Source organism: Rhizobium favelukesii (assembly GCF_000577275.2).
Classification (GTDB): domain Bacteria; phylum Pseudomonadota; class Alphaproteobacteria; order Rhizobiales; family Rhizobiaceae; genus Rhizobium; species Rhizobium favelukesii.
Genome location: NZ_HG916854.1, coordinates 623,327 through 680,997 on the forward strand (window position 1 = coordinate 623,327; position 57,671 = coordinate 680,997).

At 59.3% G+C, this 57,671-nt stretch carries 46 protein-coding genes and 7 pseudogenes (2 of these 53 running past the window's edge); 28 read left to right on the top strand and 25 right to left on the bottom strand.

The window, feature by feature from the left end:
* The 3 genes in view from LPU83_RS74540 to LPU83_RS62985 are tightly spaced (at most 22 nt apart) and all read left to right on the top strand, a layout consistent with a single transcriptional unit that may run on beyond the window.
* A protein-coding gene (locus LPU83_RS74540) for a helix-turn-helix domain-containing protein (protein WP_037068933.1) crosses the window boundary here: on the top strand, positions 1-133 show its final stretch. Its footprint begins 317 nt before the window's first position; the window shows 133 of its 450 coding nt (coding positions 318-450); its start codon lies beyond the left edge, outside the window; its stop codon occupies positions 131-133.
* A gap of 22 nt (positions 134-155) precedes the next feature.
* A complete protein-coding gene (locus LPU83_RS74545) occupies positions 156-425 on the top strand; it encodes a hypothetical protein (RefSeq protein ID WP_024319304.1) in 270 nt (89 codons plus the stop codon).
* Positions 415-2,499: a recombinase family protein gene (locus LPU83_RS62985; RefSeq protein WP_051509115.1), complete on the top strand. Its 2,085-nt coding sequence runs from the start codon at positions 415-417 to the stop codon at positions 2,497-2,499. The genes LPU83_RS74545 and LPU83_RS62985 overlap by 11 nt, the downstream gene beginning before the upstream one ends.
* Here LPU83_RS62985 and LPU83_RS62990 read toward each other — a convergent pair.
* Positions 2,494-3,261: pseudogene (locus LPU83_RS62990) on the bottom strand (ISNCY family transposase); the annotation flags it as partial. The gene LPU83_RS62985 and the pseudogene LPU83_RS62990 overlap by 6 nt on opposite strands.
* 185 nt (positions 3,262-3,446) lie before the next feature.
* Positions 3,447-4,448 (bottom strand): IS30 family transposase, encoded by a 1,002-nt coding sequence (locus tag LPU83_RS62995; protein ID WP_037069798.1) that lies wholly within the window; start codon positions 4,446-4,448, stop codon positions 3,447-3,449.
* 312 nt (positions 4,449-4,760) lie between these two features.
* On the opposite strand from LPU83_RS62995, the pseudogene LPU83_RS63000 reads away from it, so the two are divergent.
* Positions 4,761-5,051, top strand: a pseudogene (locus tag LPU83_RS63000) (hypothetical protein); the annotation flags it as partial.
* Positions 5,052-5,071: 20 nt separating this feature from the next.
* On the opposite strand, the gene LPU83_RS63005 reads toward LPU83_RS63000, so the two are convergent.
* Complete coding sequence (locus tag LPU83_RS63005) at positions 5,072-6,499, bottom strand: ISNCY family transposase (protein ID WP_040680826.1); 1,428 nt, start codon at positions 6,497-6,499, stop codon at positions 5,072-5,074.
* Between the two features lie 316 nt (positions 6,500-6,815).
* Between LPU83_RS63005 and LPU83_RS63010 the strand changes: the two genes are divergently transcribed.
* Positions 6,816-8,627: a hypothetical protein gene (locus LPU83_RS63010; protein WP_024318735.1), complete on the top strand. Its 1,812-nt coding sequence runs from the start codon at positions 6,816-6,818 to the stop codon at positions 8,625-8,627.
* Positions 8,628-9,455: 828 nt separating this feature from the next.
* Here LPU83_RS63010 and LPU83_RS63015 read toward each other — a convergent pair.
* The 10 genes and pseudogenes from LPU83_RS63015 to LPU83_RS63060 form a co-directional block, all read right to left on the bottom strand.
* A pseudogene (locus LPU83_RS63015) lies at positions 9,456-9,716 on the bottom strand (lipocalin family protein); the annotation flags it as partial.
* A 17-nt stretch (positions 9,717-9,733) separates the two neighbouring features.
* A protein-coding gene (locus LPU83_RS63020; protein WP_112334070.1) for an IS630 family transposase occupies positions 9,734-10,794 on the bottom strand; the annotation gives its coding sequence in 2 pieces (ribosomal slippage) (positions 9,734-10,302 and positions 10,302-10,794; 1,062 coding nt in all).
* A complete protein-coding gene (locus LPU83_RS63025; RefSeq protein WP_082321299.1) occupies positions 10,766-11,689 on the bottom strand; it encodes a lipocalin-like domain-containing protein in 924 nt (307 codons plus the stop codon). The genes LPU83_RS63020 and LPU83_RS63025 overlap by 29 nt, the downstream gene beginning before the upstream one ends.
* Positions 11,679-14,087: an FtsX-like permease family protein gene (locus LPU83_RS63030; protein WP_024318738.1), complete on the bottom strand. Its 2,409-nt coding sequence runs from the start codon at positions 14,085-14,087 to the stop codon at positions 11,679-11,681. Before LPU83_RS63030 ends, LPU83_RS63025 begins: the two co-directional genes overlap by 11 nt.
* Positions 14,084-14,743 (bottom strand): ABC transporter ATP-binding protein, encoded by a 660-nt coding sequence (locus LPU83_RS63035; protein WP_024318739.1) that lies wholly within the window; start codon positions 14,741-14,743, stop codon positions 14,084-14,086. The genes LPU83_RS63030 and LPU83_RS63035 overlap by 4 nt, the downstream gene beginning before the upstream one ends.
* A 414-nt stretch (positions 14,744-15,157) precedes the next feature.
* Positions 15,158-15,919 (bottom strand): SDR family NAD(P)-dependent oxidoreductase, encoded by a 762-nt coding sequence (locus LPU83_RS63040; protein WP_024318740.1) that lies wholly within the window; start codon positions 15,917-15,919, stop codon positions 15,158-15,160.
* A gap of 12 nt (positions 15,920-15,931) precedes the next feature.
* Entirely contained in the window at positions 15,932-16,741 is an 810-nt protein-coding gene (locus tag LPU83_RS63045) for an ABC transporter permease (RefSeq protein ID WP_024318741.1), read from the bottom strand.
* Positions 16,741-17,607, bottom strand: coding sequence for an ABC transporter permease (locus LPU83_RS63050; RefSeq protein ID WP_024318742.1), 867 nt, complete (start codon positions 17,605-17,607; stop codon positions 16,741-16,743). Before LPU83_RS63050 ends, LPU83_RS63045 begins: the two co-directional genes overlap by 1 nt.
* A gap of 80 nt (positions 17,608-17,687) precedes the next feature.
* Positions 17,688-18,854, bottom strand: coding sequence for a polyamine ABC transporter substrate-binding protein (locus tag LPU83_RS63055; RefSeq protein ID WP_024318743.1), 1,167 nt, complete (start codon positions 18,852-18,854; stop codon positions 17,688-17,690).
* A gap of 23 nt (positions 18,855-18,877) precedes the next feature.
* A complete protein-coding gene (locus LPU83_RS63060; RefSeq protein ID WP_024318744.1) occupies positions 18,878-19,945 on the bottom strand; it encodes an ABC transporter ATP-binding protein in 1,068 nt (355 codons plus the stop codon).
* Positions 19,946-20,136: 191 nt separating this feature from the next.
* Here LPU83_RS63060 and LPU83_RS63065 point away from each other — a divergent pair.
* Positions 20,137-20,733, top strand: a pseudogene (locus tag LPU83_RS63065) (helix-turn-helix transcriptional regulator); the annotation flags it as partial.
* 14 nt (positions 20,734-20,747) lie between these two features.
* Here LPU83_RS63065 and LPU83_RS74555 read toward each other — a convergent pair.
* The 4 genes and pseudogenes from LPU83_RS74555 to LPU83_RS63085 all read right to left on the bottom strand — a co-directional run.
* A pseudogene (locus LPU83_RS74555) lies at positions 20,748-20,861 on the bottom strand (DDE-type integrase/transposase/recombinase); the annotation flags it as partial.
* Between the two features lie 267 nt (positions 20,862-21,128).
* Positions 21,129-21,239, bottom strand: a pseudogene (locus LPU83_RS63075) (LuxR C-terminal-related transcriptional regulator); the annotation flags it as partial.
* A gap of 272 nt (positions 21,240-21,511) precedes the next feature.
* Positions 21,512-22,469 (bottom strand): IS630 family transposase gene (locus LPU83_RS63080; protein WP_112334086.1). Its coding sequence is split into 2 segments (ribosomal slippage): positions 21,512-22,117 and positions 22,119-22,469, totalling 957 coding nucleotides; the frame shifts between segments, so codons are not numbered across the junction.
* Positions 22,470-22,925: 456 nt separating this feature from the next.
* Positions 22,926-23,072, bottom strand: a complete 147-nt coding sequence (locus tag LPU83_RS63085) for a DUF1127 domain-containing protein (protein ID WP_003552150.1) — start codon at positions 23,070-23,072, stop codon at positions 22,926-22,928.
* Positions 23,073-23,628: 556 nt separating this feature from the next.
* Between LPU83_RS63085 and LPU83_RS63090 the strand changes: the two genes are divergently transcribed.
* Positions 23,629-24,294: a helix-turn-helix domain-containing protein gene (locus tag LPU83_RS63090; protein ID WP_024319108.1), complete on the top strand. Its 666-nt coding sequence runs from the start codon at positions 23,629-23,631 to the stop codon at positions 24,292-24,294.
* A 27-nt stretch (positions 24,295-24,321) separates the two neighbouring features.
* Here LPU83_RS63090 and LPU83_RS63095 read toward each other — a convergent pair whose 3' ends face one another.
* The 5 genes and pseudogenes from LPU83_RS63095 to LPU83_RS63115 form a co-directional block, all read right to left on the bottom strand.
* Positions 24,322-24,894 carry a sarcosine oxidase subunit gamma family protein gene (locus LPU83_RS63095; protein ID WP_024319107.1) on the bottom strand — a complete coding sequence of 191 codons (573 nt, stop codon included), beginning with the start codon at positions 24,892-24,894 and terminating at the stop codon, positions 24,322-24,324.
* Positions 24,887-27,844 carry a sarcosine oxidase subunit alpha family protein gene (locus tag LPU83_RS63100; RefSeq protein ID WP_024319106.1) on the bottom strand — a complete coding sequence of 986 codons (2,958 nt, stop codon included), beginning with the start codon at positions 27,842-27,844 and terminating at the stop codon, positions 24,887-24,889. The genes LPU83_RS63095 and LPU83_RS63100 overlap by 8 nt, the downstream gene beginning before the upstream one ends.
* Entirely contained in the window at positions 27,841-28,113 is a 273-nt protein-coding gene (locus LPU83_RS63105; protein ID WP_024319105.1) for a sarcosine oxidase subunit delta, read from the bottom strand. Before LPU83_RS63105 ends, LPU83_RS63100 begins: the two co-directional genes overlap by 4 nt.
* Positions 28,114-28,381: 268 nt before the next feature.
* Positions 28,382-29,465 (bottom strand): annotated as a pseudogene (locus tag LPU83_RS63110) (IS110 family RNA-guided transposase).
* 139 nt (positions 29,466-29,604) lie between these two features.
* Entirely contained in the window at positions 29,605-30,855 is a 1,251-nt protein-coding gene (locus tag LPU83_RS63115) for a sarcosine oxidase subunit beta family protein (RefSeq protein ID WP_024315642.1), read from the bottom strand.
* A 90-nt stretch (positions 30,856-30,945) separates the two neighbouring features.
* Between LPU83_RS63115 and LPU83_RS63120 the strand changes: the two genes are divergently transcribed.
* From LPU83_RS63120 to LPU83_RS75215, 13 genes are all read left to right on the top strand, one after another.
* Positions 30,946-31,923 (top strand): GlxA family transcriptional regulator, encoded by a 978-nt coding sequence (locus LPU83_RS63120; protein ID WP_024315641.1) that lies wholly within the window; start codon positions 30,946-30,948, stop codon positions 31,921-31,923.
* Positions 31,924-32,117: 194 nt separating this feature from the next.
* On the top strand, positions 32,118-33,023 hold the full coding sequence (locus tag LPU83_RS63125; RefSeq protein ID WP_024315640.1) for a class II glutamine amidotransferase: 906 nt from the start codon (positions 32,118-32,120) through the stop codon (positions 33,021-33,023).
* A gap of 38 nt (positions 33,024-33,061) precedes the next feature.
* A complete protein-coding gene (locus LPU83_RS63130; protein ID WP_024315639.1) occupies positions 33,062-33,748 on the top strand; it encodes a GltB/FmdC/FwdC-like GXGXG domain-containing protein in 687 nt (228 codons plus the stop codon).
* Positions 33,749-33,763: 15 nt separating this feature from the next.
* Positions 33,764-35,092 (top strand): FMN-binding glutamate synthase family protein, encoded by a 1,329-nt coding sequence (locus LPU83_RS63135; protein WP_024315638.1) that lies wholly within the window; start codon positions 33,764-33,766, stop codon positions 35,090-35,092.
* 91 nt (positions 35,093-35,183) lie between these two features.
* Complete coding sequence (gene glnT / locus LPU83_RS63140) at positions 35,184-36,491, top strand: type III glutamate--ammonia ligase (RefSeq protein ID WP_024315637.1); 1,308 nt, start codon at positions 35,184-35,186, stop codon at positions 36,489-36,491.
* A 60-nt stretch (positions 36,492-36,551) separates the two neighbouring features.
* Positions 36,552-37,436, top strand: coding sequence for a formyltetrahydrofolate deformylase (gene purU, locus LPU83_RS63145; RefSeq protein WP_024315636.1), 885 nt, complete (start codon positions 36,552-36,554; stop codon positions 37,434-37,436).
* A gap of 3 nt (positions 37,437-37,439) precedes the next feature.
* Positions 37,440-38,339 carry a bifunctional methylenetetrahydrofolate dehydrogenase/methenyltetrahydrofolate cyclohydrolase FolD gene (gene folD / locus LPU83_RS63150; protein ID WP_024315635.1) on the top strand — a complete coding sequence of 300 codons (900 nt, stop codon included), beginning with the start codon at positions 37,440-37,442 and terminating at the stop codon, positions 38,337-38,339.
* A gap of 109 nt (positions 38,340-38,448) precedes the next feature.
* The gene (locus LPU83_RS63155; RefSeq protein WP_024315634.1) at positions 38,449-39,582 is read left to right on the top strand and encodes an aminomethyl transferase family protein; all 1,134 of its coding nucleotides are present in this window, start codon (positions 38,449-38,451) and stop codon (positions 39,580-39,582) included.
* A gap of 10 nt (positions 39,583-39,592) precedes the next feature.
* Positions 39,593-40,198, top strand: coding sequence for a dimethylamine monooxygenase subunit DmmA family protein (locus tag LPU83_RS63160; RefSeq protein ID WP_024315633.1), 606 nt, complete (start codon positions 39,593-39,595; stop codon positions 40,196-40,198).
* Positions 40,195-41,160 (top strand): PDR/VanB family oxidoreductase, encoded by a 966-nt coding sequence (locus LPU83_RS63165; protein WP_024315632.1) that lies wholly within the window; start codon positions 40,195-40,197, stop codon positions 41,158-41,160. The genes LPU83_RS63160 and LPU83_RS63165 overlap by 4 nt, the downstream gene beginning before the upstream one ends.
* A 33-nt stretch (positions 41,161-41,193) precedes the next feature.
* Positions 41,194-42,234 (top strand): heme-dependent oxidative N-demethylase family protein, encoded by a 1,041-nt coding sequence (locus LPU83_RS63170; RefSeq protein ID WP_024315631.1) that lies wholly within the window; start codon positions 41,194-41,196, stop codon positions 42,232-42,234.
* Between the two features lie 168 nt (positions 42,235-42,402).
* Positions 42,403-43,740, top strand: a complete 1,338-nt coding sequence (locus LPU83_RS63175) for an NAD(P)-binding domain-containing protein (protein WP_024315630.1) — start codon at positions 42,403-42,405, stop codon at positions 43,738-43,740.
* Positions 43,741-43,869: 129 nt separating this feature from the next.
* Positions 43,870-44,469 carry a PAS domain-containing protein gene (locus tag LPU83_RS75215; RefSeq protein ID WP_024315629.1) on the top strand — a complete coding sequence of 200 codons (600 nt, stop codon included), beginning with the start codon at positions 43,870-43,872 and terminating at the stop codon, positions 44,467-44,469.
* Positions 44,470-44,496: 27 nt separating this feature from the next.
* Here LPU83_RS75215 and LPU83_RS63185 read toward each other — a convergent pair whose 3' ends face one another.
* Positions 44,497-46,866: a trimethylamine N-oxide demethylase gene (locus LPU83_RS63185; RefSeq protein ID WP_051509116.1), complete on the bottom strand. Its 2,370-nt coding sequence runs from the start codon at positions 46,864-46,866 to the stop codon at positions 44,497-44,499.
* Positions 46,867-47,159: 293 nt separating this feature from the next.
* Here LPU83_RS63185 and LPU83_RS63190 point away from each other — a divergent pair, with 293 nt between their 5' ends.
* Complete coding sequence (locus LPU83_RS63190) at positions 47,160-48,947, top strand: trimethylamine N-oxide permease (protein ID WP_024315628.1); 1,788 nt, start codon at positions 47,160-47,162, stop codon at positions 48,945-48,947.
* Positions 48,948-49,590: 643 nt separating this feature from the next.
* Here LPU83_RS63190 and LPU83_RS63200 read toward each other — a convergent pair.
* The gene (locus LPU83_RS63200; RefSeq protein WP_024315626.1) at positions 49,591-49,773 is read right to left on the bottom strand and encodes a hypothetical protein; all 183 of its coding nucleotides are present in this window, start codon (positions 49,771-49,773) and stop codon (positions 49,591-49,593) included.
* 273 nt (positions 49,774-50,046) lie between these two features.
* Here LPU83_RS63200 and LPU83_RS63205 point away from each other — a divergent pair, with 273 nt between their 5' ends.
* Positions 50,047-50,844 (top strand): creatininase family protein, encoded by a 798-nt coding sequence (locus tag LPU83_RS63205; RefSeq protein ID WP_024315625.1) that lies wholly within the window; start codon positions 50,047-50,049, stop codon positions 50,842-50,844.
* A 3-nt stretch (positions 50,845-50,847) separates the two neighbouring features.
* On the opposite strand, the gene LPU83_RS63210 is transcribed toward LPU83_RS63205, so the two are convergent.
* Complete coding sequence (locus LPU83_RS63210; RefSeq protein ID WP_024315624.1) at positions 50,848-51,798, bottom strand: LysR family transcriptional regulator; 951 nt, start codon at positions 51,796-51,798, stop codon at positions 50,848-50,850.
* A 185-nt stretch (positions 51,799-51,983) separates the two neighbouring features.
* Between LPU83_RS63210 and LPU83_RS63215 the strand changes: the two genes are divergently transcribed.
* The 6 genes from LPU83_RS63215 to LPU83_RS63240 all read left to right on the top strand — a co-directional run.
* Positions 51,984-53,000 carry an ABC transporter substrate-binding protein gene (locus tag LPU83_RS63215; RefSeq protein ID WP_024315623.1) on the top strand — a complete coding sequence of 339 codons (1,017 nt, stop codon included), beginning with the start codon at positions 51,984-51,986 and terminating at the stop codon, positions 52,998-53,000.
* Between the two features lie 63 nt (positions 53,001-53,063).
* Positions 53,064-53,891, top strand: a complete 828-nt coding sequence (locus tag LPU83_RS63220) for an ABC transporter ATP-binding protein (protein ID WP_024315622.1) — start codon at positions 53,064-53,066, stop codon at positions 53,889-53,891.
* Positions 53,888-54,733 carry an ABC transporter permease gene (locus LPU83_RS63225; RefSeq protein WP_024315621.1) on the top strand — a complete coding sequence of 282 codons (846 nt, stop codon included), beginning with the start codon at positions 53,888-53,890 and terminating at the stop codon, positions 54,731-54,733. The genes LPU83_RS63220 and LPU83_RS63225 overlap by 4 nt, the downstream gene beginning before the upstream one ends.
* On the top strand, positions 54,733-56,046 hold the full coding sequence (locus LPU83_RS63230; RefSeq protein ID WP_024315620.1) for a cytosine deaminase: 1,314 nt from the start codon (positions 54,733-54,735) through the stop codon (positions 56,044-56,046). Before LPU83_RS63225 ends, LPU83_RS63230 begins: the two co-directional genes overlap by 1 nt.
* A 1-nt stretch (position 56,047) precedes the next feature.
* The gene (locus LPU83_RS63235) at positions 56,048-57,457 is read left to right on the top strand and encodes an FAD-binding oxidoreductase (protein ID WP_024315619.1); all 1,410 of its coding nucleotides are present in this window, start codon (positions 56,048-56,050) and stop codon (positions 57,455-57,457) included.
* Positions 57,454-57,671, top strand: the beginning of a protein-coding gene (locus tag LPU83_RS63240) for an NAD(P)H-dependent oxidoreductase (protein ID WP_024315618.1). Its footprint extends 364 nt past the window's final position; the window shows 218 of its 582 coding nt (coding positions 1-218); the start codon lies at positions 57,454-57,456; the stop codon falls past the right edge of the window. The genes LPU83_RS63235 and LPU83_RS63240 overlap by 4 nt, the downstream gene beginning before the upstream one ends.

Below are 57,671 nucleotides of genomic sequence, written 5' to 3' on the forward strand. Positions count from 1 at the left end.
CGTCGAGGAGCATCTCGATGCGAACGGCCAACTGCAGGCCCGTTCGCTGGCGGAACTGGTGCATTCGAGACTGGGCATCAGCGTCCATCCTCGCAGTATCGAACGCGCGGTGGCGCGTAAAAAAAAACGATGACGGGCGGACGCACGCAATCACCATGCCGGCGAACGGCAAGGAGATTTACGAAGCGCTCCGCGCCGATGTTGTTTGCGGCACGGCTTGCGCAAGGCGGATGGGCGCCATCGTCTTTCACGGACTATGGCGCGGCCTGGCCGTGCTGATCACGCCAGAGCAGTCCACGATAGCGCGACAGCAGTCGGCGCCTCGGTCCACGACAACTTCAGTGGTCGCGCACGATCGCCAGCTCGTGCACATGCTCGCCAATATGGTGCTGGCAGCAGAGACAGGAGGAAGCCATGTCTACTGATAACGCCATGAAGATTAGTGCCGATCACCTGCGGCGCGATGCATTTCTCTACGTCCGCCAGTCCTCCCTTCGTCAGGTGTTCGAGAACACCGAGAGCACGAAGCGACAATATGCATTGCGGGACAGGGCGGTGGCGCTGGGTTGGCCGATTGAGCGCGTCCACGTCATCGACAACGACCTCGGCCTTTCCGGTGCACAGTCGCAGGACCGCGACGGATTTCAGCGCTTGGTGAGCGAGGTCGCGATGGGGCACGCAGGGATCGTGCTGGGACTGGAAGTATCTCGCCTGGCTCGCAACAATGCTGACTGGCATCGCCTTCTTGAGTTGGCCGCCATGTCGCGCACGCTCATCATGGATGAAGATGGCGTCTACGACGCGGCGTCCTTCAACGATCGTATGTTGCTCGGATTGAAGGGCACGATGAGTGAGGCCGAACTGCACATCCTGAAGTCTCGACTGCAAGGTGGCATTCTTAATAAGGCGCGTCGTGGGGAGCTCGAGTTACCGTTGCCGATCGGATTCGTTTACACGCCTGATACGCGCGTGGTGCTCGATCCGGATCGCCAGATCCAGGACACGGTGCGCATGCTGTTCGATACCTTCCGGGAGGCGGGCTCAGCTTGTGCGGTCGTGCGCCGCCTGCGTAGCGAGAAGATCCTGTTTCCTCGGCGCATTCGGCGCGGTCTCGGCAAGGGTGATGTCCTTTGGAGCGAGATAGACCACTCCCGTCTGCTTCAGATTTTGCACAATCCCCGATACGCTGGCGCTTTCGCGTACGGACGCACACGCACTGTCTACAATGCCAAGCTGAAGTCCGTACAGCAGAAGATGCCGAGGTCCGACTGGCAGGTGCTCATCCCTCAGGCCCACGAAGGCTATATCTCATGGGATGAGTTCGAGCGTAATCAATCAAGCCTGGAACAAAATGCAGTCGGTTTTTCTCCGGGCCTGCGGGGTCGTATGCCTCGCCAGGGCAGCGGCTTGTTGCAAGGTCGAGTTTTGTGCGGTCGATGCGGCGCCCGCATGCGGGTCCATTATGAACAGTTCGAGGACAAGCTTCGTCCCTATTACGTCTGCAACGAGGCCGTCGTTCGTCACGCTGGAAAGACCTGCCAATGGGCAAGAGGACCTGCGATCGATGAAGCGGTCAGCGCGTTGCTGCTTGAAGCAATGGCACCGACGGCGATAGAGGTCGCGCTGGCGGTGCAGCAGGAGATCTCACAACGTGTCGAGCAAGCTGCCTCGCTGCGCGACAAGCAGTTACAGCGCGCCCGGTATGAGGCTGAACTCGCACGCCGCCGCTATCTGAAGGTCGACTCCGACAACCGCTTGGTTGCCGACGCACTCGAAGCGGACTGGAATGGCAAACTACGCGACCTCGATGCGCTTCAGCGCGAACATGAGCGTCAAAACGAAACAGACCAGTCATTGCTGGACGGCGCGGCGCAGGAACGGATTCGGGCGCTGGCCGCAGATTTTCCTAGCGTCTGGAGCAACGAGCGCACGAGCGTCGTCGAGCGTAAACGCATGCTTGGCCTTCTCATCGAAGACGTGACACTGCTGGTCGACGAGCAGATCAACATGCACATACGCTGGCGCGGAGGTCGCACACAAAGCCTGACAGTAGCTCGCCCCCGGCCCATGGCAGTGATCCGCAAGACCCCGGAAGCGGTCGTAGCGTTGATCAACGAACTGCTGGAGACCGACAACGACCAGCAGATTGCCAGTCGTCTCAACGCACTTGGGCATCGCAATTGGCGCGGTGAGCCTTTTACGTTGAAGAAGGTCATGATCGTTCGTCGAGCCTACGGCTTGAAGACCCGGTTCGAACGGTTGCGTGAGAGCGGCATGCTCACCGGCGAGGAAGTGGCTCGTCAACTTGGCGTCAGCGCCACAACCATCCATCAACTCGGTCGTGATGGCGTTCTCAAGCGCCACCGTTATGCGACCAACCATCGTTACCTGTATGAGCCTCCGGGAAACGTCAGACTCGAAAAAGGCATCGGCGGTCGCTATGGTAGCCGCCAACCCCGGTTAATTGACGCTCAACCAACCCAACAAGGTGCATCGTGATGTCTGCTCCTTGGCCTGCGGGGTGTTGGCACAGATGATGTCGATGTTCAGCTCATAAAGCGCCCGGCCGAACTGCGTCAGGCCGCTGGTCCGGTCCTTCTCGGACGCATGGGTGGAGCGGAAAACGCCGTGCTTGTCGCTGTAGAAGGCCAGCGGCTTGCCCCATTGCTGCAGATAGGCCTTCGTCGCATGCAGATAGTCGAACGTATTCTCCGATCCGGCAAAGCGCAGATGCAGAAGCTTTCCGGTGGCATCGTCGATATAAACGAGCAGGGCGCATTTGGGCCCGCGGTTCTCGAACCACCAATGATGCGACCCATCGATCTGCACCAGTTCGCCAAAGCAGTCGCGCCGGCCGCGTGGCTGGAAAACCCGTTTCTTACGTTCCCGCCGCGAGCTCCAGATGCCGGCCTCGGTCATCCATTGCCGCAGCGTCTCCTTGGCAACAGAGATTCGGTGCAACTCGATCAGCTTCTCGCGCGCCAGCGTCGGACCGAAATCCAGATAGTGGTCGCGGATCAGATCCAGCGCCGCATTGCGAAACTCTTCGCTGTGGCGCCGGTTGCTCGGCCGCGATCGCTTCTTCGAAACCAGGCCGGCTGGGCCATCCCGGTCATAGGCCTGCAGCAGCCGATGCACCTGGCTTCGGCTGAGCCCGAGCAGCTCGGCGGCCTGGACAACGCTCAGGCGTTCATCACGGATCTTCTGAATGACTTCGAGGCGATGCAATTCTTTCTGCGACATGGTGATCATAAAGGACATGACGACTCCGACCGCTCATGGTCTCGACCAGGCTGAAGATCGTCATCCTTGCTCCCAACGTTGGCTTTGACCAGCGCGTCGAGAGGCAAGACTGTCGCATCTCTAACTGGCCCAACTGTCGCATTACTAAATAGCCCTGGAGAAGCTAACCCAAGTGCATCATGCCTGTTTTGCAGGATAGGGGATCACCCATCTTCGCGCAAATGCGCCATAAACACCTCGGTTGGCGTCCTGTATCCGAGGCATTTGCGCGGTTGATCGTTGATATGGCGCGTCAGATGGAGAAGGTCGCGTTGCGACACAATTGCCAGATCTGTGGTACCTGGCAGGTAGCGTCGAATGCGCTTGTTGGTGTTCTCGACGGTCCCTTTTTGCCAAGGCGCACTTGGGTCGCAAAACCAACTGCACGCACCGATCCCTTCTTCCAAAGCCCTGAACCCGGCAAACTCGGTACCGCGATCAAAGGTGAAGCTCTGACGCGCGTAGGCCGGTAAGGGAGAAAACGCTTTGATGATCTTGTCCATGATCGGGCGCGAGTGCCGGCTCGGATTCTTGATGAGAACAGTATAGCGGCTCTTGCGCTCGACGAGGGAGGTGACATTGGCATGGCCGAGTGGACGTTCGAAGATGAGGAGGTCGCCCTCCCAATGCCCAAACTGCGATCTATCTCCAATAAAATCAGGCCGTTGGGATATGCGGTGCGTGGCTGGAAACGCACCGTCCCGCGGCTTCCTGGAGCGCAGTGGACGACGTTTGCGGCGCGCTTCTGGCAGATACTGATAGAGACCAAGCCCATAATCTTCCTTGCTGTAGATGAAGCGATAGATTGTCTCCTTGCAAACGCGAACACGACTGACGCCGTCCGACAGCAGGCGTCCGGCAATCTGTTCGGGGGACCAGCGAGCTTCCAACTGGTTGATGATCTCTGTTCGCAAATTCGGGTGACGCCGCAGCTTTTTCAGCCGGCGACGTCGGTCCTGCGCAATGTCGTTCGCAACCGTGCTGTAGTAGCCGTCGTAGTCCGGCAGTTCACGATCGCGAAACGTGTTGCGCTTGATCTCGCGGTAAATCGTCGAGCGATGACGGCCAAGCCGACGTGCCATCTCGCTTACCGGAACTTTTGCCGCCACCAAGTGATGCAGGCGTCGGCGATCGGCGAGGGTGATCTGCGTATAGCATCCAGACATGCCAAAATCTCCATAGTGAAGCCATTGTAATCATTGGCATGTCGCACTTGGAAATAGAATGTACCCCCTTACAAGTGGTGTCAAAGCTGATTAGAGATGCGGCGTCGCCAGCGAGTTAGAAACGCGACACTCGCGCTGTCCTGGCTCTGACGGCCAGCCCCCGATCCGACCGGCTGGACCGGGTTGCAAGGGCGGAGCGGGGGCGGGTGATAACATTCCCCTTCGGCTTTAGCTTTCTCACTAGCAATTGTTCTTTTACCGCTCGATACTCGCTGGCACTTGCATGGCGCAGTTGGGGATCAAAGCCGCACGATGCTTCCGGAAATCAACCTGCAAGGTGACGTCGACATCGCCGCGCTGTCACCACTTCTTCGCGGCATGCTTCTTTCGGTTGCCTATGCTGACGGTGAGGGTGGCATAGGATTGACGGCGACCGGCGCCATGAACCGCAAATTCGTGCATTGGGCCGCTGTGCACTTCCTCTGGCCAGGATTCACAGCCGAGGACCTCTGCAGCATGAACAAAGTACTCAATGAAAGCGACATGCCGCCGCTTTGGGTCGTGCGAGACATGGCCCGTCATCTGAAGCTTCTTCGCCGGAAAACGGCGTGCATTGACGATCTTTATTCCGCCGCTGGCTGCCTCGATAACGCTTTCTCTCGCCGCGCAATCACCGCAGGATCATTCATGAAATCCGTCCTCGGCCCCGGCTTGCGGCCACGCTTCTGGTAGCCGTTGGCTGTGCTGCCGTCGCGAATGCCGAACATATGATCCTTCTGCCCGGTGCGTCGGGGGCCGCTCTTGCTGCGCTGCTGTTCTCTGCCGGCCTGCAACTCGGCGACGATCGACAGCATGTCGTCCAGCCGCTTGTTGTCGACGACCTCGGCACGATGCACCGAGCGCAACGTATCGAAGGTCCTGTAGGGCAGGGCAAAGCTCTCGTGCATGATCTCGAGCCGACCGTCCGGATAATCGCAGACAATCACCTTCTGGCCCGCCAATGGCTTGGAAATCTCGGTTGGATCGAGAATGAACAGCACCTTGTCGTAGCGCAGCGTCAGGGATTGCGACAGCGTGCGCACTTCCTTGCGGCACATGGCGCCATCGAGGTTCTCATGCTCGGCCAGCGGCCGGTGCATGTCCTTCGGATTGCGTGGCGGCTTGCCGAAACGAGTGTTGAAATCTGTAATGAACTCAGGCGCATAGGCATTGGCAGCTTCGATCGTATCAATGCCGCGAAGCCGCATCTCCTTGACCAGCCGATCCTGCAATGTCTGGTTGGCACGTTCCACCCGACCCTTGGCCTGCGGGGTGTTGGCACAGATGATGTCGATGTTCAGCTCATAAAGCGCCCGGCCAAACTGCGTCAGGCCGCTGGTCCGGTCCTTCTCGGACGCATGGGTGGAGCGGAAAACGCCGTGCTTGTCGCTGTAGAAGGCCAGCGGCTTGCCCCATTGCTGCAGATAGGCCTTCGTCGCATGCAGATAGTCGAACGTATTCTCCGATCCGGCAAAGCGCAGATGCAGAAGCTTTCCGGTGGCATCGTCGATATAAACGAGCAGGGCGCATTTGGGCCCGCGGTTCTCGAACCACCAATGATGCGACCCATCGATCTGCACCAGTTCGCCAAAGCAGTCGCGCCGGCCGCGTGGCTGGAAAACCCGTTTCTTACGTTCCCGCCGCGAGCTCCAGATGCCGGCCTCGGTCATCCATTGCCGCAGCGTCTCCTTGGCAACAGAGATTCGGTGCAACTCGATCAGCTTCTCGCGCGCCAGCGTCGGACCGAAATCCAGATAGTGGTCGCGGATCAGATCCAGCGCCGCATTGCGAAACTCTTCGCTGTGGCGCCGGTTGCTCGGCCGCGATCGCTTCTTCGAAACCAGGCCGGCTGGGCCATCCCGGTCATAGGCCTGCAGCAGCCGATGCACCTGGCTTCGGCTGAGCCCGAGCAGCTCGGCGGCCTGGACAACGCTCAGGCGTTCATCACGGATCTTCTGAATGACTTCGAGGCGATGCAATTCTTTCTGCGACATGGTGATCATAAAGGACATGACGACTCCGACCGCTCATGGTCTCGACCAGGCTGAAGATCGTCATCCTTGCTCCCAACGTTGGCTTTGACCAGCGCGTCGAGAGGCAAGACTGTCGCATCTCTAACTGGCCCAACTGTCGCATTACTAAATAGCCCTTACATGTTAAAATGGCATAAGCTTAATTATGGAACTGAACTGCGGTATCAAATGTGCCGATAGCCATCTAGTCGCTAGCTATGCCCAATATCCGTCTATTGAGTTTATTTTCAACCTATGAGATTACAACCATTACAGATTTTTATATTTTTTTTGCTACTTTAACGCAGAGTAGGATATGGCGCTTTTCGGGCATTGGAGCAAAGCATCTCACGGTGAGGTGCAGATCGATTCTTGGCCGTTCGGCCCTTACTTACTCTTGGTCGTCTCCGTGGTCGCGGCCTACATTTCACTCGATCTTACCGGCGATACGCTTCACAATGGCGATATCGACGATCAACTTCGCGGTCTTCTCCTTCGATTGCTCATGAGCTCGTCGGGTTGGTACGATCTCAGTTTACCGATGGTCCGCGGTCCGGAAATATACATCTCTCCATGGTCGCGCCTGGTCGACGCACCTTATGCGTCCATCGCATTCGCCCTACAGTATTTTTTCGGGCAAGAGCAAGCGATCGATATCGCGTTCAAAATATGGCCGCCGATCTTGGGTGCCATCTTTAGCATCTTGATCGTCAGTGTATTGAAGCGACTTTATCCCTCGAAAGCGGATCTTCCAGTCAAAACACTGCTGGGGCTGCTGATTGTCATGCCATATGCCTTTTGGGAGTTCAGTCCGGGTCGGATCGACCATCATAACCTGCAGATCGTCCTACTGTTACTTGTCATATATGGCATAAGTCGCTTCGACATGGTCGGTGGAGCCACTGTTGGCATGGGCGTGTCGGTTTCGACGGCTGTCGGACTTGAGACGCTACCGACTTCTGCCCTGACTTTGATAGCGCTCAGTTGTACGTGGGTGTTCGGCGTTCGCGGCAGTCGGACAATGCTGGGTTCGACGGGGATCGCTTGCTTGGTCATGCCGCCAATTTTAATGCTCGTCCTAATCCCACCCCCTCACTACTGGGCAATGTCTGCCGACGCCTTTTCGATGCCCTACATACAGGCACTGTCGGGATTTGGCTTAGTATCGGTTTTCGTCTCCATAGGTCTGGGAGAACGCTATAATTGGACGGTGCGCGGAATCCTTCTCCTATTTCTCGGCGCAGCCGTTCTTACTTGTATCCTCTTGCAGTATCCCCTGACGGCTTCTGGTCCGTTCTCCATGATAACCGGCCCAAGCCGTCTGTACTGGTTCGACCGGATCCAGCAGGAAATGTCGTCTTTACAATTCTTTCGCAGCCACGATCACATCGCCATCGCGCTGCTGGCGACCATGAGCTTGATGCTCGTCTTTGCAGCCCCCTCCGCGCGCCGGTATATCAGCGAAGGACGGCCGCAACTACCAATCATCTACCTGCTTGCCTGTGGACTGCTTCTTGTAGTCTTTTTGTCGAACCGCTTTTTGAGAATTTCGGTCGGCGTCGTTCCATTGCTTATGCCGCTCGCCATTAGAGAGCTGGTCTTGGGCTGGCGATCCTTATCCGAAAACGGGTCGAAGGCTTTGGCAGTCATCGGCTGCTTTGCGTCCCTGCTTCTCGCGTTGATTGTTCTTACTCCGAAGCGTCCGGAGGCCCGCGAAAACTACGACGCATTCGACTATCTCTTGTGGAATTCCTGTGAACACGACGATCTCACCACCATCAGTTTGCTTGGACGGTCGAAGATCATGACTCCGCCCGCTCTAGGTCTCCATATCATTGTCAACGGACCAGGAAACGTCAGCGTATCAAGTATCCCGTTCCACCGCGCAGCCCCTGCAATTAGGCGATTCCTAAGGACATTCATGACTTCGGATGGCTCGGAGCAGACCGAGCTTCTGGCAGATTTCGACTATCTCGCCATTTGCCGGATACCAATGGGATTACCGGGTGAGGGTCAGCTGCCGCTACTGCCGCGCTTGTTGGCAGGCGAAGAGGTCGAAGGATTGGAACCGATCAGTCCGGCTCGTCCTACGGATCTGATGCTTTTCCGAATAAATCGTCCCTACTGAAACCTAAACGAACCAGTTCAAGCTCGAGTTGGTCGCGTGCCGCGTTTGACCCAGCGGAGGGTGATCTTGTTCTTCTGCCCGATCGGCGCTTCATCCTGGAACCAGATTTCGATCACCTTGCCTTTGGCCGGTCCGTCGGCGATTTTTTCTCCGAGGTGCCGATTACGATGAAGCCGGCCGTTTGTTCCGAGACGATTGCGCCCCCGGATCCCGGGATCATCTCGCCCCCATCAGGCTGGGGTCCTGCTGGCTGTAGTTGTGTCAGTTGATCGCGGCCGCGCGTCCAGATTTGCGGTGCTGATTTCGCCGCAAGCTTTCCCCGGATAGATCGATGCGGTGGGCGTTGTGAACGAGGCGATCGGGAAGTAAGCCTCACGACGACGCACAAAGTATTTGTTGATGTGCACGGATTCTGCTTGGAACGACATAAAGCGACTATAGTTCTCCTGGCAACGTTGCTTCAAAAAAGTCTTAGGCACCCTATGTCGCTTCAACTCCGCCCTAACCTGCCGCCATTTCTTCAAGACGAGAACGGTCACATCCCGATGGCAGACGAGACGACGAATTGGCTCGTCATCGTGACGCGGGAGGCTCTGGAAGGAGTAGCTTCGCCACCAGACGCATCTGAGGAACGACTACTCGAATACGTTGACACGTTTGGCCAGGTTGCGACGTACAAGCTGGAGCATGGTCGTGCCGGAAAAGAGGAAACGATTTGGGTGCAAATGGAAGATGTCGCGGAGTGGAGAAGTGCTCGGTCCGGTCAGTGACTTCAGCCCGAGCCGGGACGCCGCCGAACCCAAAGCCATGAAATTCGTCGCGTTCAGTTCAGTAGCCCGTCATTTCAAGATAGCCGACACCTGATGTTGTCCCCGTGAAGGCAATCGGTCCCTCCCAATACGGCGTGGAGGTTGTCATCCAGGCTTGGTCGTTCAAAGGTTGAGTGATGATATCGACCGACTTGCCCGGAATTCTGATGCGCCATGCAACCGGCATCTGACGCCCGTTCACCGTTGCTCGTCGTACCGGTTCCATTAGAAGCGCCGCGCCCAAAAGAGGTGTGGTCCGCCCATCCGCGCTAATCCAGTTATACCAACATGCATTGATCAAAACCGATGCGCCCACTCGCGCAGTCCAATGGACATTATCTTCCAGGGTTGCGCGACGAGTTTGTTCCAGGCGACACAGCAGTGAGCGACGATGTCCTCGTAGTCTGTGAAGATGCGGTTCGACAGCCAGTTGTCCCTCATAAATTGCCAGACGTTTTCGACAGGGTTCAATTCAGGCGAACGCGGCGGCAAGAACAGCAATGTGATGTTGTCAGGGACGCTGAGCTTCGGCGTGACGTGCCATCCGGCTTGATCGAGGATGAGGACCGCGTGAGCGCCGTCATCGACTGCCTGGCTGATTTCCAGCAGATGTTGATTCATGGCGTCGGTATCGCAATAGGGCAATACGAGGCCCGCGCCCTTACCTTTCTTGGGGCAGATGGCACCGAAGATGTACGCCCACATCGTCCGTTGATCCAGCGGCGCTGAAGGTCGGGTGCCACGGCGAGCCCATCGGCGGGTGATCTTGTTTTTCTGACCTATGCGCGCCTCGTCGGCCCACCAGAGTTCGATCTCGGTATTCTTCGGGAGGCTGCTTCTGATGGCTGCCAATGCGGCAGGGAACTCTTTTTAAAAGCGTCCACTTCGGGTTCATTCTGGGCGTAGTGGCGCGGCCGGGCAGACAGCTTGGCAAAGCCGAGAGCCTTCAATTCGCGACCAACCGTGGTCTCGTCCATCGAGATCCGGAATTCCTGGAAGATCCATTGGACCAGATCCTTGCGCCGCCACCGAACGACACCGTGGATAGCCGGGATCGGACCACGCTCTACAATCTTGGCCAAGGCCTGGCGCTGATCATCATTCAGCTTGGGCCGATTGCCGGGAGCCTTGCCGTTGAGGAGCCCGGCCGACCCGTGCTCATTGAAACGAACGACCCAGTCGCGAACAATCTGCAAGGTCACGCCCCCGATCCGGGCCGCATCTGTACGCGAGCCGCCGTCATAAATTTCCGCCAACGCCAGAAGCCGCCGCGCTTGAGCGGCATCCTTGGTCCCTTTCGCGAACTGCCGCAGAGCAGGACCATCAAAATCATCGCGCAATGCAATCGCCGAACCCATTGCAAACCTCCCGTTTGCCCCATGGATTCAGATTTTCACCGATTCGGGAATCCCAAGTGAGTCGCACTCTGCGCTCGCTGGTATTAGCTGAGATGTAACCATCCTGGTCATCCCGGAGCCGAAATGCCATCACTTTGTCGCCGGTATCCAAGTGCAACGAGAACCAGTCCCAACCTGTCTGGTTGGCCGCGAGCGGCTGCGAAGACCACTCCCGGTCGAGCCAAGCCTTCCCGCTGACCTTGATATCTGCCCCATCAATCTTGAGCGCACCCGAAACCTGATAGAAGGGCTGCGAATAATAATAGCTTGACTGACCGTTCTCAGATTTCACGGAGAACCCATGATCTCCTTGCAACACCAGCGGACCGGTTGCCGTCAGGTTCAGCCTGAAGCTAAAATCCGGTCCGTCAGCGTTCAGCTCGATATTCGCGAGCGCCTCGCGATCCACATTTTGACTGCCCTTCATCTGCCAAGTGTCGATCCACGCTTGGAATGGCAAAGCCACTACGTTTGCCTGTCCGACGCCTCCACGGCCAAGTCGTTCCCCTACGTATTGATGGTTCTCGGTGGTGACCGCCGCGTGACCGATCCAAATTTGTGGGTCCGCGAACCCTGGGCGATCGCCCGGCGCCATGGCAGATCGAAAGAGCGTCCACTGCGCTCCATACTGCTTCCCATCCTCGCCAACGAGATTTGCGGTCACATACCACCATTCAATCCGGTAGTCGGGATGAGCTCCGTGATCGGTGGGAAACGATAGAGCAACGCCTTCTTGAGGTACGGCAAAGCCTTCCGCGTCCGACCCAAGTCCAGCAAAACCCTGCGGATAAGCGCTCCCGGCTGCACAGATCATCGATAATGCCACCAGAGCGGAGGCCAGGCACCTAGCGTTCATCAGCGAAAATCCTGAGCAAATCGGCCGGGTTGATTGAGGCTAGGCGTCTGACGGGCACCAGAACCGAAAGGAGCGCAGCCAAAAGGGCGATCGCGCCCAACCACAGCCAGTCGAGCGGGAAGATCGTCATCGGCAGCCGCCATCCGAAAGCCTCGACATTCACGATTGCAAGCAGCACCCATGCGAGTGCCAGACCTACAGGGATCGAGGCGACAAACGTTGCAAGCCAAAGGGCCAGTGTGCGCAAAACTTCGAACAGTGCGAGATCACGCCGCCGCACGCCCATGGCCCAGACCGGAGCAAGCTGGGGAAGCCGAATGCCGGAAAGCGTCAGCAGGCTCGAGAACATGGCGAACCCAGCAACGGCGAGAGTGAGAACATTCAACGCGCCTGTCACTTTAAACGTCTGCTCGAAGATGGACCTCGACTGCTGTTTGAGGGCAGCCTGATCGACAATGCTCATCTCAAGCAATCCAAATTTATCGACCAACTGGCGCTTGAGGTCCTGGGCCTGCGAAGGCGGTACACGAATTCCGTACCGAAGCTTTGAAACATCGGGGTAGTGTTCGACAAGCGAATTAAGCCCGACGATGATTTGTCCTATCGGATTGCCGTAGTCCGAATAGATCCCGACGACTATCGCGTTCCATCCGCCGGGCATGGTGATGGTCTGCCCGGGCTGAGCGGCGCCGCGCCGCCAGATCTGTTCATTGATCAAAACGCCCTGCCCCGCCGCGACCTTGTCCCAAGCGTCATTGTCCGCGACGATCAGTGGCCAATGTTCCCTGTAAGTCGGATCATCGGCAACCCCGTAGATCTGCAGCTCTTCACCAAGAACCTCGCCTTCGACACTCCAAATCGGTAAGACCGCAGTCGCATGTTGCGGAAGCCATTCCCGCAGCCGCCTGGCCTCATCTTCATCCTTGGCGGTGACGTAAAGCTCCGCAGCCAAGCGTTGATCCAGCCATCCGTTAAAGGTCAGCCGAAAGCTTGAGACCATTGTTCCGACACCGATATTTGCTGACAACGCCAAAAGAAGCGCCATCAGGGCAAGCGACAGGCCCGGCAGTTGCAGGCGCGTATCGGCCCAAAACCATCGAGCGATGGCACTGCGTGATGCCCGTTCTGCGCCAAGAAGAGCAATTGTAAGAAGACCCGGCAGCATCAGAGCCGTGCCGAGCAATAAGCAACCGAGGACCGCAAAGCCCATCATAAGCCCCGATCCCATAGCGGCGACCATTGCCGCCAATCCGAGAAGTATGCTTGCTGTTATAGCCTGGTAAACGAGCCCTATAACGGATGCCCTCGCCCACGCCCTTGGCTGGGCGGCCGCCAAAATCGGCAACCTCCAGACCCTCCACAAACTTTGAGCCGATGACACGGCCGTGCCGCCAAGGGCGATTGCCAGTCCTGCCAGCCACCATTCCGGCCGCAGCGAAAGAGAGCCAGAGATGTTCGCGCCGTATAGGCCTCTGAGCGTAGCAGCCACGCCCGGCATGAGCGCTGAAGCGATGAAGTAGCCAATGACGACCCCGATCATCCCGGACGAAAACGCCAGTATCGCAAGCTCTGTCACGAGCATCAACGTCAAAGCACGCAGAGAGATGCCGAGGGATCGAAGCGTCCGAAATGTCCCGCGTCTTTGCTCGAACGAAAGGCCGGTGGCCGAATAGACGATGAATAGCCCGACAATGAAGGATAAAAATCCAAACGCCGTCAGGTTGAGATGAAAGCTGTCAGTGAGGCGGGCTACATCGGGATGATCCTGGTTTTCACGGAGCGTAACCTCGGGCGCAATCCTGTCGAGCGGAGCCAATCCCGCCGGCTGATTTGGAGCAACTACCAAACGGCTCAACTTGCCATGTGCGTCCAGCAATCTGTCGGCCACCGCGATATCGGAAAAAGCCGCACCATCGGGTGTCTTCTCCGAAATCTTGAGATCCATATCTGTGGCGCCGCGCAGCTTTTCGGCCGTTCTCGCCGAGACGACAAGCTGGCCCTTCCCCGAGACGAAGCCAAACAAGTCAGAACCACTAGTGATCGGAAAAGCCTGCGCCTCGCTTGGCATGGTCAGCAGGTCGATGCCGATTAGCCGTATACGCAAGTTTCCAAACCTGTGACTTCCCTCGATCACAGGAGAGACGTTCCATCCTCCCCGGCGCAGCCTTGCGTAGATCTCAACAGGAATGCTGCCGCCGTCCCTCGCCACAATCTGTCGGAGAGCTCCTTGCTCCAAAACAGATGCCGCCCGGACATAGCTCGCCCTAGCTTCCGCATTGATTGCCTGAACGCCTGACCAAAGCGCGGTCGCAAGAGCAATCCCCAGGATCAAGGTTAGAAACTGGAGAGGTCTCCGTCGCCAGTGTGAGAGGAGTGCTGCGAAAGCGGCCAGCCTCATTCACTGATCCTTCCACCATGGAGGACGACCTTTCGATCCAACCGATCAGCGAGACGAGACGAGTGCGTTACCAGAAGAAGAGCTGATCCGGCATTTCGTGCGAGCGAAAGCATCAGATCGAGGACCGCATCACCGGTGGCTTCGTCCAGGTTTCCGGTCGGCTCGTCCGCGAGAACCAGAGGCGGCCGCGCCGCCAAGGTTCTACCGATTGCGACCCGTTGCTGCTGGCCGCCGGATAATTGCTCGGGATAGCGGCCAAGATAACTTTCCAACCCAAGCCCTTCGATCAGCTGTCTTTCCCATGCGGCATCGTATCTGTCAGCAAGTTTGGCATGAAATGAAAGGTTTGTGGCAACACTTAGTGAGGGGATGAGGTTGAACTGCTGGAACACGAGGCCTACATCCGATCGGCGATATCTTGCCCTTTCGCTCTCTCCAAACTGTCCTAGGTCCCGCCCATTCATAAAGATCGACCCTGCGTCGGGCTGGTCTAGCCCACCTGCCAAATGGAGAAGTGTGCTCTTTCCACTGCCCGACTCTCCCGTGAGCGCCACGCTTTCGCCTGCTGCGACACTGAGATCGACACCCTTCAGGATTTCGATTATGCCCTCGGCGGTCGAATATGACTTTCTGATGCCGGATAGTGATAGGATCATACTGCTCTCTGGCACGGGTGCGAAGATGACATGTCAGCTGACCTAAGGAGGCACGACGTCACGGCAAGGTCCAAACTCTCAGACCACGAAAATCTGATGTAGACACGGCGAATTTCCGCTATTCGTCACCGCGCCAGCCTTTGCGCCGCGAGAGCCAACCAGATCGTGGCGTTGCTTCCGCGGTGGTCTTACGAAAAGCTCGCTGAAGGACGCGGAGGTAGAATGCACCTTTCATTGCAGTGTCAGGCAATCGCGCAACATTGTTCAGCCCGAGGCGCGCATGGCAGTCGGTTCTACTTATCGCCCAACCCCCGAAGCAGGATCATCGATCGCCACTATGCTGCAACTGCAAAGTAGGCTGTTGACCTTACACGTCTTCAACGACGCTCTTTGCGCAAACGAGACTGACCAAATTCAGACAATGGTCTCCCCGCCGTCGACGACGAGGATTTGCCCGGTGATGTAGGACGAGCGGTCCGAGACAAGGAAGAGAATGGGCTCGGCGATCTCGGAGACGTTCGCCCAGCGCCCGAGCGGCACTTTCTCGGCGATGTAGGCCTCGATCGCGCCGCGCCCGCCCATCTGGGCGATGAACGGTTCGTTGAACGGCGTATCGACCCAGCCCGGGCAGAGCGCGTTGACGCGGACGCCGTATTTGGCGTAGTCGCCGGCCATTTGCCGGGTCATTGCAATGACGGCATGTTTCGTCGTCGTGTAGGCGATCATCTCGCGATCGTAGAGCACGCCTGATGAGGAGGAGGTGTTGAGGATGACGCCGCGACCGGCTTTCTTCATCAGCGGCATGACGAAGCGCGCCGCCATAAAATGCGCCCGAACATTCAGGCTCCACGATCTGTCGAACCCGGCGACCGCTACCTGTTCGAGATCGCCCGCCACCTGGGCGCCGGCGTGATTGTGGAGGATGTCGATGCGGCCGTGACGTTCGGCGACCGAGGCGATGCCGGCTTTGAGTGCTGCGTCGTTGGTGACGTCGAGAACGAGGCTTTCGGCCTTGCCGCCGGCGGCTTGGATCCGACCGACGGTTTCGGCGGCATTGTCGGCGCTCAGATCAGTCACCACGACGAACGCGCCTTCCCCGGCCATGAGCAACGCGCCGGCCTGGCCGATGCCCGATCCGGCTCCGGTGACGATCGCGACGCGATTTTCAAGAATCATGGTGTTTCCCGTTCAGTTTGTTGTTTTTTCGCGCATCAGGAAGCGCGCGATGAGGATCAGTCCCAGCGATGCGATGAGCACCATGGTGGCGATGGCGTTGATCTCCGGCGTCACGCCACGGCGGATCGAGGCAAAGACGTAGATCGGCAACGTCGTATTCGATCCCGCCACGAAGAACGCGATGATGAAATCGTCGAAGGAGAAGGTGAAAGCGAGCAGGAAACCCGCCAGGATCGACGGCAGGATTTGTGGCAGCACGATTTGGCGGAAGGTCGTCAGCGGCGTTGCGTAAAGATCACTCGACGCTTCGACGATATCGCGCCCGAGGCTGGCGATACGCGCTTTCACGATCATCGTCACCAGCGCCATGGTGAAAAGTCCGTGGGCGGCGATGATAGAACCGTAGCCGAGTGACAGCTTCGGCGGTTGCTCGCCGGGCCAGATCGCCGCCAGCAGCGGATTGATGAAGCCGAAGACTTCAACGAGAGCGACGAGCGTGGCGATGCCGATCACAACACCCGGAACGACGATTGCCGCGGCAAACAGGCCATCGAACACGGCCCGCGTCCTGGCGCCGAGCCGCTCCATGCCCAGCGCAGCCATGGTGCCGAAGATGGCCGCGAGTGCAGCGCTGGTAAGCGCGATTACGAGGCTGTTGCGAAGAGCTTCCATGAGGAAGGTGTTGGACAGCGCCTTGCCGTACCATTGCGTGGAAAAGCCTGTGAAATCCGAGGCATTGCGGCCCGCATTGAACGAGAACAGCACCACCAGCGCAATCGGCGTGTAGAGAAAGAGATAGACTGCCGTAACAAGCCCACGCATCAGACAAGATCCACCTGGCGGGTGCCCGCGACGCGCCACGCAATGCGCATGGCGACGAGAAGCACGATAACGACGACGACAACGAGGGTGACGGCGATCGCGGAGCCGAACGGCCAGTTGCGCGATTGCAGGAAGAGGTCGACCAGCGCGTTGCCGATGAAGAAAACCTTGCCGCCGCCCAGCAGCTGCGGGATCAGGTACTCGCCGAGCAGCAGGATGGTGACCAGCGCCACGCCCGTCATCACACCCGGCAGCGACAGCGGCAGCGTTATGCCGAAGAAGGTCGAGAGTGGCTTGGCGCCGAGGTCGGCAGAGGCTTCCAGCAATCGGCGATCCAGCTTCTCCAGGCTGACATAGATCGGCATGATCATCAGCGGCAGATAGCCATAGACGATGCCGAGGAGAACTGCGCCCGGCGTGTTCAGAAGGCGCACGTTCTCGATACCGACAAACTCCAGCAGATGCGGGATGCCGCGCGCACCGAGAATATACATCCAGGCATAGGTGCGAACGAGCAGACTGGTCCAGAACGGCACCACCACAAGAGACACCAGCAATAGCCGATGCTGCGGACTTGCCTTCACCGCCAGATAATAGGCGACCGGATAGGCCACCAACAAGCAGACAAAGGCCCCGATCGGGGCAAGCACCAGCGTATTCTTGAAAGCCGCCGCACGTGATCCGAGATTGGCGAATTGGGCAAAGGTAAATGCCGCCTGATAACCGCCCTCCGGTGCCCGCTCGCCAAAGGCGAAGACAACGATGGCGATGAACGGCAAGACCAGGAACACGAACAGCCATGCGCTTGCCGGCGCGACGAGCGCGACAGTGATCAGTCGCTTTCTGGTGTCCGGTGACACGGCCATTCTGAACGTTCGCTGTTTGAAGTCCACGAGGCGGCTTGCCTCTTCCCGTACCCGGGGAGAGGCATTGCATGAAGGCAGGGTCACGCCGACTTGAACCGCGCCATCAGCTCGGCACGACCCGGATCGGTCAGGGTTACGGCGGCGCCGAATTCCAGCGGCGTCAGTGACGCTTCATCCGGATAGACAATCTTGTTCGAGGTGACCTCCTTCGGCAGCAATGAAATGACGCGGCTGTCGGTGGCCGGCGCGCCGTTGGCGATGTGCTCCTTCGCCGCGTTCGCAGGATCCATCAGGTAGTTGAGAAGGGCGTAGCCGGCCGCCTTGTTCGGAGCGTCCTTCGGGATCGCGTAGTAGTCGGTCCAGATTTCGCCGCCGTCTGCCCCAAGCACGTAGGCAAGCTCAGGCATGTCGCGGTTGAGCTGCGCGCCATCATTCGTCCAGCACATCGTCATCCACGCGTCCGTGGCGCGCATGCCCGGCTGATAGTCGGAGTTGATGGCGAAGAGATGCGGCTTCACCTTGATCAGCAGCTCTTCTGCCTTCGCCAGTTCCTCCGGCTTGATCGAATTGAAACCGTAGCCCAGCGAAACCAGCGCGCTGCCGATTGTGGTCAGCTGATAATCATGCACCATGGCGCGGCCGTCGGCTTCGGTCTGGACAATCTCGAAGAAGTCCTTCCAGCTCGAAAGCTTCGTCTTGATCTTCGAAGTATTGACGGAAAAGCCGGTCGTGCCCCAGTTCTTCGGCACGGCATAGGTCTTGCCGTCGATCTGGCCTTCCTTGGTGAAGCGCGGGTTTTCAGTCGACCGGCTGAAATTCGGAATCTTTGAAAGATCCAGCTCTTCGATCAGGCCGAGCTTTTGGTGGGTTGAAATCGTGTAGTTGGTCGGCACGAACAGCGACCAGCCGGAAGCACCCGCCTGCAGCTTTGCCAGCATTTCCTCGTTCGACCCGAAAACGTTGACTTCGACGGCAACGCCCGTTGCCGCCTTGAAGTTCTCGAAGGTCGCCGGGTCGTGATAGTTCGGCCAGGTCGCAATCGACATCTGCGTACCAAGTTCGCCGGCGGCGTAGGCCGATGTCGACAGCGCGCCGGGAAAGCGCGACATCACGGCGGTCGCAAGACCGAGGCCGGTGACGCCGAGGAAGTGACGGCGGCTGACGGAGCCGCGCTTCAGGCGCATGAACTCGTCCATGAAGCCTTCGGCGGAAATGGGGAGGTTATCCTTATAGTCGTCCTTGCTCATGATGCTGTTCCCTTGTTTTGATTTTATGCTGCACTTGATGCTGGAAAGACGTGGGCTGCGAGTGGATCGAAACCGAGGAAAACCGCCTCGCCCGGCTCGACCAGGTCGCTCTCGTTCATGTTGCGCCGGTCGGCCGTGACCAGGAAGTCGCCGAGCCGCGGAACCGTCACCGCATATTCCGCAGAAGAACCGAGGAAGATGCGATGGGTGACCGTGCCCTTGAAGCTGGCAAAGCCGGGCGCCTGCGCCCGTGTCAGGCGGATAAATTCCGGGCGGATCGCGACGATCATTTCGCCGGGCGAAACAACCCGGCTCCGGGCAGCGATAGCCGAGCCGTCAGCAAGACGCAGCGTCGTGCCGTCCGCCTCCATCGTTGCCTTCACCCGATTGGTCTTGCCGACATCATAGACCTCCTGCGGTGAGCCTAGCTGGCGAATGCGCCCTGCGCTCATCACGCAGACGATATCTGCCATCGAGAGCGCTTCCTCCTGATCATGGGTGACCAGAACAAAGGTAATGCCGAGTTCACGTTGCAATGTCTGTAGTTCGATCTGCATGGCCGAGCGCAGCTTCTTGTCGAGCGCGGCTAACGGCTCATCGAGCAGCAGCACCGACGGACGGTTGACGATCGCGCGCGCCAGCGCCACCCGCTGCTGCTGACCGCCGGACATCTCGTGTATGCGGCGCTTGGCGAAGCCGCCGAGCCGCACCATTTCAAGCGCCTCGGTGACGCGCCGGTCGATTTCCGCCGCCCCAAGCTTGGGCCGCATCTGCTTCAGACCATAGGCAACGTTGTGCCGGACGTCGAAATGCGGAAACAGTGCATAGTGCTGGAAGACCATGTTCACCGGGCGTCGGTAGGCGGGGACGCCGTTCATCTCGCGCCCGTCGATCAGCACGGTGCCTTCGCTTGGCTGCTCGAAGCCCCCGATCATGCGCAGGCAAGTGGTCTTGCCGCAGCCGGAAGGACCGAGCAACGCCAGAAAGGCGCCCTTCGGCACATTGAGGTTGATGTCCGTTACGGCGGTCACAGCGCCATAGTTCTTTGTGACCGAACGGAATTCGATATCGTTCGTCGAAGCGGATGCCACGTCTGTTCCCTGCGGTTGGTTTGGATTGGACAGTCTAGCGCTGCCTTTTGCCACCGTCGTTAAGGAAAGACTAAGCTCGCCCTTCCCTCACGGTATATACCCCGAGAGAGGTATTTTAGCCATCAGGCCTTCGTGGAAGGTATATACACGGGGAGCACATATTTTCTTTGCATTCGATCGGGAGAGCGACAATGAGCACTGACCTGGAGGCGTTATTTCAGGCCTTCAACGCCACAGTGGGCCGGCTCGCCATGAGCGATGCGGAATTCGGCGAGACCTTTCGACAGATGATGGCGGCGCTCGTGCGCTTCGACTACGTCGTTGTTTTCGCCTATCGCGGTAAGGAGCGGCCGATCGATCTCTACAGCACCTTCGACCCGAAGGAGCATATCATTTTTGTGACGCTCTATCAGGCCGGACCGTACCTGCTCGACCCGTTCTACCACACTGCCCACGAGCGCCGCGCAGGCGTGTTTCGCATGCGGGAACTTGCACCCGACAGGTTCTTTTCAAGCGAGTACTATCGTACCTACTACGTCCAGACGGGGCTGGCGGAGGAAATCGGCTTCTTTGTCACTGCCGATGACGACATCACTATTGTTCTCTCGCTGATGCGCCGGGAAAAGACCGGACCCTTCCCGTCTTCGGACTTCGCTCTCTTGAAGAAAGCGGAACCGCTGATCGCAAGCATGGTCCGGCATTACTGGGCAGGGCTTGGATCCCGCTTCGATGCGCAACTGCATTCACGAGGTGGCGGTGGCCGCAGGCGCAAAGCTGGTGAACGGCCACGGCGGCTGAACGCCTTGCCAACGAAGCGTTTGACAGCCGACAGGTCCCCATGTTCGCTGAACCTGAACTCGACGGTGTCGATGGCGCGATAGAGATACATCCATTGGCCCCGAACCTTGATGTAAGTCGGCATGCCAGTTCCGAGTAACGGCACGCTTGCGCTGGTTGAAGCGCTCTGTCAGCAAGGGAGAGAAATGGATGCGATCTTAATCTCACCAGCCGCGAGACCGCGATTGTCGACCTTGTCCTACAAGGACACTCTTCCGAGGCGATCGGCCTGAGGCTCGGCCACTCAACGATCCATCGCTGGTTCAGGCCATCATTTCCTTCAGATCCCATAAAAAGGTAACAGAGACGTTTGCACCGGAACCAACGCGTTGGATCCCCCCGCGCTTCAGGAAAGATTTCTAAGGTATATGGCAAGCAATTGCGTCTGTGATGATATTCCGAGCTTTCGGTAGACGTTGCGGCGATGGACCTTGACGGTGCCGGTCGAGATGGCGACGAACGCGGCATCCTTGTCGGACCAGAGCGAGTCGTCATCGATGGCAGCCAAACCAGCAGGGAAGCCGTTGCTTCCTGCGATACAAACGGCAAGCGCGTTACACCTGTAACCCAGCCCCATCGCTTGCCAAGCAGTTCGTATCCTTGCTGGCTACGCTCTGAAAACGGGCGAACGCGTATCGCGCGCGTATGCTAGAATTTGCAAAACAACCTCAGCCCGCGACGCGACGCAGGAACAGCGACAACTCGATCGCAACCTAGAGCGCCGTACCTTTAATCGAACCCATAGCCTGCGGCTGTAAAATAGTTTCGACATTCTTGGCTGTTGAAGAGGTTGCAGATGGATCCGAGCGCATTTGAGAGTGCGTCAAACGTGCGAGCGGCGGCGGCTCGGAGATGGGCCTTAATTTTGGCGAAGGCCATTTCGATCGGGTTCAAATCTGGCGAATAAGACGGCAGAAACAGGAGCCACGCACCAACTTCCTTGAGGCAGGCTTTGGCTTTATCGCTCTTGTGAACGCGAAGATTATCCAGGATGACGACATTGCCTGGTTCGAGTGTCGGCGCAAGCTGGGTCTCGATGTAGGTGTCGAAGATTTCCCGGTTCATCGGCCTGTCAATAATCCAGGGCGCAGTAAGACCGAAACAGCGCAAGCCTGCAATGAATGTCTGTGTCCCCCAGTGGCCAAAGGGCGCATCCGTGATGAGACGCTCGCCGCGCGGGGAGCGCCCACGCAGTCTCACCATCTTTGTGTTCACCGAGGTTTCGTCCAAGAAAACAAGTCGATGCGGTTCAAATCGCATCCGGGGTTGGCGTTTCGAAATCCAGACATCACGATCCTTTCGGATATCAGCGCGAGCGCGTTCCGACGCCATTATCTGTTTTTTTATATGTGTATCCCTGCGTTATCAAAAACCGCGACAGGGACGATGGTGGAATAACCAATCCATGTTCATCCTCAAGGCGACGGGCAAGCTCTGGCATGGTGATATCCGGTTTGCCTTCGACCTGTGCGACCAGGAAATCGCGAAACGCCGACAGTTTCCCTGCACCTGGTGGCCTTCCTTGACGCGCGGGGGTTATCAGCCCAGTCCGCTCCCGGCGTTGCAGCAGCTTGATCGCACTGCTGTCGCTGATTGCGAAATGACGGGCAGCGGCTCGCCGTGATTGGCCGCTAGCGACCATGGAAACAACACGCTGACGAAGATCAACAGAATGAGATTTACCCATGTGATTCACCTCCAACCGCAGTGAATCACACCAATACCCTCGTGAAAACCCCACTCGATTCTCAATTCAAGTGCGATGCTCTAGTGCGGGAACCAAGGCTCCGAAAACGAAAAAGCCTGCCGCGGGAGGAGGTGCGGCAGGCTTTTCGAAAAGAACCGAACAGCGACTGGGAGGAGGAGTGCCGCCGTTCCTACAGACGCCCTTGGGAGGAGGAGTGGGCCGTCTGAAACTCGAAGCTTTGCGGGAGGAGGTGCATCGCTTCGATGGCTGTCATCATACACCGACCATAAACCGTGCCAATGCCTTATGCTGCACTGCAGCTATGCAAAAAATACAAGTCGGAAAGGCTGACGAACAGAGCAAGGATCCAACCGATCTTAGACGCGGACGATCAACGCAAAAACGCCCGCGTCATCAGCGGGCGTCGAGCAGTCTTAAAGACCAAATGCTGTGCGGTTAGCGCGCGATCGATGCGCGGGCAACGCTGCGGATGTCGGCGCGGTCAATACCGAGGTCCTGCAGTTCGCGGCTGGACATGCGGCCAAGTTCGGTAACGGTCTGACGGAACTTGCGCCAGTTGTTGAAAGAGCGTGCTACGTTCATGATGATCCCCTTTCCTGAGGCTTGTCTGACGTCAGCAACCTTGCTTGGTTCCGGCGTCGTTTCGATGATTGGAATATAGATGTTTCAATCGGTTCAAAACAGCGACAATCCCTCACCCCACCTATGCGCACAACGCATAGGATCTTCCTTTTTCGCGGGGAAATGCCTGTTTTTAAGCCCGGAGGCGCCGTCAGGAGGCGTGGGCGATTTGGCCCTGGGAGATAGAGTCGGGCATTGATACGATCGCTCGGAACTAAGGGCGCATTATCCGAGGATGCGTATCAAACTCCGGCGACCAAGGGAGCCTCTGGCAAGCAGCCCTACCATCGAAGCGGATTTAAAACCTTGATATCCATCGCAACGCATCCTACCGGCTCGCAGTTTCGGCGCTTATGTCGTGCCTTAGCGCGGTTGCGGGGGTCTGTGACCACAGAGACTTTGTAATGTCCTGAGGGCAAGACCCGCCCTCGCCATAGCGTCGATTACACTCAGCAGAAAAATTTCTTCCGAATAACGAGATGTTTCCTGTAAAGAACATGACTCGTAGGAGATAGCGATGACCGACAACGAGAAGTATGGACAAAAGCAGACCATTTTGTCCCAGGATCCGCACCGGATTCGCGAGCCCCGGGAAAACAATCTGGAAATGGCCATAGGGCACGAGGTCAGAACCTATCGCAAAGCGCTCGGCATCACCGTCACCGACCTCGCAGCAGCGACCGGTATTTCGGTGGGCATGCTGTCGAAGATCGAGAACGGCAACATTTCACCCTCGCTGACCACGCTGCAGGCACTGACCAGAGCGCTCGGTGTGCCGCTCACGGCCGTCTTTCGCCGGTTTGAGGAGCCCCACAATGCGATATTCGTCAAAGCCGGCGAAGGTGTGAACATCGAGCGGCGCGGTACGCGCGCGGGGCATCAGTACAGCCTGCTCGGTCACATCGCCAACAATACCAGTGGCGTCACTGTCGAACCTTATCTCATAACGCTGACGGCCGAATCCGATGTCTTCCCGACGTTCCAGCATGAAGGTATGGAGTTCCTCTTTATGCTGGAGGGCGAAGTGGTTTACCGCCACGGCGATCAGCTCTACACCATGCAGCCGGGTGACAGCCTGTTTTTCGATGCCGATTCGCCTCACGGACCGCAAGAACTGGTTCAACTGCCGGCTCGCTACTTGGCAATCATCAGCTACCCGCAGAGGCGGAGCCAAACCAATTGATTTTGCTTTGCGGACCAGACAGCTGGTCTAACGCATCGTTTTTGCGTCCACGCCGAACTCGAGACTCATCTGGATGAGTTCGTCCCAGAGGCTTTCGGCAAAGCCGCGCAACACCAGAAGCTCGAAACTTTCCATGCCCGTTCGCGTGATCAGCGCCGAGATATGGCCGATCAGCGTTATGGCGGATCGGCCGACGGGGAAGTTGGCGCTGTCTAGGTCGACGGCCGTGCCCTTGGCAAGGACGGTCTCGACAGCCGGTCCGCTGATGCCGATCCGGATGCGGCCATGGCCTTGATCGGAAAGCCAGGCCCTGCCGTCCAGAAGCGGCGTCCTGCCGAAAATTTCAGTGGCGGAAAGAGGCGCATCGCCGACGACGAACCATTGTCCCGGGCCATAGGGACGTACCGAATGAGGGGTACCATCGCCGATCCTTGGGATCAGGCTCTGCAGCTCGCCGCTTCCACGCGCTGCGAGAACCTGCAGTACGTGACCTTCCGGCAGAGCCGTAAGCCTGATCCGCTTACCGGTTGAAGATGCGCCGAACGAACCGGACTTGGCGTCCGCAAGGGCAGGACGGTGAAGGTGCGAAAAATCAACCATGGAGCTTTCCGTTTTCCGGATCGAAGAAAACCGGGCTGCAGAGCACGGCCTTGGTGTATTCGTTTTTCAGGTCGTTCCAGACGGTGACATGCTCGCCGTGGCGCTTCGGGCCGTGTTTGACCAGGGCCAGACCGATGGTCGAGCCAAGGTTAGGCGAATAGCAGCTGGAGGAGACGTAGCCCTGGTCGCTTTCGAGCGAGGGTACGGCACCATCCGAGAGGATATGCGAGCCTGTCTTGAACGTCGTCGCTGGATCGAGCGGTCTGACGCCGACGAGTGAAAGCCGATCATCTGCCGTCAAACCTTCCCGTGAGAGCATCGCCTTGCCGATGAAGTCCGGCTTGGCCGTGGAGACCATTTTGGCGAAGCCGAGGTCCGACGGGATGACCGTGCCGTTGATCTCGGAATGGGTGACATGGCCTTTCTCGATGCGCATGACGCCCAGCGCCTCGACACCGTAAGGGCAGATGCCGTGCGGCTTGCCGGCCTCCATGATCGCATCGGCGATCGCTTCGCCGTAGCCGGCAGGAACCGCCAGTTCGTAGGCCAACTCGCCGGAAAACGAGATGCGGAACAGCCGTCCGGTGAGCTTACCGCCGCAGAGCGACACTTCCTTTGCCCCAAGGAATGGGAAGGCCGCGTCGGAAATGTCCTCATCCACCAGCGTCTGAAGGATCATGCGGGATTTCGGTCCGGCAACGGCAATCTGTGCAAATTGATCGGTCGAGGAGGCGAACTGCACGTCGAGATCGGGCCATAGCGCCTGGGCGCAGAATTCCAGATGGTTCATGACGCCTGCCGCATAGGCGGTGGTCGTCGTCATGAAGAAATGAGTTTCGCCAAGGCGGCTCGTGGTGCCGTCATCGTAGATCATCCCGTCTTCACGCAGCATCAGGCCGTAGCGCGCCTTGCCGACCGGTAGCTTCAAGAAGGCGTTGCAATAGATCCGGTTGAGGAATTCGGCGGCGTCCTTGCCGAAAATCTCGATCTTGCCGAGAGTGGAGACGTCGCAGATACCGGCATTCTCGCGGACATTCAGCACTTCGCGATCGACGCTTTCACGCCAGGTCGTTTCGCCCACCTTCGGGAACCAGGAGGAGCGGTACCAAAGGCCCGTTTCGACGAAGACCGCACCGTTCTTCTTGGCCCACTCATGCAGCGGCGACTTGCGCACCGGCTGGAAGTGCTTGCCCTTGGAAGCGCCGGTCAGCGCACCGAAAGAAAGCGGCGTGTAGAACGGGCGGAACGTCGTTGTGCCGACATCGGCTGGCGAGACCTTTCGCGCTTCGGCAAGAATGCCGATGGCGTTGACGTTCGACAGCTTGCCCTGATCGGTTGCCATGCCGTTGGTGGTATAGCGTTTGGCAAGCTCGACATGGCCATAGCCCTCGCTGACCGCGAGGCCGAGGTCCTTGAGGTGGACGTCGTTCTGATAGTCGACGAAGGCCTTGCCCTTCGATCCGTGGACGCGCCAGAGCGGCTTTGAGACGGTTGTCGTGTCGGCCTTTGCGGCGAAAGCGGCTGTTGCATTCGAGAAGTCGAGCGCCTGCAGGGCCGACGTGGCTTTGCCGGCACCGTCTGCAAGGCAAGCTTCGACGCTGCCAATGCCGGCAGCGGCACCAGCGGCGGTCAGTCCCTCTTGCGTTTCCGGAGCGAGGAAAACAGCCTTGGCATCCGACCAGACCGGCTTTGCGCCGCGATGGCAGGCGAGATGAATGATCGGGCTCCAGCCACCGGACATGCCGAGCGCGTCTGCGGAGATCGTTTCGGGGCGGCCATTGTTGAGGACGGTCACACCCTTGACGCTCTTGCCGCCCTTGGCGTCGACAACCACGGCGCCCGGGAGGATGCGTGCCTTGCCGGACCATGTGCGCGGGGCATCCGGGCGGCTGTCGACGATGGCCGCGACCTCAAGGCCGGCCGCTTCCAGATCGGCGGCGGTCGCGTAACCGGAGGCATCGTTGGTGAATATGACCGTGCTTTTTCCGGGCGCGATAGCCTGTCGGTTGAGATAGGAGCGCATCGCCCCTGCCATCATCACGCCGGGGATGTCGTTGCCGCCGAAAACCAGCGGCCGCTCTTCTGCGCCGGAGGCGAGGATCACCTGTTTGGCGGCGATGCGCCAGATGCGCTCTACCGGCCGGTTCGGGTTCACCGTGGCGGTGTTCTTCTGTACGCTTTCGACAGCGCCAAAGACATTGCCGTCGTACCAGCCGAACACAGTCGTCCGGGAGAAAAGACGGACGTTCGGCATATCTGCCAGTTCAGCCAGCGTTTGAGCCAGCAAATCGCTTGCAGATTTGCCGACGACCGGCGCCGTTTCTGATAGCAGCGAGCCGCCGAGTTCAAAACCGTCGTCGGCGAGGACGACGCGGGCACCGGCGCGGCCTGCGGTCAGGGCGGCAGCGAGACCTGTGGGGCCCGCGCCAATGACCAGAAGATCGCAATGCGCCCAGCATTTTTCGTAGGCGTCCGGATCAGGCTCATAGGTTGAGCGGCCAAGGCCTGCCGCCTTGCGGATGATCGGCTCGTAGACCTTTTCCCAGAAGGTCGCCGGCCACATGAAGGTCTTGTAGTAGAAGCCGGCGCCGAGGAAGGGCGAGAGCAGGCTGTTGATGGCACCGAGGTCGAAATCGACCGAGGGCCAGCGGTTCTGGCTTTTTGCTTTGAGGCCACTGTAGAGCTCGACCAGTGTGGCGCGGGTATTGGCTTCGGTGCGTCCGCCCTCGCCGATCGTGACGAGTGCATTGGGTTCGGCGGCACCGGCGGTCAGGATACCGCGCGGGCGATGATATTTGAAGCTGCGGCCGACAAGCTGGCGGCCGTTTGCGAGAAGCGCCGAAGCCAGCGTGTCACCGAAAAAACCCTGCATCGGCTTGCCGTCGAAGGTGAAATCGAGCGGCTTGGCGCGCTCGATGCGACCGCCCTTGGAAAGACGATGGGAACTCATGCGGTCTCTCCGCGGGCGCTGGCATCCGATACCGCATAGATCGCGTGGGTCGTCGTATCGCGCTCGACCACCAGCCAGCGGCGGCAGCCGGATGTGTGGTGCCAATGTTCCTTGTGACGTCCGCGCGGATTGTCGCGCAGGTAGACGTATGCGTACCAGGTGTCCTCACCGGCATTGGGTGCCGGGCGGGTTATGCCGGCGTCGCCGCGCACGGTGAATTCTTCCTTGGGGCGCGGCCCACAATGGGGGCAGGCGATCAGGCTGGCCATGTAAACTCCAATGAAAGAACACAAGGGGCAAAACGCCTTCAATTGGCGGCTTTCCTTGGGTTCGGTTTCGTTTTGACCGGCGTTCTCGCCGATCGGCCAAGTCTTCCGTTCCGCGGGACAGAATGTTTCCGTCCTGCGGCTCTCGAACCATTCTCCAATGCGTGCCCTAATGCCGCTTCTGGCTTCGGTCACAGGGTGGCGTTCGGCTCCCGCTTTCCATTCTCCTCGATGAGCGCAGCCCAGTCCTGCCGGGCTCGCTAAGTAAACATCAGGACAACCGGGATATCGTCGACGCGCCTTCCATGGTGCTTTCGCCGCGCGGCTCATAAGCGCGCTGGTCACGCAGGATCTGGAAGGCGATCGTCAAAAGCTTGCGCGCGATCGCAACACGCGCCTTGTTCATTCCTCTGATCTTCAAGTGTTCATACTGGGCTCGAAGCTGCGGATCGCTGGCGATGGCAGGGGTGACGGCTTCAACAAAGGCCCAGCGCAGCCACTTGTTGCCCTGCTTGATGATCTTGCCATGAAAGGTCTCCAATGAAGAAAGGTCTTGCCGCCGCTCGAATAGGTCGAGGGCACAAGCCCGGCATAGGCGGCAAGCTTCTTCGGGTTGCGGAAGCGCGATATGTCGTCGATCTCCGCGTCGATCAGTCGGGCGAAGAACTCGCCGATGCCAGGGATCGTCTTCAACAGCTTCACGTTGGTATTGGCCTTGGTCATCGCCCGGATCGTCGCCTCCGACTGCTTGATGCGCACATCGATGTCGCCGATGAAGTCGAGGCCACGGTCGATCTGGATGCGGTCGATCTCTGAGACTTTCACCTGCGCAAGCTGGATGCGGCCGGCCTTGCCGAACAGATCGCCGAGTTTCTTTAGCAGTGCCGTCTGCTCCGGATAGCGATCAAACACCGTCACGATCCGGTTCTTCGTCATCGTCCGCAGCCGGACGTAAAACATCCGCTCGCGCAGCGCGACGCGAAGCTCTCTTGCGCGTTCGCCGAGGCCCAGGCTTCGGGCACCAGGTCGGCTCTGAGCAGATGCGCCAGCACCGTCGCGTCGATCTTGTCGGTCTTGATCTTGGCGTCGGCGATCGCCTTGACCTTCCAGGGATGGGCGAGGACGACATCATCACAAATGTCGTCGAGCCAGTCGTACATCACCATCCAGTTGCGCGTCGCTTCGACAACCGCATGCGAGTTCTCGCGGTAGCGCTCCAGAAACCCGCCCAGCGACTGTCGCTCGTTCTTCACCCGGCCGGATCTCAGCGTCTTGCCATTGCTGTCCTGAACCACCAGGTGGCTATAGGATTTGTGGTAATCGACGCCGATATGGTAATCATAAGAGGCAGTCATGCTTCCAACTCCCTTGTTGAGATTTGCAAAACCCCAATAGGATAAGCCGAAAGGCTGGAAGTGTGACTGTCCCTCGATCATCACCTGCATCTCAGTGATCCGTTCTCTCAGCGGGCGCGGCCTCTTTCATGCCATCTCCTCAATGCAGATTGGGTTGCGAGCCGACGCCCTTTTCATCGATCATCCGGCCACGCGCGAAGCGGTCGAGCCGGAAGGCGCGACCGGTCTCATGCGGTTCGTTTTTGGCGATCAGGTGGGCGTAGCAGAAGCCGGAAGCGGGCGTGGCCTTGAAGCCGCCGTAACACCAGCCGGCGTTCAGGTAGAGATTGTCGATAGCTGTGCGGTCGATGATCGGCGAGCCATCCATGCTCATGTCCATCACCCCGCCCCAGGCGCGCAGCACCCGGACACGCGAAAGCGCAGGGATCATCGCGACGCCGGCCTCGGCGACATGCTCGACCGTCGCCAGATTGCCGCGTTGGGCATAGGAATTGTAGCCATCGATATCGCCGCCGAAGACGAGGCCGCCTTTGTCGGACTGCGAGACGTAGAAGTGCCCGGCGCCAAAGGTGACGACATTGTCGATAAATGGTTTCAGTCCTTCCGAGACGAAAGCCTGCAGCACATGGCTTTCGATCGGCAGTTTCAGGTCGACCATATCGGCAACGGTGGTGGAATTGCCGGCCGCTGCCAGTGCCAGCTTGCCGCAACCGATAAAGCCCTGGCTTGTCTCGACACCGACGACGCGGCCGTTTTCGCGTCGGATGCCGGTGACCTCGCAATTCTGGATGATATCGACGCCGCGGCTGTCGGCGCCGCGCGCATAGCCCCAGGCAACGGCATCATGGCGCACGGTGCCGCCGCGCCTCTGCATCAGCGCGCCCTGGATCGGGAAGCGGGCATTGTCGAAATCGAGGAAGGGCAGCAGCTGTCGCACGGCGTTACGGTCGAGCAAGTCGGCATCAACGCCGTGCAGACGCATGGCATTGCCGCGCCGCGTGTAGGCGTCGCGCTGGGCGTCAGAATGGTAGAGGTTGAGTACGCCGCGCTGCGAAACCATGGCATTGAAGTTGAAGTCCTGCTCCAGTCCCTCCCAGAGCTTCATCGACAACTCGTAAAACGGGTTGTTGCCCTGCAGCAGGTAGTTGGAGCGGATGATTGTGGTGTTGCGGCCGACATTGCCGGAGCCGACATAGCCCTTTTCCAGCACCGCCACATTGGTGACGCCGAATTCCTTAGCGAGATAATAGGCCGTGGCCAGACCATGCCCGCCGCCGCCGACGATGATGACGTCATAGTGGTTCTTCGGAACCGGGCTGCGCCATGCAGGCGTCCAGCCCTTGTTGCCACGCAGGGCATTCAGAAAAACGGAAAAGGCAGAGTAGCGCATGGCAATGGAATCCCGATGAACCGCGCCGATCATGACAGGATTGCATTTCGACACTTGCAGAAAAGAGACGTTTACAGCCATTATTCAGACATGGCGTCAGATGACCTGAAAAACGTCCAGAAGATCGGCTTTATCCTCATCCCGGGATTTGCGCTGATGTCTTATGCCTCGGCAGTTGAGCCGCTGCGCGCAGCCAATCTTCTTGCGGGCCGGGATATTTATGCGCTTTCAGCGCATGTCGTTGAAGGAAATGCCGGGATGACGTCTTCCGGCATTCCCGTCCCCGCCGCGCCGCTGCCGGGCCGTGGCTCCGGTTTCCATACCGTCTTCGTCTGCGCCGGCGGCACGCCGGTCGACTGGAATGTTCCGGCTGTGCTGGCCTGCCTGCGCCAGCTTGCCCGCGACGGCGTGCGCATCGGCGGCATTTCCGGCGGTCCTTATCTGATGGCAGCGGCGGGACTGCTGGAGGATCGCGACTTCACCATCCACTGGGAGCATGCGTCGGCCTTGGTGGAGGCCTTTCCCGGTCTTGCTCCCCGTCAGGCGCGCTATGTTCTCGATGGCAACCGCATCACCTGCGGCGGCGGCGTGGCCCCGCTCGACATGATGCACGCGCTGATCTCGGAACGTATGGGCTCGGATTTCGCCCGTCGGGTCAGCGACTGGTATCTTCATACCCAGGTGGAAAGCTCCGGTGCGCCCCAGCGGGCGTCGCTGGCGGAGCGTTACGGGGTCAATCATCCGGGCTTGCTGATGGTGCTCGAGAAGATGGAGGCGACGATCGAAGCGCCGCTCGATCGGCAGGCCATGGCCAAACTGGCCGGTCTTTCGCCACGTCACCTGGATCGTCTTTTTTCCAGCCAGATGGGCTCATCCTTCCTTCTCGAATATCGGAAACTGAGGCTTGATCATGCCCGGCGGCTGTTGCAGCAAAGCCCGCTTTCCATCTCTGAAATTGCATTCGCCACTGGATTTTCCAGCGGTGGACATTTTGCGCGGAGCTACCGTGCGGCATTCGGGGAGTCACCGCGAGCGCACCGTCAGCCCGGCAGTTTCGAGCGTCCTTAACCAACATTCTTTCCAGATGAGAAAATTTCACTCTCAGAACAGACTTGTTCTGTTGACGGACGAGTTAGGTTACCTGCCGTCGGCCATTTATCCACTCTTCACATTGCCTAAAAAGAAAATAACTTTCTTCATAGTTGAAATCCAAAAGTGCACCTGCTATCCATCTTTCATCAACGAAACAAAGGATTGTCCCCATGTGCGGAATTGTCGGATTGTTTTTGAAGGACAGGAGTCTGGAGCCGCAATTGGGTGCCATGCTGTCCGATATGCTGGTCATCATGACCGATCGCGGGCCGGATAGCGCCGGCATCGCCATTTACGGCGCGCCCTTGGATGGCCGCGCGAAAATCACCGTTCAATCGGCTGATCCGAAGCAGGATTTTGCCGGCCTTGAAGCGCTGTTGAAGTCGGTCGATTCAAGCGTCGCCGTGGAGCTGAAAAGCACCCATGCGGTCATCGAAGCCAACGCGGACAAGGCTTCGGCGGTGCGCGATCTGCTGGCCCAGGAGCGGCCGGAAATTCGTGTCATGGGCGCGGGCGACAGCGTCGAGATCTATAAGGAAGTAGGGCTGCCGAAGGACGTCGTCTCCCGTTTCGGCATTCGCCAGATGGCTGGCACGCATGGCATCGGCCATACCCGCATGGCAACGGAATCGGCAGTCACCACGCTTGGCGCCCATCCGTTCTCAACCGGTGCCGACCAGTGCCTGGTGCATAACGGCTCGCTCTCCAACCACAACAACCTGCGCCGCGAACTGGTGCGCGAAGGCATGACCTTCGAGACGCAGAACGACAGCGAAGTCGCCGCCGCCTATCTGACGGCCGAGATGGCCAAGGGCAAAGATCTGGGGCAGGCGCTGACCAACGCGCTCGATGATCTCGACGGCTTCTTCACCTTCGTCGTCGGCACCAAGTCGGGCTTCGGCGTGGTGCGCGATCCGATCGCCTGCAAGCCGGCCGTGATGGCCGAAACCGATCAGTACATCGCCTTCGGTTCCGAATACCGCGCGCTCGTCAACCTGCCGGGCATCGAAAATGCCCGCGTCTGGGAGCCGGAGCCGGCCACCGTCTATTTCTGGGATCATGAGAAGGCGGCCTAACCGTGGATGTCAGCGTCAAACGAGAAAGTCTGGAAGCAATGCGCGTATTCGACCTTGCCACAACGTCGCTGCGCGAACTGAACAGCGCACTTCACACCATTGCCCCCGGCGCCAATGATATGAATTTCGAGGTCGTCAATCCGCGCGGCAGCCATTCGGTTGCCGTCGGTATCGATCAGCCGGTCACCGTCGAAGTGCGCGGCAGCGTCGGCTATTATTGCGCAGGGATGAACGACGGCGGCGCCGTGACCGTCCATGGTTCGGCCGGGCCTGGTGTCGCGGAAAACATGATGTCGGGAACGGTTGTCATCGAGGGAGATGCCAGCCAGTATGCCGGGGCGACAGGTCGCGGCGGGCTTCTGGTCATCAAGGGCAACGCCGCCTCGCGCTGCGGCATTTCGATGAAGGGCATCGATATCGTCGTTCAAGGCAATATCGGCCATATGTCGGCCTTCATGGGCCAGTCGGGTCATCTGGTGGTGCTTGGCAATGCCGGCGATGCGCTTGGGGATTCTCTTTACGAGGCCAAGCTGTTCGTGCGCGGCGAGGTGAAGAGCCTCGGCGCGGACTGCATCCAAAAGGAAATGCGCCCCGAACATATCGAAAAGCTCGCTGAGCTGCTGGAGAGGGCGGGCATTTCCGATGTCAAGCCGCAGGAGTTCAAGCGCTACGGCTCGGGCCGCACGCTCTACAATTTCAACATCGACAACGCTGATGCGTACTAAGGCAGGGAACCGTACATGAGCTATCACAACCCCTATACCCCGCCGCGCAAGTCAGCGACCTTCGACGATTATACGCTCGCGGAAATCCGCCGCGCGGCGGCGACCGGTATCTATGACATTCGCGGCGCCGGCACCAAGCGCAAGGTTCCGCATTTCGATGACCTGCTGTTCCTCGGCGCCTCGATCTCGCGTTATCCGCTCGAAGGCTATCGCGAGAAATGCGACACCTCCGTCGTGCTCGGCGCGCGCCATGCGAAGAAGCCGATCGTCCTGAAGACGCCGATTACCATCGCCGGCATGAGCTTCGGTGCTCTTTCGGGCAATGCCAAGGAAGCACTCGGACGCGGCGCCACGATCGCCGGAACATCGACTACCACCGGTGACGGCGGCATGACGGATGAGGAGCGCGGCCACAGCCAAACGCTCGTCTACCAGTATCTGCCGTCGCGTTATGGTATGAACCCGAAGGATCTGCGCCGTGCCGATGCCATCGAGATCGTCGTCGGCCAGGGCGCCAAGCCCGGCGGCGGCGGCATGCTGCTCGGCCAGAAGATTTCCGACCGCGTCGCCAATATGCGTAATCTGCCCAAGGGTATCGATCAGCGCTCGGCCTGCCGTCATCCCGATTGGACCGGCCCGGACGATCTCGAAATCAAGATCATGGAGCTGCGCGAAATCACCGATTGGGAAAAGCCGATCTATGTCAAGGTCGGCGGCGCGCGTCCCTATTACGATACAGCGCTTGCCGTGAAGGCCGGAGCCGACGTGGTCGTGCTCGACGGCATGCAAGGCGGCACGGCGGCGACCCAGGACGTCTTCATCGAGAATGTCGGCATGCCGACGCTCGCCTGCATTCGCCCCGCCGTCCAGGCGCTGCAGGATCTCGGCATGCATCGCAAGGTGCAGCTGATCATCTCGGGCGGCATCCGCTCGGGTGCCGACGTGGCGAAGGCCTTGGCGCTCGGTGCTGACGCGGTTGCCATCGGTACGGCAGCGCTGGTCGCAATTGGCGATAACGATCCGCACTGGGAAGGGGAATACCAGAAGCTCGGAACGACGGCCGGCGCCTATGACGACTGGCACGAGGGAAAGGATCCGGCCGGCATCACCACGCAGGACCCGGAGCTTTCCAAGCGCCTCGATCCGGTCGCCGCAGGACGCCGTCTCGCCAACTATCTCAAGGTGATGACGCTCGAAGCCCAGACCATCGCGCGCGCCTGCGGCAAGAACCATCTCCACAATCTGGAACCGGAAGACCTCGTCGCGCTGACGATCGAGGCTTCCGCCATGGCGCAGGTGCCGCTTGCAGGTACCAGCTGGATCCCCGGCAAGGGAGGCTTCTAGCCCTCGATAAAACTTCGGCCGTCGCTGATCTTCCAAGGCAGCGGCGGCTATTTCCATGAAAAGGTGTCTGAATAATCCAAAGGGGAACACAGTGACACTCGATCTTGCTACTTTTGCCAAGGACCGTGGCATCAAATATTTCATGATTAGCTATACCGACCTGTTCGGCGGTCAGCGGGCAAAGCTTGTTCCGGCCGAGGCGATCGCCGACATGCAAAAGGACGGCGCGGGCTTTGCAGGCTTTGCCACCTGGCTCGACCTTACGCCTGCCCATCCCGACCTCTTCGCGCTTCCGGACGTCTCCGCGGTCATCCAGCTTCCCTGGAAAAAGGACGTTGCCTGGGTCGCCGCCGATTGCGTCATGGAAGAACAGCCGGTGGACCAAGCGCCGCGCGTCATGCTGAAACGGCTGATCGCAGAAGCTGCCAAGGAAGGTCTTCGCGTCAAGACCGGCGTCGAGCCGGAATTCTTCCTGATCTCGCCGGATGGTGGCAAGATTTCCGACGAATACGATACGGCTGAAAAACCCTGCTACGATCAGCAGGCAGTCATGCGCCGTTACGATGTGATCGCCGAAATCTGCGATTACATGCTCGAACTCGGTTGGAAGCCCTACCAGAACGACCACGAGGATGCGAACGGCCAGTTCGAGATGAACTGGGAATATGACGACGCGCTGCAGACGGCCGACAAGCACTCCTTCTTCAAGTTCATGGTGAAAACGGTCGCCGAAAAGCACGGCCTTCGCGCCACCTTCATGCCCAAACCCTTCAAGGGCCTGACCGGCAACGGCTGCCACGCTCATATCTCCGTCTGGGATCTGGAAGGCAAGACCAATGCCTTCGCCGACAAGGAAATGCCGTTCGGTCTTTCGGCCAAGGGCAAGACCTTCCTCGGCGGCATCATGAAGCATGCTTCGGCGCTTGCCGCGGTGACCAATCCGACGGTCAACTCCTACAAGCGCATCAATGCGCCGCGCACCATCTCCGGCGCGACCTGGGCCCCGAACACGGTGACGTGGACGGGCAACAACCGCACGCACATGGTCCGCGTTCCAGGTCCGGGGCGGTTCGAACTGCGCCTGCCGGATGGCGCCGTTAATCCGTACCTGCTCCAGGCGATCATCATTGCCGCGGGCCTGAACGGCATCCGGAAAAACGCCGATCCGGGCCGCCACTACGACATCGACATGTACAAGGAAGGCCACACCGTCACCGACGCGCCGCGCCTGCCCCTGAACCTGCTCGATGCGCTCCGGGAGTACGATAAGGATGAGGAACTCAAGGCCACGCTCGGCACGAGTTTCTCCCGCGCCTACCTGAAGCTCAAGCATCAGGAATGGAATGCCTATGCGTCGCATTTCACCGATTGGGAGCGGCAGACGACGCTCGATATCTGAGGGTTATCGTTTCGAAAAAGAGACGCCACTTCGGCAATCGTTTGATCGGGAAAATGACATATGAAAAACTTCGTGCTCACCGTGGCTTGCAAGGCGACCCGGGGAATCGTGGCGGCGATATCCGGCTATCTGGCGGCCAAGGGCTGCAACATCAACGACAGCTCGCAGTTCGACGACATGGAATCCGGAAAATTCTTCATGCGCGTCAGCTTCGTTTCCGAAGATCAAAGAAAGATGGAGGAGATTGCCGAAGGCTTCGCCGAAATCGCCAAACCCTTCGGCATGAAATACCGCTTCAATGACAGCGACGAGCGCATGAGGGTGCTGCTGATGGTCTCGCGCTTCGGACATTGCCTCAACGACCTGCTCTACCGCTGGAAGATCGGGGCGCTACCGATCGAGATCGTCGGCGTCGTTTCCAACCACTTCGAGTACCAGAAGGTAGTGGTCAACCATGACATCCCCTTCCACCACATCAAGGTGACGAAGGAGAACAAACCGCAGGCCGAAGCGCGACTGATGGACGTGGTCGAGCAATCCGGCACCGAACTTATTGTGCTTGCCCGCTATATGCAGGTTCTGTCGGATGCCGTTTGCAAGAAGATGTCGGGCAAGATCATCAACATCCACCACTCGTTCCTGCCGAGCTTCAAGGGCGCAAACCCTTACAAGCAGGCGTTCGAGCGCGGCGTGAAGCTGATCGGCGCGACCGCCCACTACGTCACCGAAGACTTGGACGAAGGTCCGATCATCGAGCAAGATGTAGCGCGCGTCACGCATGCGCAATCGGCGGAGGACTATGTCTCGATCGGCCGCGATGTCGAAAGCCAGGTGCTGGCACGCGCCATCCATGCGCACATCCACCACCGAACCTTCATCAATGGCAACCGTACGGTGATATTCCCGCCGAGCCCCGGCTCCTATGCTTCTGAACGAATGGGGTGAACCATGGCGACGCGAATTGATGGGAAGAAGGCTGCAGCTTCGGTGATCGAGGCTGTGCGGCTTGCAACGTCGGAGCTTGAGACGGAAGCAGGAGTAACGACCGGACTTGCGGTCATCATCGTCGGTGATGATCCGGCGAGCCACACCTATGTCGGCGCTAAGCGTCGCCTAGCAAAGGAATGCGGCTTCAACTCCACACAGCACACGCTGCCGGAGGAGACCGCGCAAGATGAGCTCGCAAGCCTCGTGGCATCACTGAACGACGACGCCGCCGTGCACGGCATCCTGGTACAATTGCCGCTACCGAAGCATCTGGACGCGGATGCGATCATCCAGTCGATCCGACCGGAGAAAGACGTCGATGGCCTGCATGTGGTCAACGCCGGCAAGCTTGCAACCGGCGATCTGGCAACTGGCCTGATCTCATGCACACCGGCGGGCGCCATGCGTCTCGTCCGCTCCATCCATGGCGAGGACCTTACGGGTCTGGCAGCCGTCGTCATCGGTCGCTCCAACCTGTTCGGCAAGCCGATGGCGCAATTGCTGCTCAACGCCAATGCGACGGTAACGACGGCGCATTCGCGCACGAAGGACCTGCCATCACTGGCGCGGGGCGCCGATATCCTCGTGGCGGCGGTGGGTCGGCCTGAAATGGTGAAGGCAGACCAGATCAAACCGGGCGCGACCGTTATCGATGTCGGAATCAACCGCATCGATGCGCTGGAGCTCGGCGCGGGCAAGGGCCGCCTGGTCGGCGATGTCGCCTATGACGAAGTTTCCGAAGTCGCTGGCGCGATCACACCGGTTCCGGGCGGTGTCGGGCCGATGACGATCGCGATGCTGATGGCCAATACCGTTACCGCCGCCTATCGTACCTGCGGTCGTGAACCACCACGGTTCTAGACCGGCGCCAAATGCAACGGCGATACAGAGTTTATCACTCTTGCGCGTTTATGCGGCGGCGATATACTGAGGAAATAAATATTCCGCAAAAGAAAATGGGAACGAGAATATGAGTCTTAGCTGGCGTTTTTCCGCCCTTGCAGACCGGCATCGGGCACTGGGATCGAACCTTGAGGACTGGAGCGGCATGGGAACCGCCTGGACCTACGACAAGGACATCTATGAAGAGCACATCGCGGTGCGTACCAAGGCCGGCATCATGGATGTCTCCGGCCTGAAAAAGGTCCATCTCGTCGGCCCGCATGCGATTGCCATCCTGGAATATATCACCACCCGCGACATGACAAAGGTTTATCCCGGCAAGTCGGTCTATGCCTGCATGCTCAATGATCGCGGCCATTTCACCGACGATTGTATCGTCTATCGCACCGGTCCCAACTCCTGGATGCTGGTGCACGGCTCCGGGACAGGCTTTGAGGAAATCGTCAAGCAGGCACAGGGCCGCAATTGCGCCGTGCTGTTCGATGACGACCTGCACGATCTGTCGCTGCAGGGGCCGCTCGCCGTCGACTATCTCGAAAAATACGTGCCCGGCATCCGCGATCTCAAATATTTCCATCACATGCAGGCGACGCTGTTCGGTGCCCCGGTGATGATCTCGCGCACCGGCTATACCGGCGAACGCGGCTATGAAATCTTCGTGCGCGGCCAGGATGCTGGCATGGTCTGGGACCGTATCGTCGATGAAGGCAAAGAGATGGGCATCATCCCCGTCTGCTTCAGCGTTCTCGACATGCTGCGGGTGGAAAGCTACCTGCTTTTCTATCCCTACGACAATTCGCAGATGTACCCCTTCGCCAACGAGCAGCCCGGCGACAGCCTTTGGGAACTCGGCCTCGATTTCACCGTCAGCCCCGGCAAGACCGGCTTCCGCGGCGCTGAGGAACATGCTCGCCTGAAAGGCAAGGAGCGCTTCAAGATCTTCGGCCTCCTCGTCGAGGCCGATGGCCCGACCGATCTCGGCGACGAGGTCTGGGATGGCGACAAGAAGGTGGGCGTCATCACCTGCCCGTCCTATTCCAAGCTCACCAACCGTTCGATGGCGATCATGCGCGTCGATGTTGCCTATGCCGTGCAGGGCACGAAGCTCCAGGTGAAGGGCAAGAACGTCAACGCGCCGGCGATCGCCCACACCATCACCTTCGACGATCCGAAGAAGACGAAACGGACGGCGCAGGGCTGAGGATATCGGCATGCTCGTACAAGGGATCAAAAGCAGGCCGGAATATAAGGGGCTCGACATCGATCCCCACGCGAAACGCCACCTCTTCGTCCTTGAGGGCGAAGGGGCTGCGGCCCTTACGGACCGGGTGGAAACCAAGGGCAAGGATTTCCTGGCAAAATCGGAAATCCTCTATCTGGCCGCAGGCGCAGCGCCAAAGGCCTACGACGTCACTCTATCGGCTTTGACGCCCGATATCTTCTGGCAGGCGCCGACGCTTCAGCCGCTGCTGTTTCGCCTGCGCGCCTGTCTTGAGCAGGCGCGGATGGGAACGCGGCTCTACATCGCCGGCACCGAAGGCTTCATCGGCCAGATCATGCAGGTGGCGCTCGAATTCGGCATCGATTTCAACTCGATCCGCACCGAACACCGCGGCTCCACGGCGCGCCGGGTGCAATGCGTCCACTGCAAGGGCATCACCGACAATGTGACCACAAGCCCCTTTGCCTGCACCCATTGCGGCTTGCCGCTTCTGGTGCGCGATCACTACTCCAGACGTCTCGGCGCCTTCCAGGGCGTCAACATCGATGCGGAAGAACCGGGTACTGCGCCAGCCCCTGAGGAGATGTTCCCGTGAGCCTCAATACCGACATGCCTGTGCGGGTCGCTGCGGTGACGCAGGTGACCGATTTGGTCAAACGCTTCCGCTTCGAGCGGATGGATGGCCATCCCATGCCGTTCTTCTCCGGCGGCGCCCATGTCGTCGTCTCGATGAACGACAATGGCCTTTTGCGCCGCAATCCCTACTCGCTGATGTCCAATCCCAACGACAACAGCGCCTATGAAATCAGCGTGCTCAGGGTTCCCAATTCCCGTGGCGGCTCGATCTTCATGCACGAACAGGTGAGGCCCGGCGATCAGCTGACCGTCAGCCAGCCGGTCAATCTCTTCGCGCCGGACCATCGCGGCCGCAAAAATATCCTGTTTGCCGGCGGCATCGGCATCACCCCGTTCATCGCCATGATGGAGCAGTTTAACCGCGACAATATCGCGTTTGAACTTCACTACGCCATCCGCTCCCGTTCGCACGGCGCCTACTGGCAGCAGCTGCTCGACCGCTACGGCCCGCGCCGGATCAAGATCTACGTCGACGAGGAAAAGACCACCATTCCCGTTGCCGAGATAGCCGACAACCAGCCGCTCGGTACGCATCTGTATGTCTGCGGTCCGGCCGGCATGATCGACGGCGTGCTGATGACGGCGCTGAAAGCCGGCTGGCCGAAGGAAAACCTGCATTCGGAACGTTTCCTTGCGCCGCCCGCCGGCCTGCCGTTCCAGGTCTTCCTCGAAAAATCCAAGATCCAGATGACCGTCGGCGAACACCAGAGCATTCTGGAGGCGGCCGAAGCCCATGGCTGCGATGCCCCCTACATGTGCCGCGGCGGCGCCTGCGGCCAGTGCGAAACGGAGGTGTCGTCCTGCGACGGCACGCTGGAGCACAACGATATCTACCTGTCGGACGAAGAGAAGGCGTCCGGCAAGAAGGTTATGATCTGCGTCTCGCGTTTCAAAGGCCAGCAACTCGTTCTTCAACTCTAACAGTCGTATTCAGACAAAAGGAGGTCCGGACAGATGACCATCACGTTCAGGAACGAAACGTTCCGCGACGATTTCACCTTCCGCAACAGCCTCTACAACATCAGGCGTTTCCCCTTCCCCTTCGATCGCGACGAATACATGTATTCGGTCAACATGGAGCCGCATGTCCGGGGCAAAGCGGACAGCGTTTTCGAAAACCTCATCGATGTCGACGAGCACTATGTCGCCGAGATGCAGGACCGGGCGATGGTGTTGAGGGAAGATCCGCTACGATGCCAGGCGCTACCGCATATGATGGCTGCGCAATGGGATACGCTGGAACTCCTTATGGAGCATCAGGCACAGGACTATCCCGACCACTTTACACTGGAAAAGAACGGCGACCGCTGGCGCTGGATCAACCGACCGATGGGTATCGACGACACCTTCACCTTCGGCGATCCGTCCACCCTGCCCTATCCGCCGATGGAATATATCACCCGTCAGGCCCAGGGGGATTTCTGCATCGTCGACCAGCGCGACAACAATCTCTGGATGGATGCCGGCATGGTCACCACCCAGGCCGACTGGTCGCTCGATTTCGATATCGGCATGAACTTCATGGAATGGCACGGTCCCGTGCCGCTCGCCCACCAGATCGGCGTGTTCGAACGGGCGCTGAAATTCCTGCTCAACCTGCAGCAGGGCAAACCGACCCGCCGCCTGAACTGGACGATGACCGTCAATCCGCGGCTCGATACCTCACCGGAAAACTATCACAAATGGGGTCCGGACCGCACGACGGTCACGCCCGAGAATGTCGGGCAGAAGTTGCATCTGCGTGTCGAATTGCAGAGCCTCTGGCGCCTGCCGCGCTCCAACGCCATCCTCTTCGTGATCCGCTGCTATCTCATCAGCCTCGAAGAACTGGTCACCGTACCCAAATGGGGCCGCCGCCTACCGCGTGTGTTGAAAAGCCTGCCGCCGGAGATCGCCGATTACAAGGGTCTGACCCGCAACCGGCCGATCATGATCGACTGGCTGGCAAAATACGACGACCGGGCACCGACGAGTGCGGGGATTTATCCGGATTGAGGGAATAAGACCCTCCCAACCCTAGCCACAAGGGGGAGGGAGTTGACCGAATATGCCGCCTGCCCATCGCTGCAGGACTGTGAAGGCAAGGCTTCCACAGTCCACCCCCTCCCCTTGGGGAGGGCTCATTTAGAAGCCTACACCGACATAAAAAGGGAACAAAAATATATGACCAGAGTAGCCGTGATCGGCGCAGGGCCATCGGGCCTTGCTCAATTGAGAGCCTTCCAGTCCGCCGCCCAGAAGGGCGCTGAAATCCCCGAAGTGGTGTGTTTCGAAAAACAGGCCGACTGGGGCGGCCTGTGGAACTACACCTGGCGCACCGGGCTCGATGAATATGGCGAACCGGTCCATGGTAGCATGTACCGCTATCTCTGGTCGAACGGTCCCAAGGAATGCCTGGAATTCGCCGACTATTCCTTCGAGGAGCATTTCGGCCAGCCGATCGGCTCCTACCCGCCCCGCGCCGTGCTGTGGGACTACATCAAAGGCCGGGTCGAAAAGGCCGACGTGCGCAAATGGGTTCGCTTCTCGACCCCGGTTCGCATGGTGAAGTTCGACGAGGCGACGAAGAAATTCACGGTCACCGCCCACAACCGCATCGAAGACCGGATGTATGACGAGGAATTCGACTACGTCGTTGTCGCCTCCGGCCATTTCTCGACGCCGAACGTCCCCTATTTCGAGGGCGTGAAAACCTTTGGCGGCCGCGTCCTGCATGCCCATGATTTCCGCGATGCGCTGGAGTTCAAGGACAAGGACGTGCTGATCGTCGGCCGCAGCTATTCGGCCGAGGACATCGGTTCACAATGCTGGAAATACGGAGCGAAATCGGTGACCACGAGCTACCGCTCCAAGCCGATGGGCTTCAAATGGCCGGAGCGCTTCGAGGAGCGGCCGCTGCTGCAGAAACTCGTCAACAAGACGGCCCATTTTGCCGACGGATCGACCAAGGAGGTCGATGCACTGATCCTCTGCACCGGTTATCTCCACCACTTCCCGTTCCTGCCGGACGACCTGCGCCTGAAGACCGCCAACCGCCTGTGGTCCGACAGCCTCTACAAGGGCATCGTCTACGAGGACAATCCGCAGCTGATGTATATCGGCATGCAGGACCAGTTCTACACCTTCAACATGTTCGACGCTCAGGCCTGGTATGCCCGCGACGTGATCATGGGCCGTATCGACGTGCCCTCGAAGGAAGAGATGAAGGCGCATTTCGACACCTGGCGCGCCCGCGAGGAAACGCTCGAAGACGCCGAGCAGATGATCTGGTTCCAGGGCGACTATGTCCTCGAGCTTCTGGAGCACACCGATTATCCCAAGTTTGACGTCGAGGGCACTAACAAGACCTTCATGGAATGGGAACATCACAAGGCCGAAAACATCATGGGTTTCCGTGACAACGCCTATAAATCGCTGATGACCGGCACAATGGCACCCAAACATCACACACCCTGGCTGGAAGCCATGGACGATACGCTGGACGTCTATCTGAAGAATTGATCTCCGGTTCGACGACGCCAAAGCCGCAGGTCATTTCACTGGCCTTCGGCTCATACTTCAAAATAACGGAATGCCATCCAGAACCATCATTCCTCTTCCTGTCCGCCCTCCAGCAATCACCAGGTTCCCATGGACTTTCTGAGCAGTGTTCTCGGTCGCATAAATGGTTTTCTCTATCGATGCCGGGCGGACGAGCATTATACGATGCTGGAGATGACCGACGGCATCCAGCGGATCTTTGGTTATCCGACCGACGAAATCGTTGGCAATCGTGTACGCACCTTCACCTCCATCATGTGCGAGAAGGATGTGCCCGCGATGGACGAAGTGGTCGGCAAGGCGTTGGAAAACCACACCGACTGGACGCTCGAATACCGCATCCGTCATCACAAGGGTCACTATCTCTGGGTCACGGAAACCGGCGGTGGCGTCTGGGGCGCTGACGGTGAACTGCTCTATCTCGAAGGCAGCATCGTCAACATCGAATCCCTCTACCAGCGCATCGACGAACAGACCGCCGATTTGCGCGCGACCGCCGCGCGCACCGCCGAAATCCTGCATTCCCTTCGCTACCTGAAGCTGCTCGCCGTCAACGCCGGCATCGAGGCTGCGCGGGCTGGCACGGCCGGCGCCGGCTTTGCCGTGCTCGCCTCAGAAATGCGCGCCCTTGCCCATGATTCCGAGGCCGTCGCAAGGCAGATTGCGACGGCGCAGGGCAAGCCGGGCTGATCATATGCCGCGACCAGAGCCGCGAACTCAGGACCGAGGCTTCAGCTTTTGCGGATCGTAATGGGCAAACGGCACGATCTTTCCCGGCAGCCGCTTCTGCTGGCCGTCTAGCTTCCCGATCTCCACCTCGATGCCGATTTCCGAATGCAACACATCCATCCGCGCCAGCGCGATCGTCTTCTTCAGAAGCGGCGAGCGCGTCGAGCTGGTGACGACGCCGACCTGTGCCCGGCCGATATGCACCGTGTCGCCATGACCGACAGCTTCGTTGGCATTGATATCGAGCCCGACGAGCTTGTAGCGCGGGTTTTCCTTGCGCTTGATCAGCGCCTCGCGGCCGATGAAATCGTCGGTCTTCGATTTCAGTGGCACGGTGAAGCCGATGCCGGCTTCGAAGGGATCGGTCTGATCCGAGAAGTCGTAATGCGCAAACACCAGACCCGCCTCTATGCGCACCATGTCGAGCGCTTCGAGCCCCATCGGCTTCAGCCCATGCTTCTGGCCCACCTCCCAGACCGCGTCGAACACGGCAAGCGCATCCTTCGGATGACAGAAAATTTCGTAGCCGAGTTCGCCGGTATAGCCAGTGCGTGAAACGACGACCGGGGCGCCCTCGAAATGACCGATGCGACCGACGGCGAAGCGGAACCATTCGAGTTCGCCGATCGAGGGCTGCGACGGTGCGGTCCAGATGATTTCCTTGATGATCTCCCGGCTTTTCGGGCCCTGGACGGCAAGGTTGTGCATCTGGTCGGTGGAGGAGCGCACCCAGGCCTTGTAACCCATTTTCTCGGCCTGCTCGCGAAGCCAGATGCCGCTGACGTCATCGCCGCAAATCCAGCGGAAATTGTTTTCGCCCAGCCGGAACACCGTGCCGTCGTCGATCATGCCGCCATTCTCGTAGCACATCGCCGTATAGACCACCTGCCCCGGCGACAGCTTGCGGATATCGCGGGTGACGCAATATTGCAGCAGCGCCTCGGCGTCCGGGCCCGTCACCTCGAACTTGCGCAGCGGCGACAGATCCATCACCACGGCCTTTTCGCGGCAGGCCCAATATTCCTCGATCGGCCCCTCGTTGTTGAAACGGTTCGGCAGCCAGTAGCCGCGATATTCCGTGTGATTGCGCGTGAGCGCCGAAAAGCGCGGATGGAAGGCGGTTTCCTGGGTCATTTCGGGCTCTGCATGGGGGGTCATTCGGATGGCGACGGCGCGCGAGAATTTTTCTTTGTCCGAATAGGTGCGGACATGGATATCGGTCGGGACCCAGCCATTGGCGGCATCGATATCGTCCGGGCAGGACGACGAGACGCAGACGAGATCGGTCAGCGCCCGCATCAGCACATAATCGCCCGGCCGCGACCAAGGCTCGTCGAGATAGAGCTGGTTATGATGGTCAACATTGGTGTTGTAGAAATAGTTGAGCGCTTCCCAGCCCTTGCGCGGCGCAATGCCGTAGGGCGCCAGCGCATGGTTGAAGTTGTCAGTGCAGTTGACATGCCCCGGATAGCCCATGTCATCGTAATAGCGCGAATTGCAGGCGGTGGCGAAGGCATCGTGGCGCCCGACCGTATCCTGCACGATCTCCACCAGCGGCTCGAAATCCCGGTCGAACGCCTTCGATGGCAGCCCCGGCATCGGGTAGCTGCGCCCGAGTAGCGTCCGCGTCACCGTCGCATCGAGCGCGCGATCCAGTCCCTTGTCGACCTTGCGGGCCGAAAAAGCCTGAAAATCCGTGCATTGCCGGCCCGAAACATCGATGATCTGAATGAACTCGCCGGCCCGCACGAAATAGGCCGAAGCCCGCGCCGCCCGGATATGCAGATCCTGCATCGGATCGGCCATCGGCTCCGGCAGCATTTCCTCATAGGCACGTTCGATCGTGGAGCGTGTGACCCGCAGCTCAAGCGCGGTTGCGGTGTTCTGCGCTTCTGCGTCCATCGGCGGCGCAGGAGCCGCAACAATCAGCAGACCATCGAGCGCCATCGCCAATTCCGCCGAGACACCTGGCGAGGAGCTTTCACCAAACAGCACCAGCGCCTGCGCGCCCGCGGGGTCGACATTGCGCCGTTTCAGTGCGGCGAGCGTCCGCCGCGCGCTGTCCTCGTCCCGCCCGAGAATCTCCAGAAGACCATCAGCGGATCGCGAAAAGGCGAGACCAAGGCCAGCTGCGTTGAACCGGCCGCTGGCATCGACAAAACTCACCTCGCAAAGCTGTCCGCCTTCGACATCCTTGATGACGACCCGGTCGCCGGCGGCGACCTTGACCACCGTCGTGCCACGTCCCTTGACGCGGTAGCGCTCGACGCCGGCCGGCAGCGCCGGCATGCCCGGCCGCAAAATCGTGCTTGGTCTTGGCGGCAGCAGGGCGCCTGCAAATCGTCCGGAATTGTCCATCTCAGCTCCCACCCAGTGACACAGTCGTTTCCACGCCCTGAGGACGCCGCGTTTGTGCACCGGCAATATGGCAAAACTATCCTACGGGAAGCCACGAAAAGTAAAGAGAGACTTGACCGAGAAGAAAAAAAATTCACTATGAGAATAAGTTGCGGTCGCGAAATTGCAAACGGGAACAGGTGGTGACACTGCGAAAACGCAGGCGCCATCCAGCGAAGAGACCGCAGCGAGAACCATTCCTAAAGGGACGCGCGGAAACGCGCTCAAGACAAAACTGGTCGAGGAGACTGTTTATGGCATCTATCGTTGAGGCCGAGGGATCGGCTGCTGCCCCAGGCACCGGGTTGATACGCGCGCTGGACTGGAAAGGGGCATTTTGGGTCGCTGCCGGCGTACCGCCGCTGGTGCTGTTTTCCATCGGCGGCATTGCCGGCACGACGGGCAAGCTCGCCTTCGTGGTCTGGATCATTTCCATGGTGATGGGCTTCCTGCAATCCTTCACCTACGCCGAAATCGCCGGCATGTTCGGCAATAAATCGGGTGGCGCCTCGATCTATGGCGCCACTGCCTGGCTGCGCTATTCGAAATTCATCGCGCCGCTATCTGTGTGGTGCAACTGGTTCGCCTGGTCGCCGGTGCTGTCGCTCGGCTGCGCCATCGCGGCGGGTTATATCCTCAACGCCCTGTTCCCCATTCCCGGCGCCGACTCTCCGGCCGTCATGGAATGGATCAATGCCAACATGGCAACGCTGACGGCCGACAGCCCGCGTGTCGCCGAATGGATCGCGGCCAATGCCGGCAAGACCCAGGCCGAAGCCATTTCGGCCTTGCTATCAGCCGATGGCGTCGCTGCGCTGACGCCTGCGATCCGCAGATGGTCACTTGCGAGCTTCGACATTCCGTTCCTCGCCAACGCCAATCTCAACGCCACCTTCGTCATCGGCGGCATTCTGATGCTGATCATCTTCGCGATCCAGCACCGCGGCATTCAGGGAACGGCGAGCGTCCAGAAATGGCTCGCCATCATTGTTCTTCTGCCGCTCCTGATCATCGGCCTCTATCCGATCTTCTCCGGCCAGATCGACAGCGCCAACGTCACCAGCCTTGTTCCGCCCACGGCCGGCTATTCCGGTATCGACGGCGTGTGGAGCAATGGCGGCTGGACGCTGTTCCTCGGCGGCCTCTATATCGCCGCCTGGTCGACCTACGGCTTCGAAACAGCCGTCTGCTACACCCGCGAACTGAAGAACCCGAAAACCGACACGTTCAAGGCAATCTTCTATTCCGGCCTTCTCTGCTGCCTGTTCTTCTTCCTCATTCCCTTCACCTTCCAAGGCGTTCTCGGCCATGCGGGCATGCTCGCCCCCGGTATCGTCGACGGCACGGGTGTCGCGGAAGCTCTGGCAAGCCTCGTCCATGGCGGCAAGATCGTCACGCAGATCCTCGTCATCTTGATGATCATGGCGCTCTTCCTCGCCATCATGACCGCAATGGCCGGCTCGTCGCGCACCCTTTACCAAGGTGCAAAGGATGGCTGGCTGCCGAAGTACCTCGATCACGTCAATGAACACGGCGCGCCAACCCGCGCCATGTGGACCGACTTCGCCTTCAACCTCATCCTGCTTGCCATCGCCTCCGACGTGGCCGGATACTTCTTCGTGCTGGCCGTCTCCAATGTCGGCTACATCATCTTCAACTTCCTCAACCTCAACGCCGGCTGGATCCATCGCATGGATTCCGGCCATATCGCGCGCCCCTGGAAAGCACCGACCTGGCTGATTGGCCTCAACACCGTTCTCGCCTTCGTCAACGCGCTGTTCCTCGGCGCGGGCGCCAAGGTTTGGGGCTATTCCAACGCGCTCTGGGTCGGCTTCATCTTCGCCGCCCTCATCCTGCCGGTCTTTGCCTATCGTCATTACGTTCGCGACGGCGGACGATTCCCGGCGGGCGCCATGGAAGACCTTGGCCTCGTCGGTCAGGATTTGGGCGTCAAGAAAGCCGGCGTCCTGCCCTATGTAGCGCTTGCAGCCGGCCTTGCCGTCGTTCTCGCCGCAAACGCCTACTTCCAGCTCCCGGCCTGACCGGATAACTGCCAAATGAGATAGGGCCGCGCATCGCAAGATTGCGCGGCGCCGTCTGCCGTTCTGGTGGCACGGTTCATTACTCTATCCCGCAAAACTGGAGCGTTTTTGATTGGAGTTTTCCAAGTCAAATTCCCCGCTGGGAACAGGAGCGGAAGCTCGTCCTCGGCGCCACGCCCGTCATCCGAAGCAGCCCGTGTGCCGGTATATGATGTGCCGCATCCGTAGCAGCAGGAAATCCGAACGAACGCATCCTTGAGGCCTATCCCGGCCTTGATGCCGAAAAGATCAGGCTCGCCGCAGTCTATGGGGAGACAAATCCCCTACGTGGTCGCCCTCGCACGACCGGGAGCCTCCATCGTCACCGATCGGATCGCCGCGTTCCGCGCCTCAGGAAGGCGGGATGAAGTTTCTGATCGACGAATGCCTCAGCCAGAACGTGCCAAGCTCGCGCTGGCCGAAGGCATGGCGAGACCAGCCACGTCGTATGGCTGAAACTCGCCGGCCTGAAGGATTGGGAACTGAGGCCGATCATCCTCGACGGCGATTGGACCTTCGTCACCAAGAACTCGGTTGATTTCCGGGGGGCGAAAGACAAGCCCGGAACGAAGGGGCAATAGCCGATGTCGCCATCCATGCCGGGTTATCTGCCTGAACGGCCCACCTGGCATGGGGTCTCGAGCTTCAGGTCGAGTTGTTCGAGCAGGTGCTGCTCGAACTCGATGACAACCATGACCTTGTAAATCAGGTTCTTGAGGTGACCGCCGAAGACGACGAAACACTCCCATCCTGCGTTACCCGCTGCCCAAAGAATAATCAGAAACACCTCAGCTTCGTGTTCAGTATACAGAGTTCAAAAGCGTATTCATCCTCTCCATGAAACTCGATGGCAGAGAACCAGCCGCAGCTCGCCTTGAAAGGGTTCGAACCGACGGCCCAGGATGAGTGCGACAGGCATGACAGAGATTTGTCGGACAGTTTAGCTCCTGCCCTCTGCTATATCGCAAAAAGGCAGCGGCACGCACGCAAATTGATGCTTTTCGCATACCGCATAATTCCATAGTCAGTGAGGGAAACTCAAGCAAGGGAACACACGGCGATGGCGACGCCATTCTATTGGAACGAGCTCAACACCTATGACTTTGCCGGGCTCTCGGCCGATACAACCATTGCCATTCTTCCAATCGCCTCGACCGAACAACACGGGCCGCATCTTCCGATCGCAACCGATGTGGCGATCGCAAACGGCATGCTTGCGGAGCTTCGCCGCCAGCGGCGTGATGATCTCGATATACTGGTGTTACCGACACAGGAAATCGGCAAGGCCAACGAGCATATCTATGGACCGGGAACGCTCTCGCTTTCTGCCGAATTGTTGATTCCCATTTGGACAGCACTCGGCGCCAAAGTTGCCGACGCCGGGGTCCGCAAAATGGTGATCGTCAATTCGCACGGCGGCAATGTCGACATCATGAGCATCGTCGCGCGAGAGCTGCGCGTACGCTACCAGATGGCGGTCGTCTCGACCCAATGGGGCCGTTTCGGAACTCCAGACGGCATGATCAGCGACCACGAATCCAGATATGGCATCCACGGGGGTGAGGTCGAAACGTCCTTGATGCTGCATTTCAGGCCGGATCTCGTCCGCATGGACAAGGCACAGAACTTCGCATCCAAGGCTGAATGGATGCGCGAGCAGTCGAAATACATTCAGCCGCTGCCGCCGCACTCGCTGGCTTGGATCGCGCATGATCTCAATCCCAACGGTGTCGTGGGCGACGCATCGCGCGGCACGCTGGAGAAAGGGGAAGCGATCTGCCGCCATCAGGTGCGGGGTTTCATAGAACTTCTGTACGACCTGAAGCGCTATTCGCTCACCAATCTCTATTCACGCTAGATCTCAGGTCGCAGACGGCCTATCCGGAGCAATGTGCCCCTTGGCCTGCAACTCCTGAACCAGCCCGGCAAGCTCGGCCAGCAGATATTCGACAAACAGGCTGGTTGCCGAATCGAGTGGCGCGCGGGCGCGGGCGAAGAGCTTCATCGGCTGGTGCCTGCCATGAGGCTCGGCAATTGGCCGAAAGACAAGTTCGCCGGCGCGGCACTCGGTGATGACGTCGAGCGGATTGAGCAAGGTCAGCCCTGCCCCGCATTTTACGAGCTTCTTCAACATCTCAGACGCATTGCTTTCGAGAACCGGTTCTACCGAAACATCGAGCCGCGCGAGCGCCAGGTTGATGACGTCACGAAGGCTGGTGCCAGGCTGCGCTAACACCAATCGTTCCTGCACGATGTCGCCCAGGCTGATCGGACCGTGCCCTACGAGGCGATGTCCGGACGGCAGCACGACGCCGATCGGGATATCGAAGTTGCCGAGCGTACGAATTCCTGGTGTCGCCGGAATGTTGAAGCCGAGGCCGATATCGACGTCGCCCGAGAGCACCGGATTGACCGTCGTCGTGCCCGCATCGTTCCTGATCTGGAAAAAGACGCGCGGATGCTCCGACTGGAACCGTGCGATGATTTCCGCGAGCGGTCCTGACGCGAGGCCGACGGTCGTCACCAATCTCACCTTGCCAGCCTGCTGCATCTTCAGACTCCTGATCCGGCCCTCCAGCCGATCGTAGTTCTTCAGAACCTCCCGAATATGCTCGATGCAGAGCTCGCCGGCCGCCGTTAGGCGCAGGCCCCGCGGTAAGCGTTCAAAGAGCGGCGCCCCGATTTCCGCCTCGAGTGCCAGAATTTGCCGGTTGATCGCAGATGACGCAACGTTCAAGCGCGCCGCGGCCTTGCGGATAGAACCACTGCGGGCGATCTCGTTGATGTAAAGCAGCTTCCTGGAATGCAGCATCCGACCCCTCGTTGCATCATTTTTGAGCGCTATGCACAAATTAGGCACGGGCTCGCGGTGGGATGCCAAAAAGGCATCGTTGCGCACGAATTTTGATGCTTTTCAAACAGCAACGCAATCGCTCAAATGAAGAAAATTCAGCGCCGAAGGGCGCACCGAACGGGCTACAAAGGGGAACGCCGATCATGTCCAACGCATTGAAGAACTTGGCATCTGCCGCCGCTTTGGGACTGGGATGCACTGTTGCGCTCGCAGCTCCCGGTTACGCGCTCGACAAGGTCAGCTACGGTACCAATTGGCTCGCGCAAGCCGAGCATGGCGGCTTCTATCAGGCAGTCGCCGACGGCACCTACACAAAGCACGGACTTGACGTGACCATCGTGCAGGGCGGCCCGAACGCGGCAAACAGCGCATTGCTGATCTCCGGCAAGATCGACTTCTATATGGGCGGCCCGCAGGGCGAACTGTCGGCGGTCGAGCAGGGTATTCCTCTCGTGGACGTCGCGGCGATCTTCCAGAAGGACCCGCAGGTTCTGATCGCCCACCCCGACGCTGGCGTCGAGACGTTCGAGGACCTTGCCAAGCTGAAGACCCTGTTTCTCGGCAAGGACGGCTATCTGACCTACTTCGAGTGGATGAAGGCGAACTACAAGGGCTTCAAGGACGAGCAATACAAGCCATACAACTTCAACCCCGGCCCGTTCCTCGCCGACAAGGAGTCCGGGCAGCAGGGCTACCTCACCTCCGAACCCTATGAGATCCAGAAGCAGACCGGCTGGGAGCCGAAAGTGTTTCTGCTCGCCGACAACGGCTACTCCCCCTACTCGACGATGATCACCACGACGCAGTCGATGATCGATACTAAGTCGGACGTTGTGCAGCGTTTTATCGATGCTTCGATCGAGGGCTGGTACAACTATCTCTATGGCGACAACACCAAGGCCAACGCGCTGATCAAGAAAGACAATCCGGAGATGACGGATGGCCAGATCGCCTATTCGATCGCCAAGATGAAGGAATACGGAATCGTCGAATCCGGTGAAGCCCTCGACAAGGGGATCGGCTGTATCACCGACGAACACTACAAGAAGTTCTTCGCCGAGATGGTTGGCATCAAGGTTCTCAAGGCCGACACGGACTATACCAAGGCCTACACCACGAAATACGTCTGCAAGGGCGTCGGCATGGCCTTGAAAAAGTGAGGCACGCCAAATTGGGTTGCCGCTCCTGGCGGTAAACCGGCCCACGATGAAAAGAGACAGGCGATGCCTCTAGCCTCAGTTCAGATCCCGCCAAATCAGGTCGCGCGCAAGAGACCGCTCGTTTCGATGCAATCGGTCTCGAAGGTCTTCTCCAGCGGCACGGTCGCCTTGTCGGGCATGTCATTGACGGTCGAAAGCGGCGAATTCATCAGCCTGCTCGGACCTTCCGGGTGCGGCAAATCGACGGCACTGCGCATTATTGCCGGCCTCGGCGATATTTCTTCCGGGACGATCGACTGGCCAAGTTCCCGCATCAACTCGAGGGGTCTGCCGGAAGGCGATATCGGCTTCGTCTTTCAGGAGCCGACACTAATGCCGTGGAAGAATGTCTTCGGCAATGTTCATCTTCCGCTGAAGCTCCGCGGCATCTCGAAGGCTGCGGCGCGCGAGGAGATCATGAGGGCGTTGACGACTGTCGGCCTGCAGGACTTTGCCGAAGCCTATCCGCGCGAGCTCTCCGGCGGCATGAGGATGCGTGTATCCATTGCGCGCGCGTTGGTCACCAAACCGAAGCTGTTGCTGATGGACGAGCCGTTTGCGGCCCTCGACGAGATCACCCGCCAGAAACTGAATGACGACGTCCTGCGTCTCTGGAAGGCGACAGGCATTACGGTGATTTTCGTCACTCACTCGGTGTTCGAGTCGGCCTATCTCTCGAACCGTATCGTCGTCATGAAGGCTCGGCCGGGACGAGTCCATGCCGACCTGCCGCTTGTCACCAGCCTTGAGCGGGACGCCTTTTACCGCACGTCCGAAGAATATCGCCAGGCTTGCGAGACCGTATCGCGCTCGCTGATCGGCGCCATCAATGCCGCAAAGGAGTGTATATGAGCACGGATATTGCCGATGCGCCGGCGGCATCGTTGTCAAATCCGATGACGGCAAAGCGGCGCGACCTTGCGCTGCGGATTGCGGTGCCATTCGCTACCGTTGCAGCCCTGGTTGTCGTTTGGGGGCTGTACGTCAAGCTTTCCGGCGTCGCGCCCTATATTCTGCCCGGCCCCGGCGCAGTGGCCTCCGCCTTCGTCAGCGACTGGGGAACGCTGGCGCCCGCGCTCTGGGTGACAACCAAAATCACCTTAATGTCGCTGCTACTGGCGCTTGTCGGTGGGGTCGGCTTTGCCATCTTCCTTGTGCAGTCGCGGTGGATCGAGATCGCCTTTTATCCGCTGGCGGTCATCCTGCAGGTCACGCCCATTGTCGCGATCTCGCCGTTGATCCTTATCTATGCACCGTCGACACAGGTGGCGCTGCTCATCTGCGCCTTTCTTGTCGCGTTCTTCCCGATCCTCTCCAACATGGTGCAGGGCTTGAAGAGCGTCGATCACAATCTGATCAACCTCTTCGAACTCTATGGTGCCTCGCGCTGGCAGACGCTGCTGTATCTCAAGCTGCCGGCGGCGCAGCCCTATTTCATGACCGGCTTGCGCATCGGTGGGGGCCTGGCGCTAATTGCCGCCGTCGTTGCCGAGTTTGCTGCGGGTTCGGCAGGTGCGGGCTCCGGCCTGGCCTTCCGACTTCTGGAAGCGCAGTACCGCATGAACATCCCTCGCCTCTTCGCCGCCCTGCTGATGCTCTCGCTGCTCGGGGTAGCGATCTTCGCGATCACCTCTTTCATCTCCTGGCTCAGCCTGCATCGCTGGCATGAGAGCAGCCTCAAGCGGGAAAACTGATGACGTACTCCTTCATGTCGCCTCCGAACGCCGGTCGCTTCGTGCTGAGCAATGCGACGCTGCCCGTCGTTGCCGTCGAAGGTTTCAATGCGCCGGCAAAGGAAGGCCTTGTGCGTGCTGATATCGTCATCGAAGACGGTCTTTTTTCCGCGGTCCTGCCCGCCGGCAGTGCCCCGCAGGAATTGGCGAAATCCGACCTGCGCGAAGGGATGGTCTGGCCATGCTTTGCCGATGTCCACACGCACCTCGACAAGGGACATATCTGGGGACGCAGCAGCAATCCGGACGGTACTTTCATGGGTGCCCTGCAGGCGGTCGGCGCCGATCGCGAAGCGCATTGGTCGGCCGATGATGTGCGCAAGCGCATGGAGTTCTCCCTGCGGTCGGCCTATGCGCACGGGACGAGCCTGATCCGCACGCATCTCGACGCGGCTTCCCCCCAACATCGCATTTCCTTCGATGTCTTTTCCGAGGTGAGGCAAACCTGGAGGGACAAGATCGCGCTGCAGGCCGTCGCCCTCTTCCCGATGGACGACATGGTGGATGAGGCGTATTTCGCCGATCTCGTCGCCGTCGTGCGCAATGCGGGCGGTCTGATCGGTGGCGTCACCAAGATGGGGCCGAACCTCGCATGGCAGCTCGATACGCTCTTTCATGCGGCGGCGGAGAACGGCCTCGACATCGATCTTCATGTCGACGAGACGGATGACCCCGGCGCGGAGACTTTGAAGGCGATCGCCGAGGCGGTTCTCCGGAACCGTTTTGACGGCGCGGTGACGGCCGGCCACTGCTGCTCGCTTGCCAGACAGGACGATGGAGTAGCCGAGCGCACCGTGGAGCTGGTCGCTAAAGCCGGCATCTCGATCATCTCGCTGCCGATGTGCAATGCCTATCTGCAGGATCGCTATCCCAACCGCACACCGCGCTGGCGCGGCGTGACGCTGTTCAAGGAGCTCGCTGCTGCCGGCATCCCAACAGCAGTCGCATCCGACAATACACGCGATCCATTCTATGCCTATGGCGACCTCGATGCGGTCGAGGTGTTCCGCGAAGCCGTGCGCATTCTTCACCTCGACCATCCGCTCGATACGGCGGCGCGTGTCATAACCACCTCCCCCGCCGACATTGCCGGACGCCACGATCTCAGCCGCATCGGCGCCGGCAGGCCCGCCGATCTCGTCCTCTTCAGTGCGCGTCGCTGGAGCGAATTTCTTTCCCGTCCGCAGTCTGACCGCGTGGTGCTACGCCGCGGCAAGGTGATCGACCGCAGCCTGCCGGACTACCGTGAACTCGATAGCGTCGTTGGAGCCTGACATGCCGGACTACCAGAAGATCAAGAAAGAACTCGAAGGCATTGCGGTCGAGGACAATCCGGCGCTCGTGCGTCAGAAGAGCCGCGACTTCTATTGGTATTCTCCGATCCTGAAGGCGCAGCTCGATGGCGTGACCGCCGATCTCGTTGTGACGCCCAAGAACGAAGCCGAGGTGATCCAAACCCTCAAGATCGCCTTCGCGCATGGCGTTCCTGTGACGCCGCGGGGCGCCGGCACCGGCAATTACGGTCAGGCCATGCCGCTCTCCGGCGGGATCGTGCTCAACCTTGCCGCCATGGATAAGATCAAGGAAATCCATCCTGGTCGGGTGATCTGCGAGCCCGGCATCGTGATCGCCCAAGTCGACAGGCAGACCAAGGCTCATTCAGGCCAGGAGCTTCGCTTCCATCCGTCGACGGCACAAACGGCAACGATCGGTGGCTTCATTGCCGGCGGTTCGGGCGGCGTCGGGTCGATCACCTGGGGAGGACTGCGCGATATCGGCAACATCATCCGGCTGCGTGTCGTCACCATGGAGGCAGAGCCGCGGGTGCTCGATCTCACCGGCTGGGATCTGCAAAAGGTCAGCCACGCCTATGGCACCAACGGCATCATCACCGAAATCGAAATGCCACTTGCACCGGCCTATGACTGGGTGGACGTGCTGGTGGGCTACGACGATTTCATGGCGGCCGCGCGCTATTCAGACGCATTGGCAAAATGCAACGGCATACTCGTCAAGGAGATCGCGCCGATCGCCGCGCCCATTCCGCACGAATACTTTACCCGCCACAAACCCTATATTCGCCAGGGCCAGTCGGTTGTGGTGCTGATGATCGCACCGCACTCGATGGATGCGTTCGCCGCCTTCACCGCAGCCCAGAAGGGCGAGATCATCTTCCGCTCCGACAAGGTCGCGAGCATGAAGGGCATTCCCCACGCCTATGAGCTTGCCTGGAACCATACGACGCTGCGCGCGCTGAAGGTCGACCCAACCTTTACATACTTGCAGGTCCAATATCCCGGACCGGACCATGTGGCGAAGGTCGCCAAGATGGTCGAAATCTTCGGCGACGAAGTGCCCGGCCATCTCGAATTCATCAAGTTCGACGGCCAGATCCAATGCTCGGGTCTCCCGCTGGTGCGCTATACGACCGAGGAGCGGCTGGGGGAGATCATCAAGATCCATCAGGATCATGGCTGCCCGATCTTCAACCCGCATCGCTACACGCTGGAAGAAGGCGGCATGAAGCAGACGGACAAGGTTCAGCTTGCCTTCAAGCATGAGACCGATCCGCAGGGACTGCTCAATCCCGGCAAGATGATCGCCTGGGAGAATCCGAACTTCGACTTCTCGTCGGGTAAGAACTACCTGTTTCCCGGACTTGCCGCGGTGATGGAGGCCACATGAGAGTGCTCGTCCTTCACTCGCATCCGGTGGAGTCGAGCTACGGCAACGCGCTTTACCGGCAAACGTTGGAAAGCTTGAAGACGGCGGGACACGAGGTCGATGAGTGCAATCTCTACGCGGAGAACTTCGATCCCGTGCTCTCCCGCCACGACCGAATGGTCTATCACGACTATCCCCAGAATACGGAGCTGGTGAAGGACTATGTCGATCGGCT

What these genes read in the sequence shown, in the direction of transcription:
- LPU83_RS74545 (WP_024319304.1), top strand. Translation starts at nt 156, where the DNA reads ATGCCGGCGAACGGCAAGGAGATTTACGAAGCGCTCCGCGCCGATGTT.
- LPU83_RS62985 (WP_051509115.1), top strand. Translation starts at nt 415, where the DNA reads ATGTCTACTGATAACGCCATGAAGATTAGTGCCGATCACCTGCGGCGC.
- LPU83_RS62995 (WP_037069798.1), bottom strand. Translation starts at nt 4,448, where the DNA reads ATGTCTGGATGCTATACGCAGATCACCCTCGCCGATCGCCGACGCCTG.
- LPU83_RS63005 (WP_040680826.1), bottom strand. Translation starts at nt 6,499, where the DNA reads ATGTCCTTTATGATCACCATGTCGCAGAAAGAATTGCATCGCCTCGAA.
- LPU83_RS63010 (WP_024318735.1), top strand. Translation starts at nt 6,816, where the DNA reads ATGGCGCTTTTCGGGCATTGGAGCAAAGCATCTCACGGTGAGGTGCAG.
- LPU83_RS63025 (WP_082321299.1), bottom strand. Translation starts at nt 11,689, where the DNA reads ATGAACGCTAGGTGCCTGGCCTCCGCTCTGGTGGCATTATCGATGATC.
- LPU83_RS63030 (WP_024318738.1), bottom strand. Translation starts at nt 14,087, where the DNA reads ATGAGGCTGGCCGCTTTCGCAGCACTCCTCTCACACTGGCGACGGAGA.
- LPU83_RS63035 (WP_024318739.1), bottom strand. Translation starts at nt 14,743, where the DNA reads ATGATCCTATCACTATCCGGCATCAGAAAGTCATATTCGACCGCCGAG.
- LPU83_RS63040 (WP_024318740.1), bottom strand. Translation starts at nt 15,919, where the DNA reads ATGATTCTTGAAAATCGCGTCGCGATCGTCACCGGAGCCGGATCGGGC.
- LPU83_RS63045 (WP_024318741.1), bottom strand. Translation starts at nt 16,741, where the DNA reads ATGCGTGGGCTTGTTACGGCAGTCTATCTCTTTCTCTACACGCCGATT.
- LPU83_RS63050 (WP_024318742.1), bottom strand. Translation starts at nt 17,607, where the DNA reads ATGGCCGTGTCACCGGACACCAGAAAGCGACTGATCACTGTCGCGCTC.
- LPU83_RS63055 (WP_024318743.1), bottom strand. Translation starts at nt 18,854, where the DNA reads ATGAGCAAGGACGACTATAAGGATAACCTCCCCATTTCCGCCGAAGGC.
- LPU83_RS63085 (WP_003552150.1), bottom strand. Translation starts at nt 23,072, where the DNA reads ATGAACGTAGCACGCTCTTTCAACAACTGGCGCAAGTTCCGTCAGACC.
- LPU83_RS63090 (WP_024319108.1), top strand. Translation starts at nt 23,629, where the DNA reads ATGACCGACAACGAGAAGTATGGACAAAAGCAGACCATTTTGTCCCAG.
- LPU83_RS63095 (WP_024319107.1), bottom strand. Translation starts at nt 24,894, where the DNA reads ATGGTTGATTTTTCGCACCTTCACCGTCCTGCCCTTGCGGACGCCAAG.
- LPU83_RS63100 (WP_024319106.1), bottom strand. Translation starts at nt 27,844, where the DNA reads ATGAGTTCCCATCGTCTTTCCAAGGGCGGTCGCATCGAGCGCGCCAAG.
- LPU83_RS63105 (WP_024319105.1), bottom strand. Translation starts at nt 28,113, where the DNA reads ATGGCCAGCCTGATCGCCTGCCCCCATTGTGGGCCGCGCCCCAAGGAA.
- LPU83_RS63115 (WP_024315642.1), bottom strand. Translation starts at nt 30,855, where the DNA reads ATGCGCTACTCTGCCTTTTCCGTTTTTCTGAATGCCCTGCGTGGCAAC.
- LPU83_RS63120 (WP_024315641.1), top strand. Translation starts at nt 30,946, where the DNA reads ATGGCGTCAGATGACCTGAAAAACGTCCAGAAGATCGGCTTTATCCTC.
- LPU83_RS63125 (WP_024315640.1), top strand. Translation starts at nt 32,118, where the DNA reads ATGTGCGGAATTGTCGGATTGTTTTTGAAGGACAGGAGTCTGGAGCCG.
- LPU83_RS63130 (WP_024315639.1), top strand. Translation starts at nt 33,062, where the DNA reads ATGCGCGTATTCGACCTTGCCACAACGTCGCTGCGCGAACTGAACAGC.
- LPU83_RS63135 (WP_024315638.1), top strand. Translation starts at nt 33,764, where the DNA reads ATGAGCTATCACAACCCCTATACCCCGCCGCGCAAGTCAGCGACCTTC.
- purU (WP_024315636.1), top strand. Translation starts at nt 36,552, where the DNA reads ATGAAAAACTTCGTGCTCACCGTGGCTTGCAAGGCGACCCGGGGAATC.
- folD (WP_024315635.1), top strand. Translation starts at nt 37,440, where the DNA reads ATGGCGACGCGAATTGATGGGAAGAAGGCTGCAGCTTCGGTGATCGAG.
- LPU83_RS63155 (WP_024315634.1), top strand. Translation starts at nt 38,449, where the DNA reads ATGAGTCTTAGCTGGCGTTTTTCCGCCCTTGCAGACCGGCATCGGGCA.
- LPU83_RS63160 (WP_024315633.1), top strand. Translation starts at nt 39,593, where the DNA reads ATGCTCGTACAAGGGATCAAAAGCAGGCCGGAATATAAGGGGCTCGAC.
- LPU83_RS63170 (WP_024315631.1), top strand. Translation starts at nt 41,194, where the DNA reads ATGACCATCACGTTCAGGAACGAAACGTTCCGCGACGATTTCACCTTC.
- LPU83_RS63175 (WP_024315630.1), top strand. Translation starts at nt 42,403, where the DNA reads ATGACCAGAGTAGCCGTGATCGGCGCAGGGCCATCGGGCCTTGCTCAA.
- LPU83_RS75215 (WP_024315629.1), top strand. Translation starts at nt 43,870, where the DNA reads ATGGACTTTCTGAGCAGTGTTCTCGGTCGCATAAATGGTTTTCTCTAT.
- LPU83_RS63185 (WP_051509116.1), bottom strand. Translation starts at nt 46,866, where the DNA reads ATGGACAATTCCGGACGATTTGCAGGCGCCCTGCTGCCGCCAAGACCA.
- LPU83_RS63190 (WP_024315628.1), top strand. Translation starts at nt 47,160, where the DNA reads ATGGCATCTATCGTTGAGGCCGAGGGATCGGCTGCTGCCCCAGGCACC.
- LPU83_RS63205 (WP_024315625.1), top strand. Translation starts at nt 50,047, where the DNA reads ATGGCGACGCCATTCTATTGGAACGAGCTCAACACCTATGACTTTGCC.
- LPU83_RS63210 (WP_024315624.1), bottom strand. Translation starts at nt 51,798, where the DNA reads ATGCTGCATTCCAGGAAGCTGCTTTACATCAACGAGATCGCCCGCAGT.
- LPU83_RS63215 (WP_024315623.1), top strand. Translation starts at nt 51,984, where the DNA reads ATGTCCAACGCATTGAAGAACTTGGCATCTGCCGCCGCTTTGGGACTG.
- LPU83_RS63220 (WP_024315622.1), top strand. Translation starts at nt 53,064, where the DNA reads ATGCCTCTAGCCTCAGTTCAGATCCCGCCAAATCAGGTCGCGCGCAAG.
- LPU83_RS63225 (WP_024315621.1), top strand. Translation starts at nt 53,888, where the DNA reads ATGAGCACGGATATTGCCGATGCGCCGGCGGCATCGTTGTCAAATCCG.
- LPU83_RS63230 (WP_024315620.1), top strand. Translation starts at nt 54,733, where the DNA reads ATGACGTACTCCTTCATGTCGCCTCCGAACGCCGGTCGCTTCGTGCTG.
- LPU83_RS63235 (WP_024315619.1), top strand. Translation starts at nt 56,048, where the DNA reads ATGCCGGACTACCAGAAGATCAAGAAAGAACTCGAAGGCATTGCGGTC.